The 56,218-nt window shown below is 63.3% G+C and carries 55 protein-coding genes and 1 pseudogene (2 of these 56 cut by a window edge); 40 read left to right on the top strand and 16 right to left on the bottom strand.

Annotated features, from left to right (window positions below; translation table 11 throughout):
- Window positions 1–152, bottom strand: the start of a protein-coding gene (gmd, locus tag QMX89_RS01820) for a GDP-mannose 4,6-dehydratase (protein ID WP_049859290.1). The gene continues 880 nt to the left of window position 1, outside the view; the window shows 152 of its 1,032 coding nt (coding positions 1–152); its start codon is at window positions 150–152; the stop codon falls past the left edge of the window.
- Window positions 153–938: 786 nt separating this feature from the next.
- Between gmd and QMX89_RS01815 the strand changes: the two genes are divergently transcribed.
- Entirely contained in the window at window positions 939–2,456 is a 1,518-nt protein-coding gene (locus tag QMX89_RS01815; RefSeq protein ID WP_349011814.1) for an MFS transporter, read from the top strand.
- 147 nt (window positions 2,457–2,603) lie between these two features.
- Here the strand turns inward: QMX89_RS01815 and ftrA are convergent, their stop codons facing one another.
- Window positions 2,604–3,569 carry a transcriptional regulator FtrA gene (ftrA, locus tag QMX89_RS01810; protein ID WP_282346286.1) on the bottom strand — a complete coding sequence of 322 codons (966 nt, stop codon included), beginning with the start codon at window positions 3,567–3,569 and terminating at the stop codon, window positions 2,604–2,606.
- 98 nt (window positions 3,570–3,667) lie between these two features.
- Between ftrA and QMX89_RS01805 the strand changes: the two genes are divergently transcribed.
- Window positions 3,668–4,108 (top strand): rhodanese-like domain-containing protein, encoded by a 441-nt coding sequence (locus QMX89_RS01805; RefSeq protein WP_282346284.1) that lies wholly within the window; start codon window positions 3,668–3,670, stop codon window positions 4,106–4,108.
- Between the two features lie 6 nt (window positions 4,109–4,114).
- Here the strand turns inward: QMX89_RS01805 and QMX89_RS01800 are convergent, their stop codons facing one another.
- The 3 genes from QMX89_RS01800 to QMX89_RS01790 form a co-directional block, all read right to left on the bottom strand.
- Window positions 4,115–4,885 carry a molybdopterin-dependent oxidoreductase gene (locus QMX89_RS01800; protein ID WP_282346282.1) on the bottom strand — a complete coding sequence of 257 codons (771 nt, stop codon included), beginning with the start codon at window positions 4,883–4,885 and terminating at the stop codon, window positions 4,115–4,117.
- Window positions 4,878–5,501: a cytochrome b/b6 domain-containing protein gene (locus QMX89_RS01795; protein WP_056842948.1), complete on the bottom strand. Its 624-nt coding sequence runs from the start codon at window positions 5,499–5,501 to the stop codon at window positions 4,878–4,880. Before QMX89_RS01795 ends, QMX89_RS01800 begins: the two co-directional genes overlap by 8 nt.
- 241 nt (window positions 5,502–5,742) lie before the next feature.
- On the bottom strand, window positions 5,743–6,348 hold the full coding sequence (locus tag QMX89_RS01790; RefSeq protein WP_282346333.1) for a hypothetical protein: 606 nt from the start codon (window positions 6,346–6,348) through the stop codon (window positions 5,743–5,745).
- Window positions 6,349–6,570: 222 nt separating this feature from the next.
- On the opposite strand from QMX89_RS01790, the gene QMX89_RS01785 reads away from it, so the two are divergent.
- Window positions 6,571–7,266, top strand: a complete 696-nt coding sequence (locus tag QMX89_RS01785; protein ID WP_056842950.1) for a heavy metal response regulator transcription factor — start codon at window positions 6,571–6,573, stop codon at window positions 7,264–7,266.
- Window positions 7,239–8,642, top strand: a complete 1,404-nt coding sequence (locus tag QMX89_RS01780) for a heavy metal sensor histidine kinase (RefSeq protein ID WP_049859282.1) — start codon at window positions 7,239–7,241, stop codon at window positions 8,640–8,642. The genes QMX89_RS01785 and QMX89_RS01780 overlap by 28 nt, the downstream gene beginning before the upstream one ends.
- A gap of 7 nt (window positions 8,643–8,649) precedes the next feature.
- On the opposite strand, the gene QMX89_RS01775 is transcribed toward QMX89_RS01780, so the two are convergent.
- The gene (locus tag QMX89_RS01775; protein ID WP_282346276.1) at window positions 8,650–9,234 is read right to left on the bottom strand and encodes an ABATE domain-containing protein; all 585 of its coding nucleotides are present in this window, start codon (window positions 9,232–9,234) and stop codon (window positions 8,650–8,652) included.
- A gap of 93 nt (window positions 9,235–9,327) precedes the next feature.
- Here QMX89_RS01775 and QMX89_RS01770 point away from each other — a divergent pair, with 93 nt between their 5' ends.
- Window positions 9,328–10,269: an alpha/beta hydrolase gene (locus QMX89_RS01770; protein ID WP_282346274.1), complete on the top strand. Its 942-nt coding sequence runs from the start codon at window positions 9,328–9,330 to the stop codon at window positions 10,267–10,269.
- 8 nt (window positions 10,270–10,277) lie between these two features.
- Here the strand turns inward: QMX89_RS01770 and QMX89_RS01765 are convergent, their stop codons facing one another.
- Window positions 10,278–10,703 (bottom strand): lysozyme inhibitor LprI family protein, encoded by a 426-nt coding sequence (locus QMX89_RS01765; RefSeq protein ID WP_282346272.1) that lies wholly within the window; start codon window positions 10,701–10,703, stop codon window positions 10,278–10,280.
- Between the two features lie 67 nt (window positions 10,704–10,770).
- Between QMX89_RS01765 and QMX89_RS01760 the strand changes: the two genes are divergently transcribed.
- From QMX89_RS01760 to QMX89_RS01730, 7 genes are all read left to right on the top strand, one after another.
- Complete coding sequence (locus tag QMX89_RS01760) at window positions 10,771–11,271, top strand: DUF1543 domain-containing protein (protein WP_282346269.1); 501 nt, start codon at window positions 10,771–10,773, stop codon at window positions 11,269–11,271.
- 98 nt (window positions 11,272–11,369) lie between these two features.
- The gene (locus QMX89_RS01755) at window positions 11,370–11,987 is read left to right on the top strand and encodes a TetR/AcrR family transcriptional regulator (RefSeq protein ID WP_282346268.1); all 618 of its coding nucleotides are present in this window, start codon (window positions 11,370–11,372) and stop codon (window positions 11,985–11,987) included.
- Window positions 11,988–12,058: 71 nt separating this feature from the next.
- Window positions 12,059–13,165: an efflux RND transporter periplasmic adaptor subunit gene (locus QMX89_RS01750; protein ID WP_282346267.1), complete on the top strand. Its 1,107-nt coding sequence runs from the start codon at window positions 12,059–12,061 to the stop codon at window positions 13,163–13,165.
- Window positions 13,162–16,263, top strand: a complete 3,102-nt coding sequence (locus QMX89_RS01745; RefSeq protein ID WP_282346266.1) for an efflux RND transporter permease subunit — start codon at window positions 13,162–13,164, stop codon at window positions 16,261–16,263. Before QMX89_RS01750 ends, QMX89_RS01745 begins: the two co-directional genes overlap by 4 nt.
- Window positions 16,260–17,549 (top strand): beta-ketoacyl-ACP synthase II, encoded by a 1,290-nt coding sequence (gene fabF / locus QMX89_RS01740; protein WP_282346265.1) that lies wholly within the window; start codon window positions 16,260–16,262, stop codon window positions 17,547–17,549. The genes QMX89_RS01745 and fabF overlap by 4 nt, the downstream gene beginning before the upstream one ends.
- Before the next feature lie 571 nt (window positions 17,550–18,120).
- Complete coding sequence (locus QMX89_RS01735) at window positions 18,121–19,347, top strand: MFS transporter (RefSeq protein WP_282346263.1); 1,227 nt, start codon at window positions 18,121–18,123, stop codon at window positions 19,345–19,347.
- A 149-nt stretch (window positions 19,348–19,496) separates the two neighbouring features.
- Window positions 19,497–19,769, top strand: a complete 273-nt coding sequence (locus QMX89_RS01730) for a hypothetical protein (RefSeq protein WP_049859274.1) — start codon at window positions 19,497–19,499, stop codon at window positions 19,767–19,769.
- A gap of 103 nt (window positions 19,770–19,872) precedes the next feature.
- Here the strand turns inward: QMX89_RS01730 and QMX89_RS01725 are convergent, their stop codons facing one another.
- Together QMX89_RS01725 and QMX89_RS01720 are read right to left on the bottom strand one after the other, a co-directional pair.
- On the bottom strand, window positions 19,873–20,826 hold the full coding sequence (locus QMX89_RS01725) for a FecR domain-containing protein (protein WP_282346260.1): 954 nt from the start codon (window positions 20,824–20,826) through the stop codon (window positions 19,873–19,875).
- A 48-nt stretch (window positions 20,827–20,874) separates the two neighbouring features.
- Window positions 20,875–21,393: a sigma-70 family RNA polymerase sigma factor gene (locus QMX89_RS01720; RefSeq protein ID WP_049859273.1), complete on the bottom strand. Its 519-nt coding sequence runs from the start codon at window positions 21,391–21,393 to the stop codon at window positions 20,875–20,877.
- Between the two features lie 183 nt (window positions 21,394–21,576).
- Here QMX89_RS01720 and QMX89_RS01715 point away from each other — a divergent pair, with 183 nt between their 5' ends.
- From QMX89_RS01715 to QMX89_RS01650, 14 genes are all read left to right on the top strand, one after another.
- A complete protein-coding gene (locus QMX89_RS01715; RefSeq protein WP_282346258.1) occupies window positions 21,577–24,033 on the top strand; it encodes a TonB-dependent receptor in 2,457 nt (818 codons plus the stop codon).
- 25 nt (window positions 24,034–24,058) lie between these two features.
- A complete protein-coding gene (locus QMX89_RS01710; protein ID WP_282346256.1) occupies window positions 24,059–25,639 on the top strand; it encodes a PepSY-associated TM helix domain-containing protein in 1,581 nt (526 codons plus the stop codon).
- Window positions 25,640–25,712: 73 nt separating this feature from the next.
- Window positions 25,713–26,384 (top strand): GntR family transcriptional regulator, encoded by a 672-nt coding sequence (locus tag QMX89_RS01705; RefSeq protein ID WP_192066014.1) that lies wholly within the window; start codon window positions 25,713–25,715, stop codon window positions 26,382–26,384.
- A gap of 135 nt (window positions 26,385–26,519) precedes the next feature.
- Complete coding sequence (locus QMX89_RS01700; protein ID WP_282346250.1) at window positions 26,520–27,464, top strand: 4-hydroxyproline epimerase; 945 nt, start codon at window positions 26,520–26,522, stop codon at window positions 27,462–27,464.
- Window positions 27,461–28,576, top strand: coding sequence for an FAD-dependent oxidoreductase (locus tag QMX89_RS01695; RefSeq protein ID WP_282346248.1), 1,116 nt, complete (start codon window positions 27,461–27,463; stop codon window positions 28,574–28,576). Before QMX89_RS01700 ends, QMX89_RS01695 begins: the two co-directional genes overlap by 4 nt.
- Window positions 28,569–28,802: a (2Fe-2S)-binding protein gene (locus QMX89_RS01690; RefSeq protein ID WP_056842963.1), complete on the top strand. Its 234-nt coding sequence runs from the start codon at window positions 28,569–28,571 to the stop codon at window positions 28,800–28,802. The genes QMX89_RS01695 and QMX89_RS01690 overlap by 8 nt, the downstream gene beginning before the upstream one ends.
- The gene (locus QMX89_RS01685) at window positions 28,802–30,058 is read left to right on the top strand and encodes an FAD/NAD(P)-binding oxidoreductase (RefSeq protein ID WP_282346331.1); all 1,257 of its coding nucleotides are present in this window, start codon (window positions 28,802–28,804) and stop codon (window positions 30,056–30,058) included. The genes QMX89_RS01690 and QMX89_RS01685 overlap by 1 nt, the downstream gene beginning before the upstream one ends.
- Before the next feature lie 39 nt (window positions 30,059–30,097).
- A complete protein-coding gene (locus tag QMX89_RS01680) occupies window positions 30,098–30,880 on the top strand; it encodes an AraC family transcriptional regulator (protein ID WP_134721063.1) in 783 nt (260 codons plus the stop codon).
- A 277-nt stretch (window positions 30,881–31,157) separates the two neighbouring features.
- A complete protein-coding gene (locus QMX89_RS01675) occupies window positions 31,158–31,922 on the top strand; it encodes a transporter substrate-binding domain-containing protein (protein ID WP_282346329.1) in 765 nt (254 codons plus the stop codon).
- Window positions 31,923–31,932: 10 nt separating this feature from the next.
- Window positions 31,933–33,717 (top strand): aconitase family protein, encoded by a 1,785-nt coding sequence (locus tag QMX89_RS01670; protein WP_282346328.1) that lies wholly within the window; start codon window positions 31,933–31,935, stop codon window positions 33,715–33,717.
- Window positions 33,710–34,375 carry an amino acid ABC transporter permease gene (locus QMX89_RS01665; protein ID WP_282346244.1) on the top strand — a complete coding sequence of 222 codons (666 nt, stop codon included), beginning with the start codon at window positions 33,710–33,712 and terminating at the stop codon, window positions 34,373–34,375. The genes QMX89_RS01670 and QMX89_RS01665 overlap by 8 nt, the downstream gene beginning before the upstream one ends.
- 10 nt (window positions 34,376–34,385) lie before the next feature.
- The gene (locus QMX89_RS01660) at window positions 34,386–35,036 is read left to right on the top strand and encodes an amino acid ABC transporter permease (RefSeq protein WP_282346242.1); all 651 of its coding nucleotides are present in this window, start codon (window positions 34,386–34,388) and stop codon (window positions 35,034–35,036) included.
- Window positions 35,029–35,751: an amino acid ABC transporter ATP-binding protein gene (locus tag QMX89_RS01655; RefSeq protein ID WP_049859262.1), complete on the top strand. Its 723-nt coding sequence runs from the start codon at window positions 35,029–35,031 to the stop codon at window positions 35,749–35,751. Before QMX89_RS01660 ends, QMX89_RS01655 begins: the two co-directional genes overlap by 8 nt.
- Before the next feature lie 95 nt (window positions 35,752–35,846).
- Complete coding sequence (locus QMX89_RS01650) at window positions 35,847–36,764, top strand: dihydrodipicolinate synthase family protein (RefSeq protein ID WP_282346238.1); 918 nt, start codon at window positions 35,847–35,849, stop codon at window positions 36,762–36,764.
- Window positions 36,765–36,821: 57 nt separating this feature from the next.
- Here the strand turns inward: QMX89_RS01650 and QMX89_RS01645 are convergent, their stop codons facing one another.
- Both QMX89_RS01645 and cynS read right to left on the bottom strand, forming a co-directional pair.
- On the bottom strand, window positions 36,822–37,295 hold the full coding sequence (locus QMX89_RS01645; protein WP_049859259.1) for a nuclear transport factor 2 family protein: 474 nt from the start codon (window positions 37,293–37,295) through the stop codon (window positions 36,822–36,824).
- A gap of 25 nt (window positions 37,296–37,320) precedes the next feature.
- Window positions 37,321–37,788: a cyanase gene (gene cynS, locus QMX89_RS01640; protein ID WP_049859258.1), complete on the bottom strand. Its 468-nt coding sequence runs from the start codon at window positions 37,786–37,788 to the stop codon at window positions 37,321–37,323.
- Between the two features lie 126 nt (window positions 37,789–37,914).
- On the opposite strand from cynS, the gene cynR reads away from it, so the two are divergent.
- Window positions 37,915–38,796 (top strand): transcriptional regulator CynR, encoded by an 882-nt coding sequence (gene cynR, locus QMX89_RS01635; RefSeq protein ID WP_282346232.1) that lies wholly within the window; start codon window positions 37,915–37,917, stop codon window positions 38,794–38,796.
- 96 nt (window positions 38,797–38,892) lie between these two features.
- A complete protein-coding gene (locus tag QMX89_RS01630; protein WP_049859256.1) occupies window positions 38,893–39,333 on the top strand; it encodes a TspO/MBR family protein in 441 nt (146 codons plus the stop codon).
- A gap of 27 nt (window positions 39,334–39,360) precedes the next feature.
- On the opposite strand, the gene QMX89_RS01625 is transcribed toward QMX89_RS01630, so the two are convergent.
- Complete coding sequence (locus QMX89_RS01625) at window positions 39,361–40,986, bottom strand: methyl-accepting chemotaxis protein (protein ID WP_282346228.1); 1,626 nt, start codon at window positions 40,984–40,986, stop codon at window positions 39,361–39,363.
- Window positions 40,987–41,167: 181 nt separating this feature from the next.
- Here QMX89_RS01625 and QMX89_RS01620 point away from each other — a divergent pair, with 181 nt between their 5' ends.
- Window positions 41,168–42,358 (top strand): HAMP domain-containing sensor histidine kinase, encoded by a 1,191-nt coding sequence (locus QMX89_RS01620; RefSeq protein ID WP_161804281.1) that lies wholly within the window; start codon window positions 41,168–41,170, stop codon window positions 42,356–42,358.
- Window positions 42,359–42,456: 98 nt separating this feature from the next.
- Here the strand turns inward: QMX89_RS01620 and QMX89_RS01615 are convergent, their stop codons facing one another.
- On the bottom strand, window positions 42,457–43,092 hold the full coding sequence (locus tag QMX89_RS01615) for a LysE family translocator (RefSeq protein WP_282346227.1): 636 nt from the start codon (window positions 43,090–43,092) through the stop codon (window positions 42,457–42,459).
- Window positions 43,093–43,199: 107 nt separating this feature from the next.
- Here QMX89_RS01615 and QMX89_RS01610 point away from each other — a divergent pair, with 107 nt between their 5' ends.
- Window positions 43,200–44,090: a dihydrodipicolinate synthase family protein gene (locus tag QMX89_RS01610; protein WP_282346225.1), complete on the top strand. Its 891-nt coding sequence runs from the start codon at window positions 43,200–43,202 to the stop codon at window positions 44,088–44,090.
- Window positions 44,091–44,122: 32 nt separating this feature from the next.
- Here QMX89_RS01610 and QMX89_RS01605 read toward each other — a convergent pair whose 3' ends face one another.
- Window positions 44,123–44,824 (bottom strand): response regulator transcription factor, encoded by a 702-nt coding sequence (locus QMX89_RS01605; RefSeq protein WP_282346223.1) that lies wholly within the window; start codon window positions 44,822–44,824, stop codon window positions 44,123–44,125.
- A gap of 48 nt (window positions 44,825–44,872) precedes the next feature.
- On the bottom strand, window positions 44,873–46,540 hold the full coding sequence (locus tag QMX89_RS01600) for a phosphoethanolamine--lipid A transferase (RefSeq protein WP_282346221.1): 1,668 nt from the start codon (window positions 46,538–46,540) through the stop codon (window positions 44,873–44,875).
- A 349-nt stretch (window positions 46,541–46,889) separates the two neighbouring features.
- Here QMX89_RS01600 and QMX89_RS01595 point away from each other — a divergent pair, with 349 nt between their 5' ends.
- The 8 genes and pseudogenes from QMX89_RS01595 (at window position 46,890) to QMX89_RS01560 (ending at window position 51,978) form a co-directional block, all read left to right on the top strand.
- A complete protein-coding gene (locus QMX89_RS01595) occupies window positions 46,890–47,636 on the top strand; it encodes a phosphatase PAP2 family protein (RefSeq protein WP_282346219.1) in 747 nt (248 codons plus the stop codon).
- Window positions 47,637–47,691: 55 nt separating this feature from the next.
- Window positions 47,692–48,024 carry a hypothetical protein gene (locus QMX89_RS01590; RefSeq protein ID WP_282346327.1) on the top strand — a complete coding sequence of 111 codons (333 nt, stop codon included), beginning with the start codon at window positions 47,692–47,694 and terminating at the stop codon, window positions 48,022–48,024.
- A gap of 378 nt (window positions 48,025–48,402) precedes the next feature.
- On the top strand, window positions 48,403–48,861 hold the full coding sequence (locus QMX89_RS01585; protein ID WP_282346217.1) for a DUF393 domain-containing protein: 459 nt from the start codon (window positions 48,403–48,405) through the stop codon (window positions 48,859–48,861).
- 116 nt (window positions 48,862–48,977) lie between these two features.
- The gene (locus QMX89_RS01580) at window positions 48,978–49,310 is read left to right on the top strand and encodes a type II toxin-antitoxin system HigB family toxin (protein ID WP_082223585.1); all 333 of its coding nucleotides are present in this window, start codon (window positions 48,978–48,980) and stop codon (window positions 49,308–49,310) included.
- Window positions 49,307–49,777 carry a transcriptional regulator gene (locus tag QMX89_RS01575; RefSeq protein ID WP_282346216.1) on the top strand — a complete coding sequence of 157 codons (471 nt, stop codon included), beginning with the start codon at window positions 49,307–49,309 and terminating at the stop codon, window positions 49,775–49,777. The genes QMX89_RS01580 and QMX89_RS01575 overlap by 4 nt, the downstream gene beginning before the upstream one ends.
- A pseudogene (locus tag QMX89_RS01570) lies at window positions 49,774–49,977 on the top strand (transferase); the annotation flags it as partial. The gene QMX89_RS01575 and the pseudogene QMX89_RS01570, both read left to right, overlap by 4 nt.
- Window positions 49,978–50,079: 102 nt before the next feature.
- Window positions 50,080–51,264, top strand: coding sequence for a DUF2252 domain-containing protein (locus QMX89_RS01565; RefSeq protein ID WP_049859245.1), 1,185 nt, complete (start codon window positions 50,080–50,082; stop codon window positions 51,262–51,264).
- Between the two features lie 66 nt (window positions 51,265–51,330).
- The gene (locus tag QMX89_RS01560; protein ID WP_090357669.1) at window positions 51,331–51,978 is read left to right on the top strand and encodes an NAD(P)H-dependent oxidoreductase; all 648 of its coding nucleotides are present in this window, start codon (window positions 51,331–51,333) and stop codon (window positions 51,976–51,978) included.
- Window positions 51,979–52,034: 56 nt separating this feature from the next.
- On the opposite strand, the gene QMX89_RS01555 is transcribed toward QMX89_RS01560, so the two are convergent.
- Complete coding sequence (locus tag QMX89_RS01555; protein WP_282346213.1) at window positions 52,035–54,059, bottom strand: methyl-accepting chemotaxis protein; 2,025 nt, start codon at window positions 54,057–54,059, stop codon at window positions 52,035–52,037.
- Window positions 54,060–54,393: 334 nt separating this feature from the next.
- On the opposite strand from QMX89_RS01555, the gene rbsK reads away from it, so the two are divergent.
- Entirely contained in the window at window positions 54,394–55,320 is a 927-nt protein-coding gene (rbsK, locus tag QMX89_RS01550; RefSeq protein ID WP_282346212.1) for a ribokinase, read from the top strand.
- 31 nt (window positions 55,321–55,351) lie between these two features.
- Window positions 55,352–56,218: the 5' portion of an L-fucose:H+ symporter permease gene (fucP, locus tag QMX89_RS01545; RefSeq protein ID WP_282346211.1), read on the top strand. It continues 465 nt past the right edge of the window; the window shows 867 of its 1,332 coding nt (coding positions 1–867); it begins with the start codon at window positions 55,352–55,354; its stop codon lies beyond the right edge, outside the window.

The raw sequence follows: 56,218 nt of genomic DNA, 5'->3' as shown, positions 1-56,218 counted from the left end.
GCATGAGTCGCGACACCGAGCTCTTCCAGACGCCAGAAGTTCACCGAACTGGTGCGGCGGTAGGTCCCGTAGACGGTATAGCCTTTTTCCAACAAGAGCTGCGTCAGATACGCCCCATCCTGGCCGGTTACACCGGTGACAATCGCTTTCATGCAAATCTCCAGAGTCTTTGGTAAGCAATAACAACCAGTGCAACGCCCGACGGTACATCCGGAGGAGCTGACCTTGGACAAGCTATTGCAGCAAGGTTCAGTACGGACATCGTATAAGCGTGGCATTGGCGCAAAATAAATCAGGTACACGTCCTGCCCAGCACTGTGAGGCGCTGCAACTGTGGTGTACCCATGGCATTGGCGATCGTGTGCGTCCTGTTCGGTCGCTCTTTGTCAGTGCCGACTCTGGGGCGGCATCGGTAAGGCGAGGTGATACTAGGTGTCGAAACTCCGGCAGTGCAAGCTGAGCGCTATTACCCACCTCCAAATAAATAACAACGTGTGTGATTTTTTATAAAAACGTTATGAATCAATAGGTTATATATTCTGTAATGATGGCGCCAAATATCTGCAGGCTCATGGTGTTATTTTTATTGGCGCCAATAAACATTTGCTCGGCAATGCAAGTCGAAAGTCCGTCGAGGCGCGACGGTTCATTGGCGAAACGGTACCAACTTCGTGTGCGCCTCAGGTGCAGCCCACGGTTGGCGAGGGCCGCAATGATTAGGTCAGGTCACCATGTGCAACACTCACGAAACAGGTTTGTTAAGAAATGGCTTCACACCCATCCGTGTCGTTCTGGATAAACGCCAGTAAACCGACTTGCAGGCTGCTTGGTCATTGCACAGCGCCCAGTCGCGCCGCTTGCTTCGCGCTGGCTGACATGCTGGTATCAGCACCCGTTTGGCTGCTGTAGTGGCCCATTGGTTAACACAAGGAAGTCCTGTGTCATCGTCTGAATCTGTAAAACGTTGGTGGGTGCTGGTCGCGGTCATGATGGTGTTTCTGCCGGTGGTGCTGGACGTGACCATCCTGCACGTGGCGATCCCGTCACTGACCTTGGCCTTGCAGGCCACCGGCACCGAAGTGCTGTGGATCATCGACATCTATCCGCTGCTCATGGCCAGCCTGCTGATTCCCATGGGCACCCTCGCCGACCGGATCGGCCATCGGCAACTGCTGATCACCGGGCTGTGCATCTTCAGCCTGGGTTCGGTAATGGCCGCCTTTTCGCCCAGTGTCGCGGCGCTGATTGCCGCGCGGGCGTTCATGGCGTTCGGCTCGGCAATGATCATTCCCTGCACCTTGGCCATCCTCCGCCAGACCTTCGACGACGAGCGCGAGCGGGCGCTGGCGTTGGGTATATGGGGCGCGACCGGTTCGGCAGGCGCGGCCATCGGGCCCTTGGCGGGCGGCGCTTTGCTGGAGCATTTCTGGTGGGGCGCGGTGTTTCTGGTCAACGTCCCAGTGATGATGATCGTGATGCCGCTGGTGCTCAGGCACGTACCCCGTACCTCGATCACCGGCGACGGCAACTGGACCATTGGCCAAGCCTTGATCCTCATGCTCGGTATCATGGCCTCGGTCTATGCGCTCAAGTCGGGGTTCAAGCCGGGCAGTTCGGCGTCGCTCACCATGGTGTCGGCAGCTTTGGGCCTGGGCATGCTGGGCTGGTTCGGGCACAAGCAGTTGCATGCCGCGCGACCGATGCTGGATCTGAGTCTGTTCCGCTCGCCGGCGATCAGCGCCGGGGTGGTCATGGCGCTGGTGGTGATGGGTGCCTTGGCGGGGGTGGAATTGATGCTGGCGCAGGAGCTGCAATTCGTCCTCGGACAGACGCCGTTGCAGGCTGGGATGTTCCTGTTGCCTTTGATGATCGCCTCGGCGATCGGCGGGCCCATGGCGGGGTTGCTGCTGCGCGCCATCGGTCTGCGCTGGGTCGGCAGTCTGTCACTGGGCGCCGCCAGCGCGAGCCTGGCGGGCTTGGCCATGGCTGACCTGCACCAGAGCGGATGGGCGGTGATCAGTCTGCTGGTGGTCCTCGGCCTGTCCCTGAGCATCGGCCTGACGGCGTCCTCGGTGGCGATCATGAGCAGCACCCCGCCGCACAAGGCGGGCTCGGCCGGCGCACTGGAAGCCACCAGCTATGACTTGGGTACGGGCCTTGGGATCACCGGCTTTGGCCTCGTGCTGGGCAGCGGCTACATCCGCTCGATCCGGTTGCCCGATGGCTTGCCGCCGGAAATCGCCGAGAGCGCCCGGCAGTCGATCGGCGAAACCATAAGTGCAGCGAAGACCCTGGAAGGTCAACAGGCGGCCGATCTGGTCGCGGCCGGTCAAGCGGCGTTCAGCACCTCGCACAGCTTGGTACTGATGTCCGCCGCGACATTGATCGGCATCCTGGCCGTGGTCATCTGGGTAACATTGCAGCGCCATGGGCACAGCCACAGCCAGACTCCCTGACCGCAAGGCACGCCCCCATCCACTGCGATCGCTGTAGCAGCGGCGCAAGCCGCGTCCGGGTGCACCGCGTTGTTCCAGGCGAACCGCGTCCACCGCCGACGCGGCTCGCGCCGCTGCTACAGGAGCGCCGCGTCCGGGGGCGCCGCGTTACCGATGCCGTGCTCCGAAGCTCTCGCGGTAGAAGGACGGCGCCAGGCCAACGGTCCTGCGAAACGCTACCCGGAAACTTTCCGCCGACGCGAACCCACAACGTTGAGCTATCTGTTCAGTGTCGAGCCCACTGGTTTCGAGCAACGAACGGGCTCTGGCCATTCGTTCGTGCTGCAGCCAGGCTTTGGGCGTCATGCCGGTCGCGTCATTGAAGCGCCGCAGAAACGTGCGTTCGCTCATCAGCGCCCTGGCGGCCATCTGTGGAATCGTCAACGGTTTATCCAGATGTTCGCGAACCCAATCCAGGACCACGGCCAAGTCGTGCCGCGGGGCTTGGGCGACCGGCGCGGCAATGAACTGCGCCTGCCCACCACCGCGCTGTGGCGCCATGACCAGCCGACGCGCCACGGTATTGGAAACGTGAGCGCCAAAATCCCGCTCGACCAGATGCAGGCAAGCATCGATGCCCGCCGCACTGCCTGCCGAGGTGATCACCTGCCCGCTGTCCACATACAGCACCGAGGAATCGACAGCGATGCCCGGAAACCGCCGCGCCAACTCGTCGCTGTAGCGCCAATGGGTGGTGGCCCGCTTGCCATCCAGCAACCCGGCTGCGGCCAGCACGAAGACACCGGAGCAGATCGACAGCAGGCGCGCACCCCGTGCGTGCGCCTTGCGCAGCTCCACAAGCAGGGCCTCGGGCGGCGGCTCATCGCGACTGCGCCATCCAGGGATGATGATGGTACGCGCCTGGGCCAGCACCTCCAGCCCGGCGTCGGCGCCGACTACAAAGCCGCCCGTCGCACGCAGTGGCCCCGGATCGACGGCAACGATGCGATGCGCGTACCAGGCGAAAGCGAACTCCGGTCTGGGCAAGGCGAATATCTCGATGGCAATGCCGAATTCGAAGGTGCACAGACCATCGTAGGCCAGGATGGCCACCAGTCCGGGGATGTCTTGCATTGGCGGAAAATTACCGGTCGATGTCGAGTGCGCCACTGTAGCTCAAGCTCTGCCCTCCCTTAAAGTGATGTCACACGAACCTTGAACGGAGCCACCTGATGCCAAGCCTGATCACTGAATACCCGGCGGCCAGCGCCGAGCAAGCCCTGGCCCACTTCAGCCAGCGGCTGCGCTTTGAAACCGATTGCTCCGATGTCTACCACAGCCAGCAGGCGGGCCAGGTGGACTATGTCCTGGTGGATGTTCGCAATGCCACTGCATTCGCCGCCGGCCACGTGCCAGGCGCGATCAGCCTGCCAACCCGTACGATCACGCCCGAGCGTCTTGCCGCGTTTCCGGCCAACAGCCTGTTCGTCGTCTATTGCGCCGGTCCGCATTGCAATGGCGTACACCGCGCAGCGGCGCGATTGGCCGGTCTGGGCCACTCGGTCAAGGAGATGATCGGCGGCATCACCGGTTGGCTCGACGAAGGTCTCCCGCTTGCACAAGCGGATGAGCAACCCGCGGCGACGACAACGGTGACGTCGTGCGCCTGCTGAGCGCCCTCAGATGCCGCTGAACCAGTTGTAGCCTTGATCTTCCCAGTAGCCGCCGGGGTAGTCGTTGCTGACGAAGATTTCGACGATGTGCTTGGGGTTCTTGAAGCCCAGCTTGGTCGGCACCCGAACGCGCAACGGATAGCCGTATTCGGGCGGCAGAGCGACCTCAGCGTAATCCAGGGCGAGCAGCGTCTGCGGGTGTAGCGCGGTGGGCATGTCCAGGCTGGAGTAGTAACGGTCGGCGCACTTGAAGCCGACGAACTTGGCGGTGGTGTCGGCGCCGATGTGTTCCAGAAAGGTTTTCAGCGGCACCCCACCCCACTGGCCGATGGCGCTCCAGCCCTCGACGCAGATCAGGCGAGTGATGTCGGTGCGCTGGGGCAGCTTGCGCAGGCCTTCCAGGGTCCAGGGTGCCTTGTCGCGGACCAGGCCGGACACGGCGAGGGAATAGCCGGGTAGGTCGATATCGGGAATGTCGTCTTCGCCGTAGAACGCGTTGAATGGGAACGGCTGGGTCATCTGCACCTTGCTGTAGGTGGGTGCCAGCCGCTGGCCGCTGAACAGCCAGGCCTGCACGCGATCGTTCCAGCGCGACATGGCCCACAGCACTTTGTCGACCTGGTCGCCGTCCTGGAGGTTGCAGCCGCTGAGCATCGCCATGGCGCCGACGGTCAGGCCGCCACGCAGGAAGTGCCGGCGCTGGAGGTTTTCCAGCTGAGTGCGCTGGGCAGGCTCGAGTCTGATCGGAGCGCTGCGTCGGGGTTTGGGTTCATTCATGGTCGGTCTTCCCGGTGTTCAGCGGTCGTACGCCGCCGGTGATCATCGGTGGTAGGGTCTTGGGCACCAGCAGCACCAGGACCAGGTGCACGATCACGAACGCGCCGATGGCCGACATCGCCGCGAAGTGCACGTAGCGAGCGAAGTCATAGCCGCCCAGCAGAGCGACCAGTTCCTGGAATTGGATGGGCTTCCAGATGGCGACGCCGGAGATCAGGATCAGCACGCCGGCCGCCAGCACCAGCCAGTACATCAGGCGCTGCACGGCATTGTAGACGCCCTTTTCGTGGACCAGCCGCAGACGCAGGGCGTCGCGCAGATCACGCTTGACCGCGCTGGGGGTCACCGGCAGCAGGTCGCGCTTGAAGTGGCGGCTGCCCAATCCGTAGAGCACATAGATGAGGCCGTTGATCACCAGCAGCCACATCACCGCAAAGTGCCAGGCCAGTGCGCCGCCCAACCACCCGCCCAAGGTGAACGAGGGCGGGAAGCGGAACGCGAACAAGGGGGAGGCGTTGTAGATGCCCCATCCACTCATGAACATGCAGGTCATGCCAAAGGCATTGATCCAGTGGGTGAGACGTACCGTGAGTGAATGTATGCGTTGCACGGCCATGGAAAAGGCCTCCCCTGTTGAAAAAACCACTGCCCCTGGTGGGAGCCCTGCCATTGTGGGAGCACCCCCCTTGTGGGAAACCTGCCCTTGTGGGAGCACTACTGTCCCTTGTGGGAGCGGGCTCTGCCCGCCCCGCTCCCACAGAGGTCCTCCTCACAGAGACCCTCCTTGCAGAGATCTTCCCACAGGGAACCGGCTCACTCAGGGGCCTGGCACCTATGAGGTGAGCATGTCCCGCCGCTTACATCGGCGGCTGGAAGCCGTCCTTGCCTACGGCCACACCGCGTGCGGTCTTGCCGTCATCGGCTGGGAACACGACGATCTTGGCGCCCTTGACCAACTGCTCCGCCTTGCCCGCTTCGACGTAGGCGATCGGCACGTCTTCAGGCACCACCACCTGCTTCTCGCCGCCTTTGTAGTTCACGGTCATGGTACGGCCGTTGGTCTGGGCCAGCTTGCCCACGGTACCGTTGGTCATGGTGCCGGTGGTGCCGTCGGCGTTTTCCCAGCCGTAGTGCCCTTCGCCGCTGCCCTTGAGGCTAGGCTCGAAGACCGTCACTTCCAGGGCCTTCAGGGTCCCGTCCGCCTGGGGCGTGGCGGCCGAGCCGATGAAGCTGTCGGCCTTGATCGAATCGATGTTGGCCTTGGACACCAGACGGATGCCGGTCTTGTCGGTCAGGCCGATGGTCTGATGCGCACCGCTGCGGGTGGTGAAGGACAAGGTGTTGTTGTCGACGCCATCGACCGTGCCCCGCATTGGTTTCACGACTGGCATGTCCGCAGCCGACGCCATCACGGCGGCACTGAGCAGCAACGTGCCGAGGATGGTCGACAGGGCAGTTTTGATCTTCATCGGTACGACTCCTTGCGGTAGGTGTGCATGCATCCTCGGCCCTCGATGGGTACGCGTGCATGACCGGGCGATGACATTTCTGTCATTCACGCAGCGACGCTATCGATGACAGGAATGTAACCGACAGCGCCGTGCCGCTCGTTTAGACTGCACCACGCGAACGCCGTTCGCCGCAGTCTGAATCTCGAACCGTCAACGCCCCAGCGAGCCTGATCGATGCACATCCTGTTGATCGAAGACGACATCAAGACCGGCGAGTACCTGAAAAAGGGCCTTGGCGAGTCCGGCTACAACGTCGACTGGGCGCAGCACGGCGCCGACGGTTTGCACCTGGCCCTGGAAAACCCCTACGACTTGCTGGTGCTCGACGTGATGCTGCCCGGCATCGACGGTTTCCAGATCATGGAAGTGCTGCGTGCCCGGCAGGCCGTGCCGGTGCTGTTCCTGACCGCCCGCGACCAGTTGCAGGACCGCATTCGCGGTCTGGAACTGGGCGCCGACGACTACCTGGTCAAACCCTTTTCCTTCACCGAGCTGCTGCTGCGCATTCGCACCATCCTGCGTCGCGGCAGCGCCCGGGAAGCCGATCGATTCCACCTGGCTGACCTCGAACTGGACCTGCTGCGCCGTCGAGTGACACGGCAGCAGGAGGTGATCACCCTGACCAACAAAGAGTTCGCCCTGCTGCACCTGCTGCTGCGCCGCGAAGGGGACGTCTTGTCGCGAACCCAGATCGCTTCGGAAGTGTGGGACATGAATTTCGACAGCGACACCAATGTGGTCGACGTCGCGGTCAAGCGTCTGCGCAGCAAGATCGACCAGCCGTACCCGGTCAAGCTCATCCACACCGTGCGCGGCATCGGCTACGTCTGCGAGGTGCGTGCATGCGACGCCGACGCCCAGCATCCCTGACCCTGCGCTCGACCCTGGCCTTTTCCCTGGTGGCGATGCTCACCGTGGCGGGCGCCGGCTGGTACCTGTACGAGTCGATGAAGACGTCGGTACTTGCGCGCAGCGACAACGCCGTGCTCGGGCGGCTCGATCACTTTCGCAAACTGCTGCACTACGACCTGACCCTGGACAAGCTTTCGAGCAGCCCGCAGATCTTCCAGAACATGCTCGGCAGCGAAGACGACATCTTCGTCATCGCCGAGGTCGGTCAGCCGCCGGTGATCCAGGTCAACCCGCTGCGCGCGACCCTGCCGCCCCTGCCCGAGGTGGCCCAGGACGCCGTGCCCACCGCTTCCGACCTGCGCACCGGTACGGCGCCGTCCGGCATACCGCTGCGCGCCGCGAGCGTCTTGACCACGTCTGGCGGGCGCGAGGTGACGCTCACCGCTGCGCACATCATGGTCAAGGAAATGGCCATGCTCGGCGAGTTCCGCCAGCGCATCTACCTGGCCGTGGGCATGGCCTTTCTGCTCACCGCCCTGCTCGGCTTCGTCCTGCTGCGGCGCGGCTTGCGGCCCCTGCGCGAGATGGCGGCGCACGCCACCGACATCTCCCCTGCCCGCCTGCACAGCCGCATGAGCAGTGACAACACGCCCGTCGAACTCCAGCAACTGAGCGACGCCTACAACGCCATGCTCGATCGCCTGGCCGAGGGTTACCAACGGCTGACCCAGTTCTCCGCCGACCTGGCCCACGAGATCCGCACCCCGGTAGGCTCGCTGATGGGCCATTGCCAGGTCGCCTTGCGCCAAGGCCGCAGCGCCGACGAGTACCAGGCGCTGCTGGCATCGAACCTTGAGGAGCTGGAGCGGATTTCACGCATCGTCGAAAGCATCCTGTTCCTGGCACGCGCCGAAGACACCCAAGCCGTGGTGCAGCGTCAGCCGCTGCAGGTGCACGACGAACTGGAACGGGTGACCGAGTATTTCGAGGGGCTTGCCGAAGAGCGCAGGATTCGTCTGTCGATTGCAGGCGACGCCACCCTGAACGCCGATCCGCTGCTGCTGCGTCGGGCCGTGAGCAACCTGGTGGCCAACGCCATCCGCTATGCCGACCCGCACAGCGAGGTGCAGATCGACGTGGCGTCGACGCCGACACAGTGCGTGATCAACGTAGAGAATCAGGGCCCTGCGCTGGACCCGGCAACGCTGACCCACCTGTTCGACCGGTTCTATCGCGGCGACGCGTCGCGCCAGCACAACTCGGACTCCAACGGCCTGGGCCTGGCCATCGTCGCGGCGATCATGCAACTGCACGCCGGTGAAGCCAGCGTCAGCCAGCCGCAGCCCGGACGCATTCGCTTCGCCCTGAGCTTTCCTGTCTTGGGCAGGTCCTGAAACGGGACTATTCAGGTTTCTTCCGGGCACGAAAGGCCGCCACCTTCATGCGATTGCCGCAGGTCGCCATGCTACACCAGCGCCGTCGGTGCGACTTGCTCAGGTCATGGAACAGCAGTATGCAGTCATGGGCCTCGCACTGGCGTACGAACTCGAACTTGTCCCCCGTGACCAGGCTGACCAGCGCGTCGGCCACCGGCCACAGCAGGCTTGCCGGACCAGCATCCCTGGGCCGGGTGGCGACACGAAACGCCTGGGCTGGATCCTCCCAGCTCAGGTAGCTGACCGGACGCCCTGCTTCCAATACCTGATTGACCACCGAGGGATCGGCTTCCACCCCCGCCATCGCTGCCTCCAACACCGCCCTGGAATTGCTGCGCAGGGCGTGGGCCTGAGCCAATAGCCCATCGAAAACCTCGGGGCGATCCTGCGCGGCGAGCAGCCCTGCCGACTCAAGCCACGTCAGCACATCCTCGTCGTCGCGCAGGCAGTCCTGGCGTTGCTCGCCGACACCGTACTCGGTATTGAGGAAATCCAGGGCGATATTGTCCGCCACAAAAAGCGTATCGGGCGCGGTGCGGGTCGAGCTCATGATGACCTGTAACTCATGAAATTTGTTTGACAGGTTACCAAATTAGTTCGTAACCTTCAAATACACACATAACAGGTTACACAAGGAGGCATCATGACTACGCCTACATCCACAGCCGCTGCCGCGCTTGCCGCTTCGTTGCTCATCGGCGGTACCCAGGCCGCCCAAGCCGACGACACCGTCCACTACCGCCACGAGCAGGTCGGCGACGTGAAGGTGTTCTATCGCGAGGCGGGCAGCCCCAGCGCGCCTACCGTGCTGCTGCTGCACGGCTTCGCCGCCTCGTCGTTCATGTTCCGCGACTTGATCCCGCAATTGGCCGACCGCTACCACGTCATCGCCCCGGACCTGCCCGCGTTCGGCTTCACCGAAGCGCCCGCTCGGGGGCAGTACGCCTACACCTTCAGTCAACTGGCGCAGACCATCGGCCAGTTCACCGAACAGCTGAAGCTGGAGCGTTACGCGCTGATGGTCCATGACTACGGCGCGCCGGTGGGCTGGCGCCTCGCCGTGGCTCACCCGGAGCGCGTGACCGCGATCATCTCGCAGAACGGCAACGCCTATGAGGAAGGTCTGGGCGCCGGATGGGCGCCGATTCAGACGTACTGGCGCGAGCCTACGCAGGCGCATCGCGACGCCCTGCAGGACTTCCCGACACCGGCGTCGATCAAATGGCAGTATCTGGAAGGTGTCAGCGACCCCAGTGTGGTCTCGCCGGACGGCTACACACTGGAAGGCCTGCAGATCTCACGCCCCGGCAATGCCGACATCCAGCTCGATCTGGTGCTGGACTACGCCTCCAACGTGGCGATGTATCCCGAGTTCCAGGCGTACTTCCGCCAGTACCAGCCGCCTCTGCTGGCAGTCTGGGGCAAGCACGATCCGTTCTTCCTTCCGGCGGGCGCCGAGGCCTGGAAGCGTGACCTGCCCAAGGCGGACATCCGGTTCTACGACACCGGGCACTTCGCTCTGGAAACCAACGGGCGGGAGATCATCCCGGTGATCCGTGAGTTTCTGGACGAGCACCTGAAGTAACGGCGCTACTACAGGTCCTGCGGCTGAAACCGCACTGCCAGCGTGTCGGCGCGGACCTTGGTGGCCTTCAACAGGCACATCTGAGCGTTGATCCGGTCGAGCGTGCCGCCGGTCAGGCCCGCCTCGACGGCGCAGTCGGCGTCGCGAAACTGGATCCACAGCCGCTGCGCATCGCGCATCGCCGTGCGCTTGGTGCCCTCCAGGGTTTTCATGCCGGCCTGGTAGTTGGCATTCAGGCGTGCGTCCTGACGCTTGGTCTCGTCGGCGGCGCAGCTGACCATGCCGGTGGTGGAACTGTTGCTGTCCATGCAGGTGGTGTACGCCGAGCTGTAGTCGGACGCCGAAGTGGAACCTTCGGCCGAAGCCAGGGTGGCCTGGCCTGCGCAGAGCGACAGCAACGCAGCAGTGAGCAAAGGCTTGCAGAGGAGTGTCATAAAAGACCTTTCGAATTCGTGAAAAGGCCTGGATCTTACCAGCCCCCACCCTCCAAGGATCCCACCCATGCTTTACATCGTTTTACTTGGTGGCAAACACCCCAGGGCACGCATCGAGGTGCACGACATCGCCTGCGCGGTCGCCGACAGCCTGGAGGCCAGCTACCCGCAGTTGCGCGCCGATTGGTTCGGTACTCAGAAAGGCTTGCACATCGATGCCTGGATGGCTGTGGACGGCGTGGAGCAATGGAAGGTCGAATTCAGCCCGCTGGCGCCCGCTGCGGGCATGCCGCGCCTGTATGTGATCAATCTGGGCGGGTACGAGGCGCGCTCGTTCGGCGAAGCGCACCACTACGTGCTGGTGGTGGCGCCAAACGCTCGCGATGCCAGAAACCGCGCCCGGCGCCTGTACCTGGAGCAGTGGCGCCAGCCCCATACCGACGCGGTCCTGGATGTGGATGATTGCGTACCGATCGAGCAGGTGGGTGGCCGCTACGTGCACTTGGTCGAAGGGCCTCATCGGGGCGTCGAGCAGCGCAATGAGTACATCGTGCTACCAGCGGGCTGACCGGAGACTCGGATCCGGATCAACCAAGAATGAACTTGTGACCATAACCCGTTACAGTCACGCTCTGTCGATCCACGCCCAAGAGCCCACCCGCAACCATGACCCGTCAGCCCCCCACGTTCCCCTCACGAGGCCCGTCCGATCACAGCGTTCGCGATCAGATCGTCGAGGCCGCCATGCAGCATTTCGGTCACTACGGTTACGAAAAAACCACGGTGTCGGACCTGGCCAAGGCCATCGGCTTTTCCAAGGCCTACATCTACAAGTTCTTCGAATCCAAACAGGCCATCGGCGAGAGTATCTGCGCCAGTCGGCTGGCGATGATCATGGCCGTCGTCGACCAGGCGATGGACGAAGCCAGCGGTCCGTCCGACAAGCTGAGCCGTTTGTTCAAAGCCTTGGTGGAAGCCGGCGCTGAACTGTTCTTCCATGATCGCAAGCTGTATGACATCGCCGCCGTTGCAACCCGTGATCACTGGCCCTCGGCGGAGGCCCACCGCGAACGCCTGCACCGGTTGATCGAGCAGATCCTGCACGAAGGCCGGGACAGCGGGGAATTCGAGAGCCAGACGCCGCTGGAAGAAGCCAGTCATGCGGTGTTTCTGGTGATGCTTCCCTATATCAGCCCCGTGCAACTGCAATACAACCTGGAGACCGCCGCCACCGCTGCGCAGCAGCTCCCCGCGCTGATATTGAGAAGTCTGTCGGCGCCATAAGTGACCATTGACTGAATTAGTCACTCGTATCAAAATCGGGTTCCTTTCCGTTTGTGCCCGTAAGGAATCCCATGTCTCGGCTTCGCGCCTCCGCGCTCGGTATCTGCCTGCTCCCTGTGCTTCTCACGGCCTGCGACCGTCCGCCGAGCGTTGCCGACCCGCGCACTCAGCCGCCCAAGGTCAGGGTGGTCGAGGCAGGTCCTGCGCCGGAGGGTCATCGCGCCTTTACCGGCGTGGTCACGGCGCGCGTGCAAAGCGATCTGGGCTTTCGGGTGAGTGGCAAGGTGATGGAGCGCTTCGTCGATGCCGGCCAGGCAGTAAGCCGCGGACAGCGCTTGATGCGCCTCGATCCGGCCGATCTGGCGCTGCAGTCCAACGCCCGCGAGCAGGCAGTCGCCGCCGCCCAGGCTCTGGCCACGCAGACCGCGAACGATGAGCGACGCAATCGCCAACTGGTCGCCAGCGGTGCCATTTCCGCCGCCAACTACGACCGCTTCAAGTCGTTGGCCGACACCGCCCGCGCCGATCTGGTAGCGCTTCAGGCCCAGGCCGCCGTGAGCCGCAATGAGCAGAGCTATGCCACCCTGAGCGCCGATTCCGACGGTGTGGTGGTGGCCACCCTGGCCGAACCGGGTCAGGTGGTGAACGCCGGGCAAGCGGTGGTGAGGCTGGCCAAGGCAGGCCTTCGCGAAGCGGTGGTGCAGCTGCCCGAGACCCTGCGGCCAGCGCTGGGCAGTTCAGCACAGGCTACCCTGTTCGGCGCCTCCGGCAATGGCGGCACCGCCACGCTGCGGCAGCTGGCCGACGCTGCAGACGCACCGACCCGCACCTTCGAAGCCCGGTATGTGTTGGGCGGCGAGCAGGCCAATGCACCGTTGGGTTCGACCGTGACCCTGTCCATCGCATCGAGCCCTTCCGTAGCCGACGCCCTGAGCGTGCCCATCGCCGCCATTCATGACCCAGGCACCGGGCCGGGTGTGTGGACCATCGAAGGCGAGCCTTCCAAGGTCGTGTGGCGGGCCGTTCAGGTCATTGGTCTGAGCGACGCCATGGCCACGGTGCGTGGTTTGCACCCAGGCGAACGCTTGGTTGCCCTGGGCCCTCACCTGCTGCACGAGGGGCAAGAGGTGCTCGTGGCGCCGCAGGATCTGCGCGCCCAGACCGGGGACCAGCCATGAGCGGTAGCCGCTTCAACCTCTCGGCCCTGGCCGTGCGGGAACGGTCGGTCACGCTGTTCCTGATCCTTCTGGTCGCCGTCGCCGGCACCCTGTCGTTCTTCAAGCTGGGGCGCGCCGAGGATCCGCCGTTCACCGTCAAGCAGCTGACCGTGGTCACGGCCTGGCCCGGTGCGACCGCACAGGAGATGCAGGACCTGGTCGCCGAGCCCCTGGAGAAGCGTCTTCAGGAGCTGCAATGGTACGACCGCAGCGAAACCTATACCCGTCCGGGCCTGGCCTTCACCCTTCTATCGCTGCAGGACAAGACGCCGCCGGCCCAGGTCGAACAGCAGTTCTACCAGGCCCGGAAAAAGCTCGGCGACGCGGCGAGCACCTTGCCGGCAGGCGTGGTCGGGCCGCTGGTCAACGACGAGTTCGCCGACGTCACCTTCGCCTTGTTCGCCCTCAAGGCGCGTGGCGAGCCGCAACGCCTGCTGGTGCGTGAAGCCGAATCCCTGCGGCAACGGCTGCTGCATGTGCCCGGGGTGAAGAAGGTCAACATCATCGGCGAACAGTCCGAACGGATCTTCGTGTCTTTTTCCCATGAGCGCCTGGCGACCCTGGGTCTGTCACCCCAGGACCTCTTCGCCAGCCTGAACGACCAGAACCGGCTGACCCCGGCCGGCTCGATCGACACCCGAGGCCCCCAGGTGGTGGTGCGGCTCGACGGTGCCTTCCAGACCCTGGACGCCATTCGCAACACCTCGGTGAACGCTGGCGGACGCACGCTCAAGTTGGCGGATGTGGCGACCGTGGAGCGTGGCTACGAAGACCCAGCGACCTTCATGGTGCGCCATCAGGGCGAACCGGCGCTGATCCTGGGCGTGGTCATGCGCGATGGCTGGAACGGCCTGGATCTGGGCAAGGCGCTGGCCGCCGAGACGGCGCGGATCAATGCGGCCATGCCGCTGGGCATGACCTTCGCCCAGGTCACCGATCAATCGGTGAACATCGGTTCGGCGGTCGACGAGTTCATGATCAAGTTCTTCGTCGCCCTGCTGGTGGTGATGGTGGTGTGCTTCCTGAGCATGGGCTGGCGCGTCGGCGTGGTGGTCGCCGCGGCGGTACCGCTGACCCTGGCCATGGTGTTCGTGGTGATGGAAGCCACTGGCAAGCACTTCGACCGCATCACCCTGGGTTCGCTGATCCTCGCCCTGGGATTGCTGGTGGACGATGCGATCATCGCCATCGAGATGATGGTGGTGAAAATGGAGGAAGGCTACGACCGCATCAAGGCGTCGGCCTATGCCTGGAGCCACACCGCCGCACCCATGCTCGCCGGCACCCTGGTGACCGCCGTGGGCTTCATGCCCAACGGCTTCGCGCAGTCCACGGCCGGTGAATACACCAGCAACATGTTCTGGATCGTCGGCATCGCGCTGATCGCTTCCTGGATCGTGGCGGTGGTGTTCACGCCGTATCTGGGGGTGAAGATGCTGCCGCCGATCAAGGCCGTCGAAGGCGGTCATGCGGCCATCTACGACACCCGTCACTACAACCGCTTTCGCACGTTTCTGAGCTGGATCATCCGCTGGAAATGGTCGGTGGCGGGCATCGTGATACTGGCCTTCGCGCTGGCCATCGTCGGCATGGGCCTGGTCAAGAAGCAGTTCTTCCCGACCTCCGATCGACCGGAAGTGCTGATCGAGGTGCAGATGCCCTATGGCACGGCCATCGAGCAGACCAGCGCGGCCACGGCCAAGATCGAAGCCTGGCTGCGCAAGGATGACGCGGCCAAAATCGTCACCGCCTACATCGGCCAGGGTTCGCCGCGGTTCTATCTGGCCATGGCGCCCGAGCTTCCCGACCCCTCCTTCGCCAAGATCGTCGTGCTCGCCGACAGCCAGGCGGCTCGGGATGCCCTGAAGCTAAGAATCCGCGAGGCGGTGGCGAACGGTCTGGCGCCCGAGGCGCGGGTACGGGTCACGCAGCTGGTCTTCGGGCCTTATTCGCCCTACCCCGTCGCCTACCGCATCATGGGGCCGGACCCGCAGGTCTTGCGCGATATCGCCGGCAAGGTCGAAGCGCTCATGCAGAGCAGCGCGATGATGCGCACCGTCAATCAGGACTGGGGGCCGCGGGTTACTGCCTTGCATTTTTCCCTGAACCAGGACCGGTTGCAGGCGCTGGGCCTGAGTTCGGCCGCCGTGGCCGAACAGTTGCAGTTCCTGCTTTCAGGCGTGCCGATCACCGCCGTGCGCGAAGACATCCGTTCGGTGCAGGTGGTGGCCCGCGCCGCAGGGCCGGTGCGTCTCGACCCGGCAAAAATCCAAGGCCTGACCCTGGCCGGCGCGAACGGCCAGCGGATACCGTTGGCGCAGATCGGGTCCGTCGAGGTGCGCATGGAAGATCCCATCCTGCGACGCCGCGATCGCGTACCGACCCTGACCGTGCGCGGAGACATCGCCGAGGACCTGCAGCCGCCGGATGTCTCCACGCAAATGACCAAAGCGCTGCAACCGATCATGGCGGCGCTTCCCGACGGCTACCGCATCGAGCAGGCCGGGTCGATCGAAGAGTCGGCCAAGGCCACCGCCGCACTCGCGCCGCTGTTCCCGATCATGATTGCCATCACCCTGCTGATCATCATCGTGCAGACACGCTCGATGTCCGCCATGGCCATGGTCTTCCTCACCGCCCCGTTGGGGCTGATCGGCGTGGTGCCCACGCTGCTGCTGTTCAACCAACCCTTCGGCATCAATGCCCTGGTCGGTCTGATCGCGCTGTCCGGGATTCTGATGCGCAACACGCTGATCCTCATCGGACAGATCCACCTCAATGAGAAGAATGGCTTGGCGCCTTTCGATGCCGTGGTCGAAGCCACCGTGCAACGCGCCCGGCCGGTGCTGCTGACGGCACTGGCGGCAATCCTGGCGTTCATTCCGCTGACCCATTCGGTGTTCTGGGGCACCTTGGCCTACACGCTGATCGGCGGCACGTTTGGCGGCACGCTGATGACCCTGATCTTCCTGCCCGCCATGTATTCCATCTGGTTCCGCATCCGCGCGGGTGGCGATACAACCCATCATTCAACGAAAGACCTGGAGAGACACCCATGAACAATCGAGATGGCCAGAAACGCATCGTCGTCACCGGAACCGGTCTGGTCACCCCGCTGGGCTGCGGCGTCTACGAAGTGTGGCGCCGACTGCTGGCGGGCACGTCGGGCATCGGTGCGCTGCCCGCGCACATCGGTGAAGGCACGGGCGTTGCCGTGGCTGGGCAGGTGCCCACGCTGGAAGCGGACCCTGTGGCCGGCTACAACCCGGAGGCGCTGATACCGGCCAAAGAACGCAAGAAAATGGATCGCTTCATCGAGTTCGCGCTGGTCGCCGCCCATGAAGCGCTGACCCAGGCGCAATGGCATCCCACCGACGACGCTCGGCAACAGCGCACGGCGACCGTCATCGGTTCGGGCGTGGGCGGGTTCGGCGCGCTCGCAGGCGCGGTGCGCACCACGGATGAACGCGGTCCGCGGCGATTGTCGCCGTTCACCGCCCCGTCGTTCCTGGCCAACATGGCCGCCGGACACGTCTCGATCAACAACAGCTTCAAAGGCCCCCTGGGCGCGCCGGTCACCGCCTGCGCCGCGGGCGTGCAGGCCATCGGCGATGCCGCGCGGCTGATCCGCAGCGGAGAAGCGGACATCGCCATCTGCGGTGGCACCGAAGCGGCCATCGACCGGGTCACCCTGGGCTGTTTCGCTGCCGCCCGTGCCCTGTCCACCGGCTTCAACGACCGCCCTGAAGAGGCCAGCCGCCCCTTCGACCGGGATCGCGACGGGTTCGTGATGTCCGAAGGTGCAGGCCTGCTGGTCATCGAGTCCCTTGAACACGCCCTGGCCCGCGGCGCGACACCGCTGGCGGAATTGATCGGCTACGGCACCAGTGCCGATGCCTACCACCTCACGGCGGGTCCGGAAGACGGCAGCGGTGCTCGCCGCGCCATGGAACAGGCCTTGCGCCAGGGCGGTATCGATGCGCAAGACGTCCAGCACATCAATGCCCACGCCACTTCCACTCCGGTCGGCGACAAAGGTGAGCTGGCCGCCATTCGTGCCCTGTTCGGCACCCGTAACGGACTGGCCATCACCTCGACCAAATCAGCCACCGGCCACCTGCTCGGCGCCGCTGGCGGCATCGAGGCCATCTTCACCGTGCTGGCCTTGCGCGACCAGATAGCGCCGCCGACGCTGAATCTGCAAACGCCGGATGAAGCGGCCGAAGGGCTCGACCTGGTGGGCCCGATCGCCCGCAAGACGGCAATCACCCACGCGCTTTCCAATGGCTTCGGTTTCGGCGGCGTGAACGCCAGCGCGCTGTTTCGACGCTGGGAGGGTCAGTGATTCAAAGATCAGATGAAAGGTTTCAGCTTCAACCCCCGCGGGCATTGGGCCGCGCGGCATTGGTGCCCCGCAGTGAAGATATGTTCATCCTCGACCCCGCTTTTCCGCCCTAGACTCCAGGGGTAAACATCATGAACTGACAGGAGTTGACCATTATGTTTTCCCACGAAAGCACTGGATTGATCGCGTTGTACGTCATTGTCGCGCTGATCGTGTTAAGTACCGCTGGACACATCGCGCACAGCCACTGGCAGTATCGCCAGGGCAAGCGTGATCGGTCTTTGGAGCGTAATGGACGGGACTGACCGGGCTGGGGCCAGTCGCTCGGTTCGTGGGAAGGATGACGTGTTGGATCTTCGGATGGATCGTGCGGCTGGATAAATGAAGGAATGCAGGCAGGTCTCTTCGCGACCAAAAGGGCTCGCTGCCTGCCCCGCTGAATCGATCGCGCTAATGATGACTATCAAGGTTCGCGCCTCGGTGATGGTCGCCACCCTGCCTTATACTCGCCGCCAATCCCCCCGTTACCCCCGCCTGCTCGCAGGCGACTGTCTCCTTGGAATCCATTCCCATGCCAAGTCCCCATCAGGCCGCCCCAGGCCTTTCCGAACCCAATTCGCAGAGCGTCAAGCAGCAGTGGCTGGCCATTCTTTCGGTAGCCGTGGGCGCCTTCGCCTTGGTCACCAGCGAATTCCTGCCCGTGGGCGTGCTCAACGATGTCGCCAGCGACCTGGGCATCAGTGCCGGCCAGGCGGGCCTGATGGTCACCCTGCCCGGAATCATGGCCGCCCTGGCCGCGCCGTTGCTGTCGGTGGGCATCGGCGCCATGGACCGTCGCTACCTGCTGACCGGCCTGACGCTGATCATGATCATCGCCAACTGCATCGTCTCCTTCGCCAATGACTTCAATGTGCTGTTGTTCGGCCGGGTATTGCTGGGGGTCAGCATCGGCGGCTTCTGGGCTACCGCCATTGCGTTGAGCGGTCGCCTGGCACCCAGGGGGGTCGGTGTGGCCAAGGCCACGTCGATCATCATGATGGGCGTGACCTTGGCCACGGTGCTGGGCGTGCCCGTGGGCACCTGGCTCAGCGGCTTGATGGGCTGGCGCATGACCTTTCTGGTGACCGCGCTGGTGGGTGTGCCGGTGCTGCTGGCGCAGATCTTCCTGCTGCCACCGCTGCACCCGGACCGCGCCATTCGGGTCAGCGACCTGCCGGCCCTGTTCACCAATCCCCAGGCGCGGGTGGGTTTGATCGCCGTGCTGCTGATCGGTCTGGCGCACTTTGCCGCGTACACCTATGTCGCCCCGTTCTTCAAGCAAAGTGCCGGTTTCGACGGGCCGACCATTGGCTCGCTGTTGCTGCTCTACGGCATGGCCGGGGTGCTGGGCAACGTGTTCGCCGGCTTCGCCGCCAACCGCAACGTGCGCTACACATTGCTGCTGGTGGCGCTGATGATCGGCACCAGCACGGCCCTGTTCCCGCATTTCGCGACCGGCCTTGTCGGTGCCGCGATGCTGATCGCTCTGTGGGGTTTTGCCTTCGGCGCGTTCCCGGCCTGCTCCAGCATCTGGATGTTCGTGGTCGCGCCCAAGGACGTCGAGCGCGGTATGCCACTGTTCGTCGCGCTGTTTCAGGTAATCATCGCGCTGGGTTCGTTCTTCGGCGGGCAGATCGTCGACCAGTTGGGCAGCTCGGCGCTGCTGAGCCTGGCGACAGCCTTGGTCGGTGCAGGTTTTGCGACGGTGCTGGTGTTGGGTCGCAAGGTCAGCAACAACGCGGTGGCCCAGCCCTGCTGAGCCCGCGTGCGCTGACGATCCCGGCAGGATTGTCAGCGCACCTGCGCAGATTGCAAAAAAATTTTGAACTGCCTTTCCGCCCATTCACCTAATGATCAGCCTGTGAATATTCCCACAGGCATTGTGTCAATATCGGCACTCTCCGAGAGGTGGTCAACGTGGCTAAAGACGAAAAGAAAACCAAAAGTGACGCTTCGAAAGCCAGCAAGGAATTGAAGGACAAAAAGTCGTCACCGGAAAAGAAATCTGCCGCAGCCTCAGCGCTTTCGAAGTCCTCCGACAAGGAGAAAAAAGACAAGAAGAAAGATGCCGAGCCGAAGAAAACCGCAAAGAAAGCTGACAGCAAGCCGGAAAAGGCTGAGAAAGCCAAGAAGTCCGACAAAGTGGAAAAAGCTGAAAAGCCTGCGAAGAAGAAAAAGTGACATTCGCTGTCTGCTAGGGCCTCGCGCCCTAGCGTTCCCTCTGTAGTCCCTTGCCTGTAGTCCCCTGCCTCTCCTCCCCCACCTATCCCGTTTTCGACTCCGTTCACGCGCGCGTCTGATTCACCACCACCACGGTCAGCCAGGGCATTCGATAGATCCGTACCGGCTGAGTGCGGGCAAGCACATCGAGCATGCCGGGAACATCGTCCAGATTGAACACACCGCTCACCGCTGTGCTGGGCAAGCGACCGGCGATGACCAGTGAGCCCGGCAGGTAACGTTCGATGTCAGCGAATACCTCGGCCAGCGGCTGCCGATTGAAGATCAGCTTGCCGCGCTGCCACGCCGATGCCGTACCCAGGTCCAGAACGCCTGTCGCCGACGGTGTCGCGCCAGCGGTGTAGGCCAGGCGCTGAGCGGCCTTCAACGGCACTACGGCGCCACCGGACGAGACCCTCACTTCTCCTTCCGTTACCCCCACACGCACCTGTTCACCCTGGCGGTCGACATCGAAACGAGTGCCCACCGCCTGCACGCTGCCGCCCGAGGCCTGAACCACGAACGGCCGCATGGCATCCTTGCTGACTTCGAACAACGCCTCACCCTTGAGCAGGCTGATCTCTCGACGCGCTGCCGAGTAATTCACCGACAAGGCCGAGCCGCTGTTCAACCAGACCTGGCTGCCGTCTTCCAGGGTCAACGCCCGGCGTTCACCGACCGCCGTGGCGTAGTCGGCGAAATAGACCTTGGCCGGCTCGCTCAGGCCGGTCAACGCCAGCGCGCCCAGCCCGGCGGCCAATGCCGCCCAGCGCAGCGGCCGTCGCTCGCGCCTGGGTGGAGCGACGAAGGTTTGCGCTGTGTGGGTCTGTGGCAGTGCCTGCCACATCGTTTCGGCCAGCCGTGCTGCGGCTTCATGGTCCGCACTCTGCCCACGCCAACGGGCGAAAGCGTGGCGATCGGCATCACTGGCCTGGCCGGACGTCAGGTGCACCCACTGCTCGATGGCCTGGTCTTCCAGGTCAGTGGCGCAAGGGGCGCGGTTCACAGGTTCGGTCATGGTGAGGGGCTCACAGGCGCCGCCGGAAGGAAGTCGGTTGCGTGCATTCTAGAGGCACTCCGACTGACGAAGCCAATCGCGGCAATGGCGCATGGCGAGCACCAGATACTTGCCCACCGAGCTTTCCGAGACCCCGAGGCGCAGGGCGATCTGGGCGTGGGTCAGGCCTTCCAGACGGCTGAGCAGCAACGCCAAGCGGGCGTTGCTGGGCAAATGCTGCAGGGCATGGTCGAGTTGCTCGATGGCCTCGGCAGCCAAAAACGTGCGCTCCGGCGAGGCGATGGGATCGCAGGGCTCCTCGTCCGGCTCCTCGACCTGCAACGCACAATAGCGCCGTTCCTGGCGCAGGCGGTCGATGGCCAGATTGCCCGCGACGCGGAACACGAACGCGCGAGGTTCGAGAATCTGCGCGGTGTCTGCCAACCCGGCCAGGCGTACGTAGGTGTCCTGGGCCACGTCGGCCGCCTTCTCCACATTCCCCAGGCGCCGCGCCAGAAAGGCCAGCAGGTCGGCATAGTGCTCCTGAAAGACCATCAGCAAAGGGTTGGAATTGGGTGACACGGACATTCGCACGGCCCCGGCGGTTGAGGGCCGCATCCTATCCCAATTGAGAACCCTTATCATCAGAATGGCGGATGATAATGAAAATAATTTCAATCTGGACGGCAAGGTTTGCCCTGCTCGGTCGTCGTTGGAGAGAGAACCCTGATTCTCGGGCATTTCATCTCCATTCGATAACGGACGTTTCAGATGCAGGCACGTTTTCCGCACTTCGCTCCCGCCGCCGGTCGCACCCTGACCCTGGCGCTGATGCTGGCCATGACGACCGGCTTGCCGATGCTTTCACTTTCGGCACAAGCGGCCGAAGCCAGCACGGCGCTGGACCTGCAATCGGTCGAGCAGTCGCTGGACCAGGCATTGACCCGGTTGGCGGACCAGGCCAACGTGCGGTTGATCTTCAACTCGGCGGACGTGGCCAACCTGCGTGCTCCTGCCTTGAAGGGCCGGTACACCCTCGGCCAGGCCATGGAAATCCTGCTGCGCGGCAGCGGCTTCACCTGGCAACTGCTGGACGAGCGCACCCTGGTGCTGCAGAAACTGCCCGCCCGCGATGACCCGGCCATGGCCCTGGGCGCCACCACCGTCAATGCCATGAACGATCTGGGCAGCACCACCGATGGCACTGGTTCCTACACCACCGGCAGCAGCAGTACCGCCGCCAAGCTCAATCTGAGCCTGAAGGAAACCCCGCAGACCGTCAGCGTGGTGACCCGTCAGTTGATGGACGACAAGAAGCTCACCAGCCTGGACAAAGTGCTCGAACAGACTCCGGGCATCACCTTCCAGTACCGCAACTTCGGCGGCCACGTGTACACCTCTCGCGGGTTCTCCCTGCTAGCTGAAAGCTTTCTGGTCGACGGCGTTCCCGGTCAGGGTTATCAGATCACCGGCTGGATGAAGCCCGACACCGCCATCTACGATCGCGTCGAGGTCCTGCGCGGCGCGAGCGGTCTGTTGGTGGGGGCCGGCGAGCCCGGCGGTGCGGTGAATCTGGTGCGCAAACGCCCGACCGCCGAACCGCGGCTGACGGTTCAGGCCAGTGCCGGATCCTGGGACCGTTACCGCATGGACCTGGACGCCAGCGGCAAGCTCAACGATGCCGGCAACGTACGCGGACGGCTGGTCACCGCCTACGAAGACAACGGTTCCTACCTGGACGAGCGCAACACGCGCACGCCGCTGGTGTACGGCATCGTCGAGGCCGATCTCGACCCCGACACCACGGTAAGCCTGAGCCTGCGTCATCAGCAGAACGTCATCAACGGCTATTCGATCTACGGCCTGCCGCGCTACAGCAACGGCAACGCGCTGGACATATCCCGCTCCACCTCCCTGGTGCAGGACTGGAACCGCCACGAAAGCGAGATGAGCGAGGCGTTCGCCGAAATCGAACATCGCTTCAATGAGCGCTGGTCGAGCACCACTTCGGTGACGGTGTCCCAAGGCAGCTTCGATCAGCAGATCGCCTACGCGCGCCGGGCCATCAGCCCGGTGACCAATACCGGCTCGGTGTTCCAGGCGGCGCTGTTCCGCCAGGACGAAGTGACCAGCACCGGGCTGGACAGCCATGTCAGCGGCAACTTCGATGCCTTCGGCCTGACCCACGACATTACCGTGGGCGGCACCTGGTCGCGCCAGGAAGCCAATACCCAGCAGGCCACCGCCAGCCTGCGCAACCAGCCGCTGAACATCTTCGACGTGGATCACCACGCCATCGCCAAGCCCGCCCGGCCGGCCTGGACCACGGACATCGACATGACCGAGGAGCGTGCGGGCCTGTACGCCAACTCCCGGCTGCGCCTGAGCGAGCCGCTGAGCCTGGTGCTCGGCGGTCGCGCGAGCTGGTACGACTACACCTACGACATCAAGCGCGGCGCCGCCCTGCCCTATGAGTCCAAGGTGACGCGCAAGGTCACGCCCTACGCCGGGCTGATCTACGACATCAACGATGACTGGTCGTGGTACGCCAGCTACGCGGAAATCTTCAACGCTCAGGGCAACTACGTCGACACCCGCGGCACACCGCTCTCCCCGTCCGAGGGTGACAACTACGAGACCGGCATCAAAGGCGCCCTGTTCGACAACCGCCTGAACCTGTCGATGGCGCTGTTCTACATCAAGCAGACCGACGTCGCCCTGGTGGACCTGGCCAACACCAACTGCACCAGCAACGACTCCGAGGGCACCTGCTACGTCAATGGCACCATCAAGCGCAGCAAGGGCATCGACCTGGAGGCCAGCGGCGAGATCCTGCCGGGCTGGCAAGTGTTCGGCGGCTACACCTTCAATCTGCTGCGCAACAACACCGAGAACGTCGAAGTCGCCTACGAGACGCCCAAGCACATGCTGCGCCTGCAGACCAGCTACAACCCGTCCGGCACCTGGGACCGGCTGACCGTCGGTGGTGGCGTCTCGGCGCAGTCCTATTACAAGGCGTCGTCGACCACGGGGCTCGATTTCGGCAGCCAGGGCTACGCTATCTGGGATGCCCGCGTGGCCTGGAAGCTGGACGACCACTGGCGGGTGCAACTCAACGCCGAGAACCTGTTCGACAAGCGCTACTACACCACCGCCGTGGCGGTGGACCGTTCGAACGTGTTCGGCGAGCCGCGCAGCTACATGCTGACCTTGCGAGGCGATTTCTGATCGCATCGGTGCGGGACGCATCGCAGTGAAGGGCTCGCTGCGCCGGTCGATGGCCTGGCTGCACACCTGGTGTGGCCTGGTGTGCGGCTGGGTGCTGTGCGTGATCTTCCTCACCGGCTCGCTGAGCGTGTTCCGCGAGCCCATCACGCGTTGGATGGAGGCGCAGCCAATCGCTACGTCCGAGGCTGGCGCGTCGATGAACGAAGGGCTGGCCGCATCCCAGGCGCAGCGCTACCTCGCGACACATGCCTCGGGCGCACGGCTGTGGCGGGTGCAGTTGCCGGCGCATCCGGGTGAAGCGGTGCGCCTGCTCTGGCGGGACGGCAGCGGCACCCGGCAGATCGCCCTCGATCCGGCGACCGGCACACCGTTACCGCCGGCAGCGCTGCGCCAGACCGAAGGGGGGCGACATTTCATGTCGTTCCACTACATGCTGCAACTGCCGGTGCTGGGGTTCTGGATCGTTGGCGCACTGACCGTCGGCTTTCTGGTGGCGCTGGTCTCCGGGGTGGTCATCCACCGGCGCCTCTTCGCCGACTTCTTTACCTTCCGGCCCGGTACCGGCCCGCGTGCCTGGCTCGATGCGCACAACGCCGCGGCCGTACTGACGCTGCCGTTCCTGCTGATGATCGCCTACACCGGGCTGTGCATCTTCGGCAACAGCTACATGCCCTGGCCCGTGCAAGCGGTATACGGTTCGGACGATGGCGCCTATGCACGCTTCACTTCCGAACTCGCCGCCGAACCGACCGTGGTCCGCCCCGTGGCGCAGCCGGCCGGCGCTGCGCCGGGCTGGGCAGCGCTGCTGGACCAGGCGCGCACGCTGACCGGGCAACCGGCGCAGATGATACTGGTAAACGGGCCCGGCGCTGCCAATGCGAGCCTACGCATCATCGGCCGTGCGGACCCGGGGCAGCCTGCAGACCACCTGTTCACGCCCCAGGCCAGCGTGCTGTTCGACGCGGCCAGCGGAGGCGTGTTGCAGGTCCGGCGGCCAGACCCGGCCAGCCTGTCCTTGGGTACCCGGATCGAAGGCGTGGTGCGCTCCCTGCACTTCGCCGATTTCGGCAGCTGGGCACTGCGCTGGGTGTACTTCGCCAGCGGCCTGCTGGGCACATCGATGATGGTGGCAGGTACGCTGCTGTTCTCGATCAAGCGACGCATCAAGGGCCAGCACGAATTTGGCGATGCTACGCGACGCTTCTACCACTGCGTCGAAGCTTTCAATGTGGCGTGCAGCGTCGGCATCGGGATGGCGTGCTGTGGTTACTTCTACGCCAACCGCCTGCTGCCGTTCGAGTTACCGGACCGTGCTCAGTGGGAAATACGCGCCTTTGTGCTGATCTGGGCGGCGACCTTGCTGCACGCGCTGTGTCGGCCACGCCTGCGGGCATGGACCGAGCAACTGGGCCTGACCGCGCTGCTGTGTCTGTGCCTGCCGCTGCTCAACCAATGGACCACGGGCCAGGCGTTGTGGCTCTACGCACGCGTCGGCGACTGGCAACGGGCGAGCGTGGAAGCGGTGTGCCTGGGCTTGGGTGCGTTGCTGATAAATATCCTGGTGAAGCTGCGCCGGCACCGGTTGCGCCAGGGCTTGGTGCGCTAGGCCGATGGATGCCGATTCAAGCGGGGCAAAAGCGTATACCCTATACGCTCAATCCTTCGAATGACCCAGTGACGTGGCCCAGACCAAACTCAACGCGCCGGACCTCGGCAACTCGCCCTCGACCTCGGAGATCATCACCCGGCACCTGCGCGACGCGATCGTCGCCGGGCATTTTGCCGAGGACGAGCCGATCCGGCAGGACGACATCGCGCGCCAGTTCAATGTCAGCAAGATCCCGGTCCGCGAGGCGCTCAAGCGTCTGGAAGCCGAAGGCCTGGTGATGTTCCAGCGCAATCGCGGGGCGATGGTCACGCGGTTGTCGGACGCCGAACTGGCGCAGTTATTCGAGGTGCGCATGCTGCTGGAAGACAAAGTGCTGCGCCTGGCCATCCCAAACATGACCGAGGCGACCTTCAGCCGCGCCGAGAGCATCTGCCGCGAGTTCATCGGTGAAGACGACGTGGGTCGCTGGGCAGAGCTGAACTGGGAGCTGCATGTCTGCCTGTACGAGCCTGCCCAGCGTCCGTTCCTGGTGGGCCTGATTCGCTCGGTCAACGACAAGCTGGAGCGTTACCTGCGCATGCAGATGAGCTTGTCGGCCGGCAAGGATCGCGCAGACCACGAGCACCGGGAGATCCTCCAGGCATGCCGCGAGGGCGATGTCGAGCGTGCCGTACGCCTGCTCGACGAACACATTGCCGGTGTCTGCCAGACCCTCTTCGAGCACCTGCCGAGCGCGCGCTGAGCGCGTCTGCTGGTAGCCACCCTTCGCATCGGACACTGTGCCGAATTCGTCATGGGCATGAGCTAAATCGCTCAAGCCCGACGGCTTCATCTGCGCCACCCTAGGGTTCACTGAACCAACTCGACAGGTGGCCCGATGAACCGCATTGAAGTGATCGACTCGCATACCGGGGGTGAGCCCACACGTCTGGTGATCGAGGGTTTCCCGGATCTCGGCACGGGCACCATGGCCGAGCGCAGGCAACTGCTGGCCCAAAGGCACGATGCCTGGCGGGCCGCCTGCGTGCTGGAGCCGCGCGGCAGCGATGTGCTGGTAGGTGCGCTGTTGTGCACACCAGTGGACCCCAACGCCTGCGCAGGGGTGATCTTCTTCAACAACACCGGCTATTTAGGCATGTGCGGCCACGGCACCATCGGGCTGATCGCCTCGCTGGCGCATCTGGGCCGGATCGGCCCGGGCGTGCATGCCGTCGAAACCCCAGTGGGTACCGTCCAGGCGACATTGCATGAGGACGGTTCGGTCAGCGTGCGCAACGTGCCCGCCTATCGCTACCGCAAGGACGTAGCGCTGCAGGTGCCGGGTATCGGCGCGGTGATCGGCGACATCGCCTGGGGTGGCAACTGGTTCTTTCTGGTGGCCGAGCATGGGCTGGCGGTTGCCGGGGACAACCTCGAAGCCCTGACTGCCTACACCGTCGCCGTGCAGCAGGCACTTGAGGATCAAGGCATACGCGGTGAAGACGGCGGCCCGATCGACCATATCGAATTGTTCGCCGAAGACGATGACGCCGACAGCCGCAACTTCGTGCTGTGCCCCGGCAAGGCCTACGATCGCTCGCCCTGTGGCACGGGGACCAGTGCCAAACTGGCGTGCCTGGCGGCCGACGGCAAGCTGCAGCCTGGCCAGATCTGGCGTCAGGCCAGTGTCATCGGCAGCACGTTCGAAGGGTCCTACGAGCCGCTGGAGCCGAGCGCCGATGGGCGGGTGGTGCCGACCATTCGTGGGCAGGCGTATGTGAGTGCCGAAGCCACGCTGATCTTGCACGGTAACGACCCTTTCGCCTGGGGCATTCGCCTGTGAGCACCCAGGCCGTGGCGGACGCCATCGTGATCGGCGCGGGCATCGTCGGCGCCGCCTGCGCCCAGGCGCTCGCCAAACGCGGCCTGAACGTTCAGGTGCTGGACGCCGGCCAGCCCGGCGCCACGGCGGCCGGCATGGGCCACCTGCTGGTGCTCGACGACAACGCCGCCGAACTGGCGCTGAGCCAATACTCGCTCAAGCGCTGGCGCGAGATGGCCTCTGCGCTGCCGCAGGGCTGTGCGTACCGCAGCAACGGCACCCTCTGGCTGGCTGCGAACGATGAGGAAATGGTCGTTGCCGAGCACAAGTTCAAGGTGCTGCGCGAGCATGGCGAGGCGTGCGAAATCCTTGGTGCGACCGCCCTGCGCGCGCGTGAGCCGCTGTTGCGCGAGGGCCTGGAAGGCGGTCTGTTGATCAAGGGCGACGGTATCGTGTATGCACCGGCGACCGCGCAGTGGATGCTCGACCATCCCTTGATCCGCCAGCAACGCGCCACGGTCATCGAGGTGGACGGCCACCGTGTGCGCCTGGCCGACGGTCAATGGCTGAGCGCCGATCTGGTGCTGTTGGCCAATGGCATCCAAGCCACCGAGCTGTGCCCCGAGTTGCCCGTCCAGGCCAAGAAAGGTCATCTGGCGATCACCGACCGCTACCCTGCGCAGATTACCCACACGCTGGTGGAGCTGGGCTACGTCACCAGCGCCCACACCGCCAGCGGCCCTTCTACGGCCTGCAACATCCAGCCGCGCCCGACCGGGCAATTGTTCATCGGTGCTTCGCGACAATTCGGCACCACCGAGCCTGACGTCGAAGGCTGGATGCTCGCTAAAATGCTCAGGCGCGCGGCCGAGTACGTGCCTGCCCTGAACGACATGAACGTGATTCGTGCCTGGACCGGTTTCCGCGCGGCCAGCCCGGACGGCTTGCCCTTGGTGGGTGAGCATCCACAGCGTCCGGGCCTGTGGCTGGCGGTGGGTCATGAAGGCTTGGGGGTGACAACCGCGCCGGCGACCGCCGACCTGCTGGTGGCGCAACTGTTCGACGAATCGCTGCCGCTGGCCGCAGCACCGTACCTGCCACAGCGTTTTCTCGGAGCACGTGCCCATGCCTGAATTGACCGTGAATGGCCGCACACTGCGTGTGGCTGCAGGCACCAGTGTCGCAGCCGCGCTGGCGATCGCCGGTGACGGCTGCACGCGGACCTCGGTCGGCGGCCAGCGGCGTGCGCCCCTGTGCGGCATGGGCATCTGCCAGGAGTGCCGGGTCACCATCGACGGTTCTCGGCGTCTGGCGTGCCAGACGCACTGCCGCGACGGCATGCAGGTGCACACCTCATGATGAACGAACACGCCGAGGTCCTGATCATCGGTGCTGGCCCCGCAGGCCTCCATGCGGCACTGGCAGCGGCGCCCAGCGGGGCTCGCATCGTGCTGCTCGACGACAATCCGGCCCCCGGTGGGCAAATCTGGCGCGACGGGCCCCACGCCGCGCTGCCGACTCAGGTGATTCGACTGCGTGAGCGCTTGCAGGGATATGGCAATGTGCAGGTCCATACCGCCACCCGAGTGATTGCCCGGCCCGCGCCCTACCGCTTGCTGGTGGAGAACGAGGAGCGCGGCTGGATCATCGACTATGCCAAGCTGATCCTGTGTGCCGGCGCCCGTGAGCTGTTGCTGCCTTTCCCCGGCTGGACGCTGCCCGGCGTGACCGGCGCGGGAGGTTTGCAGGCTCTGGTCAAGGGCGGCCTGCCCATCGCGGGCGAGCGTGTGGTCGTCGCGGGCAGCGGTCCGTTGCTGCTGGCCAGCGCCCACACCGCGCAAAAGCAGGGCGCTCGGGTGATCCGCATCGCCGAGCAGGCCAGCACCGGCGCTGTCGCGCGCTTCGCAGCGCAGTTGCCACGCTGGCCGCACAAGGCACTGCAAGCGCTGCAACTCGGCTCAGCGGTGTATCGCAGCGACAGCTACGTACTGGCCGCGCTCGGCAGCGAACGGCTCGAAGGCGTGCGCCTGATGCAACGGGGGCGAACCGTGGAAATACCGTGTGAGCGACTGGCCTGTGGCTTCGGCCTGGTGCCCAACACGCAGTTGGGGGAGGCCCTGGGCTGTGCGTTGCAGGCCGGTGCTATTGCCGTCGATGACTGGCAGGCGACTAGCCTGGCCGATCACTTCGCCGCCGGCGAATGCACCGGTTTCGGCGGCAGCGAGCTGGCTTCGGTCGAAGGTAGCATCGCTGGGCATGCTGCGGTGGGCGATCAAGCCGCAGCCGCACGGCTTTGGTCGCAGCGCAGCCATTGGCAGGGCTTCGCCGCCGTGCTGAACCGTGCATTTACCCTGAGGCCGGCGCTCGCCACCCTGTGCGAACCGGACACACTGGTCTGCCGCTGTGAAGACGTGACCTACGCGGTCGTTCAACCGCATGGTTCCTGGCGCGAGGCCAAGCTGGCCACCCGCTGCGGAATGGGCGCCTGCCAGGGCCGGGTGTGTGGTGCTGCCACCGCGCAGCTGTTCGGCTGGCAGCCGTCCACACCCCGCCCACCCTTCAGCCCGGCCCGGATCGCGACCTTGCTCTGCATCGACGACCACCCGCCTACTTGATCCCATCGCCAGCACTTTGCGCAGCGGGCCGGGGGCACTATGCTCCGGGCGTCCTTTCCGGAGCCTGACGCCATGCTCGCCGCCCTCGTTCCTGCCAGTCCCTGCCACCTGCCCGACCTGCTGGTCAGCCTGCAACCGTTGGCGCCACTGCTCGATGCGTTAGCCGATGTGGTGTTCTTCATCAAGGACGACGCCGCCCGCTACGCCTTCGTCAACACGACCCTGGTGCAGCGTTGCGGCTTCAGGACCGGCCAGCAACTGCTGGGGTTGACTGCGGAGCAGGTGTTCCCGGCACGCTTCGGGTCGCTCTACACCGAACAGGACCGCAAGGTGCTGGGCAGTGGCCGCGCGCTGGCCAACCAATTGGAATTGCACCTCTATTTCGGCAACCAGCCGGTGTGGTGCCTGACCCACAAGATCGCCCTGCACAATGAGCAGGGCCGGATCGTTGGCCTGGCGGGCATCTCCCGCGACCTGCAACTGCCGCAATCCAACCATCCGGCGTTCCAGAAAGTGGCGGCGGTCGATGCGCACATCCGTGCCCACTACCACCGTCCGATCAGCCTCGCGGAGCTGACCGCGATCGCCGGGCTGTCGGTCGCACAGCTTGAGCGTCACTGCAAACGGATCTTCCAGCTCACGCCGCGCCAGCTCATTCACAAGGCGCGTCTGGAAGAAGCCTCGCGTCTGCTGCGCGATGAGGACCTGCCGATCACCGACATCGCCCTGCGCTGCGGCTACACCGACCACAGTGCCTTCAGCCGACAGTTCCGCGCCCTGACCCACCTGTCCCCGAGTCTGTATCGCGACAGCCACCGCTGATGTTCCGTTAGCGGGCAGTGCGGCCTTGCGAAGCTCCCTTATGTAACACCTCTCTCTTGTTAACACCTCGTAACTGCACCTGCACAAAAGCGTGATTCGCCGCTGAACGAGCACTGTCGCGGCTTCAGCGGGACTGTATCCGAAATGGGCACGCCTGTTGCATTTGAAATATCGTATACGAAATTCCATAAATCTCAGCGATCACTTAAACATCGAGGCTTCCATGAAAAAATCTGCTTTTGCCGTCGCCTTTGCCGCCGCGCTCAGTACCGCTTTCATGGCAAACGCCCAGGCCGACAAACTGGACGACATCATCGGCTCCGGCAAACTGCGCTGCGCGGTGACTCTGGACTTCCCGCCCATGGGTTTCCGCGACAGTGCCAACAAACCTGCAGGGTTCGACGTCGACTACTGCAATGACCTGGCGAAGGTACTGGGCGTGGATGCCGAAGTCGTCGAAACGCCCTTCCCGGATCGGATTCCTGCATTGGTCTCGGGACGTGCCGACGTTATCGTCGCTTCCACTTCGGACACCCTTGAGCGTGCCAAGACAGTCGGTCTCAGCGTGCCCTACTTCGCGTTCCAGATGGTGGTGCTGACCCGCGACGACACCGGCATCAACAGCTTCGAAGACCTCAAAGGCAAGGCGCTGGGCAACACCAGCGGCACCTATGAGGCCATCGCCCTGGAGAAGGATGTGAAAAGCTGGGGCAACGGCAGCTTCCGGGCCTACCAGTCGCAGAACGACACCATCCTGGCCGTCGCCCAAGGCCACATCCAGGCCACCGTTGTCACCAACACTGTGGCTGCCGCAACCCTGAAGTCGGGTAAATACAAGAACCTCAAGGTCGCCGGCAACGCACCGTACGTGATCGATTACGTGTCCCTGGGCGCCAAGCGCACCGAGTACGGGCTGCTCAACTACCTCAACCTGTTCGTCAACCAGCAAGTGCGCAGCGGCCGCTACAACGAGTTGTTCGTGAAATGGGTCGGTACCGAGATCGCGCCCACCCCACTCACCGTACCCAACGTCTACTACTGAGATGAAGACCATGCCCGGCATCGTCAGTGGCCGCTGCCTGATCGATGGCAGCGCGCAGGGCGCCCTGCTGTTCGCCGACACCGGCCTGAGCTTCTGGGGCGGGGTCGACCCCTCCAGCGGCGAGGTCATCGATCGGCACCATCCGCTCAGTGGCCAGAGCGTCGCGGGCCGGGTTCTGGCGATTCCGGGCAGTCGTGGTTCCTGCACCGGCAGCAGCGTCATGATGGAGCTGATCAGCAACGCCCACGCGCCGGCAGCGTTGGTGCTGGCTGAACCCGATGAGATTCTGACCTTGGGAGTGCTGGTGGCGCAGCACTTCTTCGGCCGCTCCCTGCCCGTGCTGTGCGTGGGACAACCCGCCTTCGACACGCTGCGCGGTCAGCCATGGGCGCGAGTCGACGGCGCATCGTTGAGCCTCTACAGCCAAGCGCAAGATGACGCTTGGCTGCCTCGCGAAGCCGAAAGCGAAAACGAAAACGAAAACGATACGGCCGACGGCGCCATCGAACTAAGCCGCCGCGACCGGGAACTGCTCGACGGCGCCCACGGCAAGGCAGCCCAGGTGGCGATGCAGATCGTCCTGCGCATGGCGCGCCTGCAGGGCGCTCGGGAACTGATCGACATTACCCAGGCGCATATCGATGGGTGCATCTACACCGGTCCCGCCAGCCTGCGTTTCGCCGAACGGTTGGTGCAATGGGGTGCCCGGGTGCAGGTACCCACCACGTTGAACGCCATCTCGGTGGACCAGCGGCGCTGGCGCGAACTGGGGATCGACCCGGCCCTTGGCGAGCCCGCGAGCGCGCTGGGCGATGCGTACATGGCCATGGGCGCGCGACTGAGCTTCACCTGCGCTCCCTATCTGCTCGACAGCGCGCCGGGCCTTGGCGAGCAGGTGGTGTGGGCCGAGTCCAACGCCGTGGTGTACGCCAACAGCGTGCTCGGCGCACGTACCTTGAAATACCCCGACTACCTCGATATCTGTATCGCCCTGACCGGCCGCGCGCCGTTGATCGGCTGCCACCTCCCGGGGCGGCGCCGGCCGCAACTGCAGATTCAGGTGCCGCCCCTGGCTGGAGCCGATGACAGCGTCTACCCGTTGCTCGGCTATCACATCGGCGGCCTGTGCGGCAGCCGTATTCCGTGGATCAGCGGTCTGCACCAGCAGCATCCTGACCTGGATGACCTGAAAGCGTTCGGCGCCGCCTTCGCCACCACCAGCGCCGCACCGATGTTCCACATCGCCGGGATCACCCCCGAAGCCCTGGACCCGGACCTCTCGAGCGGGTTATCGGAGGCACTGCCCTGCGTGTCGATCACGCCACAGGATCTCCTCGCGAGCTGGAAGGCACTCAATACCGCTCGGGACACCCAGGTGCGGATGATCTCTCTGGGCAATCCACATTTCTCCCTGAGCGAATTCGCCCGCCTGGCCGCCCTCTGCCAAGGCCGGCGCAAGCACCCGGATGTCGTGCTGGCCATCACCTGCGGCCGAGCGGTGCTGGAACAGGCCCGCGCGGCAGGTCACCTGGCCGCGCTCGAAGCGTTCGGTGCGACGCTGATCACCGACACCTGCTGGTGCATGCTCGGTGAACCGGTAGTTCCCGTGGACTGCCGCAGCCTGATGACCAACTCGGGCAAGTACGCCCATTACGCACCGGGTCTGGTCGGGCGACGGGTTCACTTCGACAGCCTGGGCGCGTGTGTCGACAGCGCGTGCAGCGGTACCCGCAGCGGTCGACCACCGGCCTGGCTGTCGCCCTTTTCTCCCGCGGAGCCTGCAGACCATGTTTGATTACACCTTTCAGTGGCGGGCTGCGTGGCGCGCCTTGCCCGACATGTTGCAGGGCGCCTGGGTGACATTCGAAACCGCGGCGCTGTCGATGGTCTTCGGTGTGCTCATCGCCTTGCTCTTGACGGTAATGCGCGCCGGCACCCACCCGGTGCTGCGCGGCTTCGGCGACGGCTGGGTGTCGATCGCACGCAATACCCCATCGCTGTTCCAGATCTACATCCTTTACTTCGGCCTGGGCTCGATGGGCCTGCACGTCAGCTCGTGGCTGGCCCTGCTGGCCGGTATCACCTTCAACAACGCCGGCTACCTGGCGGAAAACTTTCGCGGCGGCCTCAAGGCGGTGCCCGAGACGCAGATGCGCGCTGCACGGTCGCTGGGCATGAGCGCGTTCCAGGCATACCGGATGATCATCGTGCCGCAATTGCTGCGCGTGGTGTTCTACCCGCTCAGCAATCAGATGGTCTGGGCGGTTCTGATGACCTCGCTGGGTGTTGTGGTCGGTCTCAACGACGACCTCACTGGCGTCACCCAGGACTACAACGTCAAGACCTTCCGCACCTTCGAATATTTCGCCATGGCCGCGGTGCTCTATTACCTGATCGCCAAGCTGATCGTCGGCCTCGCCCGACTGTTGAGCTGGCGCCTGTTTCGCTACTGAGGAGCGGCGCATGTTCTCTACCAGCCTCACCGCGACAGACCTGATGTACATGCTCGACGGCGCCTGGATCACCCTGCAACTGACGTTCTGGGCAATCCTGTTGGGTTCGTTCGTCGGTTTGCTGTGTGGCCTGCTAAGGGCTTTGCTGCCGCGTGCCAGCCTGCCGCTGGCCTGGGTGCTGGACGTGTTCCGCAGCGTGCCGCTGCTGATTCAGTTCGTCCTGCTCAATTCGTTCAAAAGCATTGCCGGGCTGAACATCAGCGCCTTCAGCGTCGGCTGCCTGGTGCTGGGGGTGTACGCCGCAGCGTACTTCACCGAGATCGTACGCAGTGGCGTGCTGGCCGTGTCGCCGTCGGTGCGCCGCGCCAGCCGCTCGCTGGGCCTGAGCTACTGGCAGGACCTGCGCTACATCGTCCTGCCGATGGCCACCCGAGTGGCCTTCCCCGGCTGGCTCAACCTGGTGCTCGGGGTCATGAAGGACACCGCACTGGTGATGTGGATCGGCATCGTCGAACTGCTGCGCGCATCGCAGACCATCGTCACGCGCATACAGGAGCCGCTGCTGGTGCTGTGCATCGCCGGCCTCATCTATTACGTCATGAGCCTGGTAGTCGCACGCCTGGGCGCTCGTCTGGAAAGAAGGTGGCAGGAAAATGATTGAGATCGACAACGTACACAAATCCTTCGGCGAACTGGAGGTCATCAAGGGCGTCAGCCTGACGGTGAGCAAGGGTGAGGTGGTGTCGATCATCGGTGGCTCGGGTTCGGGCAAGTCCACCCTGCTGATGTGCATCAATGGCCTTGAACCGATCCAGAAAGGCAGCATTCGGGTCGATGGCGTCGAGGTTCATGAGCGCAGCACCGATCTCAACCGGCTGCGCCAACGCATTGGCATCGTCTTTCAGCAGTGGAATGCGTTTCCCCACCTGACGGTGCTGGAGAACGTGATGCTGGCGCCGCGCAAGGTGCTGGGCAAGAGTCGAGAGCAGGCCGAGGCGCTGGCCGTCCAGCAGTTGACCCATGTTGGCCTGGGCGACAAGTTCAACACCTTTCCCGGCAAGCTGTCGGGTGGCCAGCAGCAGCGCATGGCGATTGCCCGGGCGCTGGCCATGTCGCCGGACTACATGCTGTTCGACGAGGCCACCTCGGCGCTCGATCCGCAGTTGGTCGGCGAAGTGCTCGACACCATGCGCATGCTGGCCGAAGACGGCATGACCATGGTGCTGGTGACCCACGAGATTCGGTTTGCCCGTGATGTATCCGATCGTGTCGCTTTCTTTCGCAACGGCCTGGTGCATGAGATCGGCAGCCCGGATCAGGTCATTGGCAATCCCCTGCAGCCGGAAACGGCTGCGTTCTTGAAGTCGGTCAAATAGCCTCAAGCAGGCGATAGCTGACTTGCAACAACCGGCTTCATCAATACCGCTCACTTAAACCGTATACGAAATACTTAATCCCTGGAGACATTCTAATGAGTAAGCGCATTAACTGGAGTGGCGTATTCCCGGCCGTCACCACTCAATTCAACGATGACTTTTCCATCAACCTGGAGAAGACCCACCAGGTGATTTCCAACGTGATCCGCGACGGCGTGTCCGGGTTGGTGGTCTGTGGTTCGGTGGGCGAAAACACCTCGCTGACCGCCGAGGAAAAGATCGCGGTTACAGAGGTGGCCGTGGACGCCTCCGGTGGCCGAGTACCGGTCATCTGCGGCGTGGCCGAGTTCACCAGCGTCGCTGCCGCGAAAACGGCCAACGCCGTGCGCAAGGCCGGAGTCGATGGCGTCATGTTGATGCCAGCGCTGGTGTACGGCTCGAAACCCTTCGAAACCGCCGAGCACTTTCGCTACGTGGCCAGGCATGCCGACGCGCCGCTGATGGTCTACAACAACCCGCCGATCTACAAGAACGACGTCACTGCCGAGATCCTCATCTCTCTGGCCGACTGCGACAACGTGGTGTGCTTCAAGGACTCGTCTGGCGATACCCGACGCTTCATCGACGTGCGCAACGAGGTAGGCGACCGTTTCGTGCTGTTCGCCGGGCTCGATGACGTCGTCCTGGAGAGCATCGCAGTGGGCGCCGAAGGCTGGGTGTCGGGCATGTCCAACGTCTTCCCGCAGGAAGGCGAAACCATCTTCCGCCTGGCCAAGGCCGGACGCTTCGCCGAGGCCATGGAAATCTACCAGTGGCTGATGCCGATCCTGCACTTGGACGCCCGTGCGGACCTGGTGCAATGCATCAAACTGTGCGAAGCCATCATGGGTCGCGGCAGCGCTCTGACCCGCCCGCCGCGCCTGGCCCTGCCGGAGGAAGACCGCCTGTTCGTCGAGCGCATCATGGCCAAGGCCTTGGCCAACCGCCCCACCCTGCCCGACGTCGGTCTCTGAGTCACGCCCGGGCCAGGTGGCTTGCCTGCCCTCGTTACTGTTGCAGAAAACGCCTCGTCAAAGCCCCAGATCACTCAAGCCTGGGTGATCGTCGGGGCGGCGGCCCAGGGGCCAGTGGTATTTGCGCTCGGACTCGGCAATGGGCAGGTCGTTGATGCAGGCGAAGCGCCGTTGCATGAGCCCGTTGGCGGCAAACTCCCAGTTCTCGTTGCCGTATGAACGAAACCAGTTGCCCGAATCGTCGTGCCACTCATAGGCGTAACGCACGGCGATGCGGTTGTCGGCGAAGGCCCACAACTCCTTGATCAGGCGATAGTCCAGCTCTTTGCGCCATTTGCGTTCGAGAAACGCCTGGGCCTGGGCGCGTCCTTCGATGAACTCGCTGCGGTTACGCCAGTAAGTGTCCTGGGTATACGCCAGCGCCACCTTGGCGGCATCACGGGAGTTCCAGCCATCCTCGGCGCCACGCACTTTCTGGATCGCGGTTTCGAGGGTGAACGGCGGCAATGGCAGGCGTTTCTCTTCGCTCATGTCGATGCTCCTAGAGTCGATGCTCCTAGAAAGGTTTGTAGGGCAGGAATTTGCCGTCCAGGGTGATCACGGCGCGGGATCCGCCTTCTGGATCTTCGACCTTCTTGATGTCGAGCTTGAAATTGATCGCGCTGATGATGCCATCGCCGAATTGCTCGTGCACCAGCGCCTTCAGGGTCGTGCCATAGACCTGGACCATTTCGTGGAAGCGATAGATGGTCGGATCGTTCGACACGTCTTCGGCATTGCCGCGCAGGGGTATGGTCTGCAACTCGACCACCGCCTCGGCGTCCAGCCCCAGGCGTTCGGCCACCACTTCGGCCACTGCCTGAGGCAGTGGATGCTGGCCCAACAGCGCGGCGGTTACATACACCGTGCTCAATCCGGTGCCTTCGGCCAGGCCCGCCCAGGTCAGGTTGTTCGCGGTCTTGGCCTGCAGGACGCGCTCGGTCAGGGTCTGGCGTGGAGCCTTGGAAACGTTGCTCTGGGACATGGTCGATTCTCCGGATGGGAACGCAAGGTCAGGTGTAACGCTTGGAGGCACAGAATCAACAAAACCCACCATAATGGCCAAGACTCATTTCAGATCATTTCCATAATTCCAACTTATGGTGAATCCGTGCTGCTACGTCATATCCGCTACCTGCTGGCCGTTGCCGATCACGGTAATTTCACCCGCGCCGCCGAGGCGCTGCATGTGTCCCAACCTGCGTTGTCGCAACAGATAAAGCAACTGGAATCGAGCATGGGCGTGCCCTTGTTCGACCGCAGTGGCCGCAGCATCGTCCCCACCGATGCCGGTCGCGTGTACCTGGAACATGCGCGGCGCTCGCTGCGAGAGCTGGAGGCGGGTCGGCGCGCGGTGATGGACGTCAGCGACCTGTCGCGCGGCCAATTGCGCCTGGGCGTCACGCCGACCTTCAGCGAATACCTGGTAGCGCCGCTGATCGACCGCTTCTCGGCACGGTACCCAGGGGTTGCGATCAGCCTTACGGAAATGTCGCTGGAACAGATACTCGACGCCCTGGCCCGCGATCTGCTGGATGTGGCCATCGGCTTCACCGGCGAGCATGGCGCCGATATCGATGCGCAGCCCCTGTTCGAGGAGAAGCTGTGCCTGGTCACGGCAGGCTCGGCGCTGGACCCCGGTCAGCAGAACAAGGTGCTGACCCTGGCCGATCTGCAGACGCTGCGCTTCGCCCTGTTGGCCCCGGCCTTCGCCACGCGTATCTCGGTGGATGCCTGGTGCCGCAAACAGCGCTTCACGCCCAACATTGCTCTGGAAGCCAATTCGATCGCCATATTGCTCAAGGTGATCAAGCAGGGGCGCATGGTGACCATCCTGCCCGATGCCATCGTGCGCGAGCAGCATGACCTCTACGAGCTTCGTACCAGACCGATGCTGCCCAGGCGCACGGCGGCCTTGCTACGGCGCAAGAACGGCTATCGCAGCGTCGCCGCCGATGCGTTCGCCACGTTGGTGAAGGGGTTGCAGGACTGAACGCATCGGTACCGGCGCAAACTTTTTCCTGATTCAGGCGTCAGCTTGAGAGCGACCTTTCGCCACCGCACTTTTGTCATTGAACAGGGACTCATCATGGTTTTCTTCATCTTCCTGCTGGCCTGCGCCGCTGCGGCCAGCACCGGCATCATCTTCAAACCCGGCCAGTGGTACGCCTCGTTGGTCAAGCCTCGTTTCACCCCGCCGAACTGGGCATTCCCCGTAGCCTGGACGGTCATCTACCTGCTGCTGGCCTGGGCCGGCTACCGCCTGACCCAACTGATCGGCAGCGAGACGGTCCTGGCACTCTGGGCCGCGCAGATCGCCCTCAACACCCTGTGGACACCGGTGTTCTTCGGCGCCCACCGCCTGCTGGCCGGCCTGGTGATCATCGTATTGCTGTGGCTGGTGACCGCCGCCATGGTGGTTCTGGCCATCCGCCTGGACCTGATCACCGGGCTGATTCTGTTCCCCTACCTGGCCTGGCTGTGCGTGGCGGCCGCGCTGAACTTCTCGATCCTGCGCAACAACCGCTGAGCTCGGTGCCACGCCGCCTGGCTCAGGTCAGATGGCGAACTCACCCACCAATGCCGTCAGACCGACCGCCAGTCGCGACACTTCGCCACTGGCGGTCGCCGTCTGGGTGGCACCCGCAGCACTCTGCATCGAAAGATCGCGAATGCTGGTGATGTTGCGGTCGATCTCCCGCGCTACCTGAGCCTGCTCTTCGGCGGCGGTCGCGATCACGGTGTTGCGTTCGCTGATCAGGTTGATCGATTCGGAGATCTGGCTGAGCGAGGTACTGGCGTGCTGCGCCACGGCCGACGAATCGCTGGCCATCTGCTGGCTCTGCTCCATGGCCTGGACGGCCTGCACCGAATCGGTCTGCATCGAGCCGATCATCTTCTCGATCTCCTGAGTCGACTGTTGCGTACGGTGCGCAAGAGCGCGCACTTCATCGGCAACCACGGCAAAGCCACGGCCCTGTTCACCAGCGCGAGCCGCTTCGATGGCAGCGTTCAGTGCGAGCAGGTTGGTTTGTTCGGCAATGGCGCGGATCACCTCGACCACCGTGTTGATCTCACGCGCCCGAGCCGACAGCTGCTTGACCTGAGTGCTGGTGCTGCCCACGTTGGTCGCCAGCGCCTGGATAGCGGTCAGGGTCTGTTCGACCTTGCCCAGACCATCCCTCGCCAGCGATTGGGTGGTGGCCGAGGCGTCGGCGGCTTCGGCCGCGTTACGCGCCACCTCGTCGACCGCCGAGCTCATCTGGGTGACCGCACTGGCCGCCTGATTGACCTCATCGTTCTGGCGCACCAGCCCCCGGCTGGATTCCTCGGTCACCGCGCTCATCTCTTCCGAGGCGGCGGCCAGTTGGCTCGAGCTGTCGGAAATGTGCGCGATCGTCTGCCGCAGGTTGGCCTGCATCCGTGCCAACGCCGTGAGCATGCTGGCGGCTTCGTCCTGGCCAACCACGACGATCTGTTCGGTCAGGTCCTTGCGCGCGATGCGCTGGGCGATCTGCACGGCTTCCTGGATGGGCTGGGTGATGCTGCGGATCAACAGCGCCGCAAGCAGGATGGTTGCCAGCACGGCCGCAGCCATCAGCCCAATGACCCAGGCACGGCCCGACTCGAAGGTCGCGAGCGCCGCATCCCCGGCGTCGGTGGCACCGCGGTCGTTCAGCGCCATGAGCTCGTTGACCTTGCCTTCCAGGGTGTTGGTCAGCGGGCGAATGGCCGTGTTGATCAGGCCGGTTGCCGCCGTGGTGTCGGCAGCGCGCAGCATGGGTTCGAGCTGGCCCAGCAGTTGGTCATACGCAGCCGCATCGGAACGTATGGAGTCGTAAAGTTTGCGGTCATCGTCGCTGGCAACGGTGCTTTCGTAGTGCTTGATGGTTTCCTGAAAAGCACGGCGATAGCCGGGAAACGCAGCGATCGTCTGTTCACGAAGCGCGGAATCGGTGGTGGTGGCGCCGCGCATGCTTTCGAGCCGCAACCTCAAGAGCCCACTGTTCATCTGGCCCGCGTCGCGGATACCCAACATCCAGTTCGTTTCCACATCCTGCTCGGCCTGGTACAGCTTGTCCATCTGGACGATGGAGAGACTTCCAAGAAGGATGACGACCACGACAATGGCCGAGAAGAATGCAATAGCGCGGGGGGCGAGGTTCAGGCGTCGAATGATCATGCAGGATTCCATTGCGATCAGGGGTTGATGCCTTCAGTCATCGGCCTGTGGCGCAAACACTTGAGCTAGAGGGCTCTGGGCAAATGTAAGCAAGCGCGAGAACAGGCCAGCTGTATGCCTGTACAGCCATTCAAGGGCAACCTATGTATAATCGCCCGCTTCAACGAAAATGGGTCCGCGCATGTCCAACGCCGATTACGAGGGTTCGCTCCCGCCACCTGCCGAAATGACCGTCATCCCCGTCATTCTGCGCCTGGTCAAAGAGGCGACCGGTCTGAGATTTGCGGCAGTGGCCAGGGTCACCGCCACGCGCTGGGTCGCCTACGCGGTGGACGACTCGGCCCACTTGGACATACGCCCGGGCGATCAGCGGCCACTTGCACAGACGTTGTGCAACGAAGTCCGCCAGCGTCGCCAGTCGCTTGCCTACGGCGAAGGCATGCACGTTCTGGCCGACGGACGCTACGAGCCGGAAACCCAACCAGGCCTGGAAACATTCAAAAGCCATATCTCGGTGCCCATCATCACCTCAGCAGGCGTGTTCGTAGGGACCCTCTGCGGACTGGACCCGGAACCGGTCGCGGTCGAAAATGCCAGCGTGATCGACACCCTCGAACTGTTCGCACAACTGCTGGCCAGCCATCTGGAACTTCACGCGCGGCTGCACGACAGCCAATCCGAACTGGGGGCATCCGAAGAAACCGGGCGCTTGCGCGAGCAATTCGTGGCTGTACTGGGGCACGACCTGCGCACGCCGATCAGCGCCGTGCGGATGAGTGCCGATCTGCTGGACCGGCAGGTCACCGACAAGCGCTCCAAGACCCTCGTGGCCGCGATCCAGAGCAGCGCCAAGCGCATGTCGGCGTTGATCGACGACGTGCTGGACTTCACCCGCTGCCGCCTAGGCAGCCGCTTCGTGATCAACCTGAACCGCGTCGACAACCTGTTCGAAGCGTTGATCCCGGTCATCGCCGAAATCCGCCATGCCCACCCGCTGGCCGATGTCAGCTATCACTACACCGATGCCAAACCCGTTCAGTGCGATTTCGGACGCATCAGCCAGCTGGTCTCCAACCTGCTGTCGAACGCCGTACACCACGGCGCACCCGGCGGACCGATCAGCATCGATGGACGCATCGAGCAGGACAGCCTGGTGCTGTCGTTTTGCAACGAAGGCCTGCCCATCCATCCCGACCGGATGGATCTGCTGTTCAAGCCGTTCACCCGCGCCGACAACGACCGGCAAAACGAAGGACTGGGTTTGGGTCTCTACATCTGCTCGCAGATCGCAGAATCCCATGGCGGACAGTTGCAGGTTACTTCCAGCGATCTGCACACCGTGTTTACCGTGCGATTGCCGGTACTCCGATAGCGCTGCCACCACGCTCCTGTAGCAGCGGTGCAAGCCGCGTCACGGCGTGTGCGTTCCATCAGGCCAGCGCCATATAACACGCCACACCCACCACCACCTCACGCTCTGCCAAACAGAAGCTTCAAGCCTGCTCCGGCAAACACCATAGCCAAGGCGCCCTCGATCCAGCGGCGCGCCTTTTGATAGGCGCGCACCATCGGCGCTGTGGAAAACACCACCGCGTAGCCGCCGAAGATGGTCACGCTGAGCACGGCGCAACCGGCCAGGATGATGGCGACCGTCGAAGTGGTAGCCCCTGGCCCCAGACCGAGGGTCATCGTCGCGATCCAGCTCAGGATCGCCTTCGGGTTGGTGAGGTGCATCAACAGGCCACGCTGATAGAGCTTCCATCCGGATGCCTTGGACGCCGATGACAACTCGTTGGCAAAGCGTTCGTTGGAGGTCAGCGCCGAGCGGCAGGCCTTGCTGGCAAGAAAGAGCAGATAGGCGCCCCCTATCACCTTCAAGACGATGAGCGCCTCGGCGTATTGAATGATAACGGCGGAAACCCCTGTCGCGGCCATGGATCCCCAGAAGAACGAACCGCTGATGACACCCGCTGCCAGCATCAGCGCCGGCCGTCTGCCCTGATGCATCGCCACGCTCATGATCCGCATGTTGCTGGGGCCGGGGCTGGCGGCGCCAACGATGTAGGTCACGAACACCAGCAGTAGAAGGTGAATATCGAATGACATTGAAGGACTCCATTCCAAGGCGGCAGGTTATCGGTTTGGATACCTTATAGTACCGTCACGCTTTGAAGTATCCCCAGCCGCCACTTTCAATACCGAGGAGCTCTTGCATGTTCACAGGTCTCAGCGCGTTCCCATTGACCCCGCTGCGCGATGGCAAGGTGGACGAAAACGCCTTCGTCGGCTTGATCGAAAACCTGGTGTCGGTCAAGGTCGGTTCCATCGGCGCCTTGGGATCGACAGGCAGCTACGCCTATCTCAACCGCGAGGAGCGGCGCCTCGCCGCCCAACTGGCCGTCGCCGCGGCAGGTCACGTGCCTGTGATCGTCGGCATCGGCGCGGTCGCCACGCGGGACGTGCTGCTGCTGGCCGAAGATGCCCAGGCTGCCGGGGTGTCGGCGCTGCTGCTGCCGCCGGTGAGCTATCAGGCGCTTCGTGCGGATGAAGTGTTCGAACTCTATGAAACGGTCGCCCACCGGGTATCGCTGCCGTTGGTGGTCTACGACAACCCCGGTACCACGCATTTCCAATTCACCGACGAGCTTCACGGGCGCATCGCCGCCCTGCCCAACATCGCGTCGATCAAGATCCCGGCTGTCCCGGCCGACCCGGCACAGGCGTCAGCCAGGGTCGCGAGCCTGCGGGCGGTCATCCCCCGTCACGTCAGCATCGGGGTCAGTGGCGATGCGGCCGCAGTGAACGGCCTGAATGCAGGGTGTGAGTTGTGGTACTCCGTGATGGGCGGCCTGTTTCCGCGAACCGCACGGGCACTGGTCGAGGCAAGCCGATCCGGGCAGGCCGAGCGGGGCCTTGAAGAATCGGCCCGGCTCGAACCGTTGTGGGCCCTGTTTCGCGAGTACGGTAGCCTCAGAGTCATCGCAACGGCCGCCGAAGTCCTCGGCCATGCCGCAGCGAACTGCCTGCCGCTGCCGCTCAAGGGGCTGGACGGGCCATCGACCCAGCGAGTCGCACAGGTCCTGAAGACACTGCAGCTGGCCTGAGGCGCGTTATTGCCCTGTCTCGATGCCCAAGCTCAGGGCTGGGAGGTCGCTGGGCTCACGTCCGACGGTGCCTGTAGCCTGTAACCCATGCTGTGCACGGTATGCAGCAACGGCACCTCGAACGATTTGTCGATGGTTCGGCGCAGCATATAGATGCCGGTTCGCAGGCTGTCCGAATCGGGCGTTTCCTCACCCCACAGCGCCAGTTCCAGCTCGCGGCGCTTCACGATGGCGGGGCTCTTGCGCATCAACAGCTCCAGCAGCACAAGCGTGGTGGGGTTGAGCTTGAGCAACCTGCCCGCCCGCTTTACCTCCAGTGAATCCAGATCGAAGCTCAAGTCATGGACTTCGAGCACGTTTTTCCTCATCCCGGCCGAACGTCGACTCACTGTCTCGACGCGGGCAAACAGCTCGGACAAGGCGAACGGCTTGACGATGTAGTCGTCGGCGCCGACGCGAAATCCCGTCAGCCGGTCCTCCAGCTCGTCACGGGCAGTCAGCATCAGAATCGGCGTGTGCCGCCGGGAGACCGAGCGCAGCTTGTGACAGACCTGGTTGCCGTCCATGCCGGGCAGCATCACATCGAGAATGATGGCGTCATAATTGCCGGTCATCGCCAGGTGAAGCCCGGTCACGCCATCCAGAGCGCCAGTCACTTCACACCCCTTGAGCACGAAGTATTCCGAGACGTTGGCGAGGATATCGGCATGATCTTCGATGACCAGTATGCGCATGGGACTCTCTTTTTATGTAAGGCACGAGTACGAAACACAACTACCCACTCAACGCTGGACCGGCATTTGTTTCGTGGCCACCAGCGCATTGCCGCTCACTCCTCTGCAGCCGGCAAACATGTCCAGCGCACTGTTGTAGACCCGCGTCTGGACATTCAACAAGCCTAGCATCGAGTGAAAGAGATTGTCCTGACTCAGCGGATCGTTGCGTGTGCGCTGCAAACAATGACTGTCGACGGTAAGCGCACGTTGATAACTGTCGGAGAACCATACCAGCAGTGGGACGTGTTTCTGCTGGTCAGGTGCCAACATGTAGGGCGTGCCGTGCAGGAACACGTTGTACTCGCCAAGAGACTCGCCGTGATCGGAGAGATAGATCATGGCGGTGGCCACACGGTCCTGGTTGTTGCGCAGGGTATCGATCAGCCGCGCCAGAACGTGATCGGTGTACAGCACGGTATTGTCGTAGGCATTGACGATACTCTCCCGGCTGCAGGCGTCCAGCGCGTTGCTCTTGCACACCGGAGTGAAGTGCTCGAAGGCTTGCGGATAGCGCTTGAAATATTCAGGCCCGTGACTGCCCATCTGGTGCAGGACCAACACGGTATCGTTGGAAAGGTGATCGATGAAGGCCTGCAAACCCTGCAGCAGGATTTCGTCCCTGCACTCGCTGTCTGCGCACAGAGCCGGGTCCTTGCCGTGGCTGACATCCAGCTGGGTGACCCGGTCGCAGGTGCCCTTGCAGCCGGACTGGTTATCCCACCACACCACGTCCAGGCCGGCACGCTTGAGCACGTCCAGCAACCCTTCCTGATTTTTCGCGACGGCTGGTTTGTACTGCTTGCGGCCCATGTTGGAAAACATGCAGGGCACCGACACGGCGGTTTCGGTGCCGCAGGAATGCACGTCGGTGAACGACACCAGACCCTGCTCGGCGGCCAGTTGCGGTGTGGTATCGCGCCCATAGCCGAGGATGCCGAAGTTATCGGCCCGGGCACTTTCGCCCACCACCAGTACGGTCAATGATTTGGTGGGGTGGTTGCCCACGTTCACCGCACGCACCGCATCCTCACCCAAGGGCACAAAAGGATGCTCGACGGTCGACACCTGCTCGCGGGCATAACCAATCGAGGCGCCGATGTAGTTGCTGGGCACCACCATCAGGCGCAACTCGTGGTGATTGCGCAACAGTGACGACAGCCCCTGATAGTCCAGCAATGCAACGCCGGTAACGATGCCGGCGCAGCCGGTGCCGATGAGCACTTTGTTGAGCAGCTCGCGATGGGGTTTGCGGTAAGCAATAGGTGTCTTCCACAACAGCACACACGGCAGCACGCCCAGCCCAAAGAGGTAGACCCACAGCAGGGGCGACAGCAGGCCTTCCACTTCGGTCACGTTGGTTTCGACAAGATTGCGGAACATGCCCGCGTCGACCACGATTCCGTACTGCCCCATGAAATACGCCACACAGGCGCTGACCAGAAACAACACCATCAGCAGCGGTTTCAACAGTTTGGGAAAGGCCAGCATCGTCAACACGAAGTTGAAGACGCACAACAGCAACACCCCAAACGCCCAGGCCAGTTGCTTACCTGCGCCCTCGCCGCCCGTAATGGACGCCAGGTGCTGCCAAAGCGGTGTGTTGAAAGCAATCAAGAGAAACAGGCTTGCAGCCAGTGTGACTAATTCCGGACGAACAGGTTTTATCTTGAACATGCGAGTCTACTGTCAGGCAGATAGGCGGGCCGTGCGCAGTGCGCCGGGTATCGACAGCGCGGACTGTAATCTCGAATAACTCAAACTTTCGTGAAAGATTTGCGAGGAAAAGCTTGCTGGAAAAAAACCCGAAGTGTGCATCTCCCGCGCATTGATCATCAGTCGCAGTCACCTGCTGAATGCTGCCCACCTAACGCATTTTTCACATCTTCTTCACCCATCACTGAAGGCCGGAAATCTATCGTCGCCAGCACAGCACGCTGCAGGCAGAACCTCTGGCTGAGCAACGCTTGCGAGACTTCGTGCCTACCGTCCTCATTGATTGTCTACCCACTGATCGGAGCCGTTCATGGCTATCGAAATACCTTCCCGTGCGTCCCGGCCTTTTGACTTTCGTTTCTCTCTGGGTGTGCCACTCGCCCTCATGGCAGTGATGCTGTGGCTGTATCCGCCGGCACTGGACTTTGCGCTTGCACAACTGTTTTACGTACCCGGCAGCGGCTTCATCGGACGGCAAAGTTACTGGCTGGAAAACATCCTGCACGACCGCGCCAAACAGGCGGTGATCGCCTTCGCCGTAATGGCGCTGGCCGGATTCATCGTCAGTCTGTGCAGCCCGAAGTGGCGGCAATGGCGCCGGCCTTTGGGCTACGTGGTGCTGTCGATGGCCCTGACGACTGCGGTGGTGATGCCACTCAAGGTGCTCACCGCAGTGCATTGTCCGTGGAGCCTGAAGGAGTTCGGCGGCCAGGAAACCTACACGCCGTTGCTCAGCCCACGCGCCGAGACCGAAAAACCCGGTCTGTGCTGGCCGGGCGGTCACGCGTCGAGCGGCTTCTCGTTGCTCGCGCTGTTCTTCTTCTGGCGCGACCGCCGCCCACGCACTGCGCGAATCGCCCTTGCCGTGGCGCTGGGATTGGGCGCGATCTTTTCCCTGGGCCGCATGGCGCAGGGCGCCCATTTCCTCTCCCACAACATCTGGACCCTGCTGATCGATTGGATGATCTGCGTGCTGTGTTACCGCTGGATTCTCTATCGCCCTGCGGCGTCCCGGATCACGCGCAGCCAGGCCACGATGGTCACCGGAGATCGCTGAAATGAGCGCCAGACGCCAGCTGTTCAAACAGGCGAGCCTGCTGCTGGCTCTGGCAATGGCTGCCGCCCTGCTCAGCGCGTGCCAGACGACACGCGAGCGGCTGTTGGCCGAAGGCTATCCCGCGCCCTTCGCCAACGGCTTCGAGGACGGCTGCAGCAGTGGCCGCAACGCGGCGCAGGCGCTGGGGGAATTTCGCAAGAACGTCCCCACCTACCTCGCGGATCGCCAGTACGCCACCGGCTGGGACGACGGCTTTCGCCAATGTCAGGCCAGCGTAGCCAGCGATTTCCAGCGCCGCATCGGCACCGACAGCAAGGCCGACCGCGACTGGCGGCATGCCCGGGATCAAGACATGGGCAGGGCCTTGGGTCGTGCGTCGCATGACTAGGCAGATCGGTTAGATTGCCGTCACTTCGCGACTATCGTTCGGATGCTCCGCATCGACGATCAGCGTTGCGCGGGCCAGACGAATACGCGGCGGCGCCGTCGTAGTGATGGCGCAGATGAGCAAGCAACATACCGATTGGCGCACGCGGCGACTGCCACGGTTCGCGTGACCTCCGTATCCACCCGCCAACAGTCCTTCCATTATGCGAGATCCCAATTCTGCAACAAGCCGAAAGATATGCTGTGTCGTTGAGCTCGCCGCAAGGCAGCAACTGCGTTAAAAATGGCGTGAATGGCTGAACGTGGTGTCTATGTAGCGTGAAGAACATTGCCCTGATTTCAGGCGCCGCTTGCCAATACCCTTACGGAACGCTCATCGATGCACGAGAACACCCACTGGCCGCTGACACTCTACTTCGACGGTGACTGCCCCCTGTGCGCTCACGAGATCAAGGTCCTGAGCGCTCGCGCCTCACCCGATCGCCTTCGTTTCGTCGACATCAGCGATCCGGCGTTCGATGCCCCATCCCTGGGGTTTAGTCGTGCACACATGGAGTCGTTGCTGCACGCCCGCTTCGCCGACGGAACATGGGTCACCGGCCTGGACGCCACACTCTGGAGCTGGCGAGCCGCAGGCCTGGGCATCTGGGCGGCGCCATTGTCGTGGCGCTGGGCCCGGCCGCTGTTGAACGTGGGCTATCGCCTGTTCTGCCGCTGGCGCCCGCACCTGGCATGGCTGCCCCACCCCGACGGCAGCGCGCGCTGCCGTAGCGACAGCTGTGCGCTTCCCGATACGGATCGTGCGGCGCGCAAGCAGCCGCCTTCTGAGCCTCGGTGAGCGCCAAGGCAGTCGCTTTCACGCCCTGTGTCGCATGACAAACGAACCCATCAAATCGTCGCATGTTGCCAAAATTGACAACATGCGTATGATGGACTACAACGCAAGGAATGCTCGTGGACGTACTCAAGAAGGATCGGTTCGATGAAGCCTGTCGAAGGCATCCAACGTGCGCCAACGCACTCCGGACGTGCTATCGAGTGCTGTGCGCTATCGAACCTGAAAGCTACAACGACTTGAGCAATGCCTTCGGCAGCAGGCTCGATCTGTTCAAACCTCGTTCTGGTGCAGGATGGGTTGTGATTGATATTGGCGGTAACAAGTTAAGGCTGATCGCGGGCATAAACTACGAACGGAAGAAGTTGTACGTAAAACATATCTATACACATGCGGAATACGACGCTGCAAACCAATGGTATGCCAGAAACAGTCAAGGAGTGAGGCCATGACCGCTGCGCTTGAAAACTCGCAAGCTATTCGCGCTGCTCTGGAGAGCCTTCAGCGGCTGGTCGAGCAACTTCGTGAGTCTTTCGTTGGCGGAATCCATACGCCTGACGAGTACCAACGTGCGTCTGTTCTGCTGGACGAGCTGACCGATGGCCACCCCCTTAACAAGTACGAGACACAAGTTCTGATCGAGCTTGAGGAGGCCATTGAGCTATATGAGCGCGAATCCGAACAATTCGCGGCTATCAATGCGAACCTGACATCCGCCGTCACGCCCGTGCAGCTCCTACGTGACTTCATGGACCTGCTTGGGCTCACCGGTTCGGACTTGCCTGAAATTGGAGACAGGCACGTAGTCTCCAAAGTGCTTTCGGGCACGCGTCCGATCAGCCACAAGATGGCCTATGCGCTGGCCGAGCGGTTCAGCACCAAACCGGATGTTTTTTTGGAGAAGCAAGAGCGGTCCTGACGTTGCTCGATCGTCTCGGCGAAGACTATCGGCGTCACGGAAACTGCGCCGTTCACGAAAGCGTAGTGGTGGAAGAAGGCGCTGTACTCAACGGCGCGATCATCATCGGTGAAGAAGCCTTCGTCGCCGCGGGTGCGTACCTGCGTGGTGGCGTTTACCTGGGCAGGCAGTGCATCGTGGGCCCCTGTTGCGAGCTCAGATGCAAGCAAGTGACACGTTCACTTTCCTGAAAAAACACAGAAACATTTTGAAACACGCGGCGCATCTCCCTACTCCAACGTCTTTCTCTCAAAGACTAATCCATGAAGACGCCCCGTCCTGCCGCACGTTTGGAACCGCTTGAGCAACTGCGTAACTTGAAGATGGCGCGATCCGCCCATGCCTATGTGCGGGGCAGCACGGTGCAATTCTATGACTGGCTGCAGTCGCAGTCGGGCCGACGCTTGCCTAGTGGCCCGCCGGTGTGGATCTGCGGCGACTGCCATGCCGGCAATCTCGGCCCGACCGGTGATTCGAAGGGCCGTATCGATATCCACATCCGCGACCTGGACCAGACCGTCATCGGCAACCCGGTGCACGATCTGGTGCGGCTTGGTTTGTCGCTGGCGACCGCCGCACGCGGCTCGGACCTGCCGGGTGTGGCCACGGCGCGCATGCTGGAAGAAATGATGGTGGGTTATGAACAGGCCTTCGAGAACAACCACGACGAAGAACCGCAACGCCCCGCTCAGGTGAAGGCCGGCATGCGCAGCGCCGTGCAGCGGACCTGGAAGCACCTGGCTCAGGAACGCATCGAGGACATGCGCCCGACGATTCCATTGGGCAAGCATTTCTGGGCCTTGTCCAAGACCGAGCGCAGCGCCATCAAAACGCTGTGCGCCACCGATGAGATTCATGCCTTGGTCACGTCGTTGAAAGGGCGATCGGGCAGCGACAGTGTCGAACTGCTGGACTCGGCTTATTGGGTCAAGGGTTGCAGCTCTCTTGGGCTCAAGCGCTACGCCGTGCTGCTGGGCGTGGGCGACGATGACGATCAGGAGTTGTGCCTGCTCGACATCAAGGAAGCCGTGGCGGCCGCAGCGCCGCGCACCGTTCGCGCAGGCATGCCGCGGGACAACGGCAAGCGCGTGGTCGAAGGCGCGCGGCACCTGTCACCGGGCCTGGGCAATCGCATGCTGGCCACGCGCATGCTCGACCATGGCTTCTTCATTCGCGAACTGCTGCCTCAGGACATGAAGCTCGAGCTCGATCAGTTGAGCGAAACCGAAGCCATGCGTGCGGCCAGTTACCTGGCCAGCGTCGTCGGCACGGCCCATGCCCGGCAGATGGACCTTTCGACCCGAGCCGCCTGGATCCGCGAGCTGCAGACCAACCGCTCCAACACCCTGGATGCGCCTTCCTGGCTATGGTCCAGCGTCGTGCATCTGGTAGGCAGCCACGAGCAAGGCTATCTGGAACACTGTCGCCGTTACGCGCTGCAGAATTGAACATCGGCGCTTGCGTCGAGGACTAAATTGAAACCTTGCGCAGCCCCTCACTCAGGAACCCCGTGTATGCATATTCTTCATATCGCCAGCTCTCCTCGCGGGGAGCGTTCGGCCTCCCTGAAACTGGCCGATCGCTATCTCGAAACGGCTGCTTCGGTTGAGCCCGGCACGACCGTCGACGTACTGGATGTCTGGACCACCGACCTGTTGCCGTTCGACGGCCCCGCGTTGAAAGCCAAATACGCGGACCTGGAAGGTGTGGAAATGACCGCCGAGCAGGCGGCCGTCTGGAAGCAGATACATGCCTTGGGCGAGCGTTTCCACCGCGCGGATGTGATCGTGTTCAGCGTGCCGATGTGGAACTTTGGTGTGCCCTACCGCCTCAAGCACCTGATCGACTCGGTGTCGCAGCGTGGCGTGCTGTTCGACTTCGACGACAAGGGCATGGTCGGCCTGCTCAAGGGCAAGAAAGTGGTGGTGCTGGCCACCCGCGGGGTGGCGCTTGGCGAGGATTACCCGACCGAAGACTTCGACCATCAGGTGGCCTTTCTGCGGACCTGGGCCCGCATGGTAGGGATTCCGGCCATCGATACCGTCGAATCGGAAGGCACCCTCGGCGATGCGGCAACCGCCGAGGCCAACTTCAACGCCGCCCTGGATGCAGCCGCCAAGCTGGCCACGACACTGACGTCCTCAAGCGGCTCATCGCACTAGACTTCGGTATGCCGATCCGCCGGTTGGCGCGGATCGGCACCGCTCACCTCTCCTCCTTACACCTTGAACCGCGAGACCACCGTGTGCAGCTCGGTCGCCAGCAAGGTGAGTTCTTCCGCCGTCACGGCGTTGTCTTCGATACCTTCCATGAGCGCCAGGCTGCCATTGCGGATCTGGGTCACGTTGCGATTGATGTCCTCGGACACCGCGTGTTGCTGCACGGCTGCGCTGGCTATCTGGGTGTTCATGCCGACGATCTGTTCGACGCCATCGCTGATGGCATCCAGGCTGGTCGAAGCGGCATCGGCCGACTGCAAACATTCCTGGGCACGCTGCTTGCCGGCCTTCATCTGTTCGACGGCCGCAGAGGTGGCCGATTGCAGTTCCTGAATGATTCGGCGGATTTCTTCGGTGGAGTTCTGCGTGCGTGAAGCCAGGGTCCTCACCTCGTCGGCGACCACCGCAAAGCCACGCCCCTGCTCCCCGGCACGGGCGGCTTCGATGGCAGCGTTCAAGGCCAGCAGGTTGGTCTGGTCGGCGATGTTGCGGATCACCTCGATCACCCCGCCGATCTGCTGGCTGTGTTGGGCCAGTGCCGAGACCTTCTGCGCGCTGCGTTCCACCTCATCGGCCAGGGCCTCGATGGTGACTTTGGTCTCATGCATCTTCGCCAACCCGGCCTGGGACGACTGACTGGCGTGTTCGGCAGCGTGGGCCGCCCCTTCGGTGTTCTGCGCCACGTCGGCCACGCTGGTGGTCATCTCATTGATGGCCGTGGCGACCTGCTCGGTCTCGCTTTGCTGAGTGTTCATCGATTGCTTGGCCCGATCGATGGACACGCCCATGCGCGCGGCAGCATCGGAAACCGACTGCGAGCTGCGCTCGACCTGGGTCAGCGAGCTGCCGAAGGCCTGCACCATGTGGTTCAGGCTGTTGCCCACGTCGGCCATTTCGTCCTTGCCACGCACCTGGACGCGTGCGCTCAAGTCACCTTGGCCGATAAGCCGGGTGGCCTGCAGCACATCCTCGATGCTGCGGCGCATGGCACTGTAGATACCGCAGAACACGTACACCAGCAGCAGGCCGACGACGGCGAACATGCCAAGAATGAACAGCCGCTCCGAGGTCTTTTCCTGAGCCCGCTGGGCCAGGCGGTTGAGCAGTTCTTCCTGCAGCGTGTCCTGCGCCTTGTACAGCTCGGCCACGACCGCGTTGCCTTTGGCGGGCACGTTCTGCACGTTGACCAGCGTGTCACTGGCAGAAGACGTGACCGCTTCCAGGTCCGCACGGAAGCCGGTCAGGCTCATGAACGCACTGTCGATAGGTGCCTGAATGCGATCGGCCAGGGCGGGCTCTCGGCGACGCAGCAGCTCCAGGCTTTGCTGAAGCTCCTTGTGGATCAGCAATTCGGTCTTGAGCATCGACTTGATCACGCCACGCGTCGCGGGGCTCAAAGGCTGCCCCTCACGCAGCCCGCTGGCCAACCCCCGCAGTTGCCCGACGATGTTGATCTGGCGGGGCAGACGCAGCGTGCTCAGGTCGATCATGAACAGCGATGCGTAATCCTCATCCAGCACCATGCCCGACGTGGCGGAGACGTAGTAGACGAAATTCAGGGTCTCGATCAGTTGGTCGTTCCATTGATCGAACATGCCCCCAGGATCGACGCCGGGCTTGGCCATCGACATCAAGCGCGTGGCCGAGGCATGCAGGCGTTCCACGCGATCGCCGGTCTGCAGAGCGTCGTTGAACTGGCGGTCAGTGGTGGCCAGTTTCGAGAAGGCGTCTTCGATCTTTGCCTGATTGGCCAGCACATCGGCCTGTGCGGTCTGATCGCCGCTGAGCAGGCGGTTGGTCAACGCGCGCTGCATCATGGACAGGCGCAGGATCGGCGTCACATCCAGCAGGTAGCGCTGGCCGGTCTGCTCCGAGCGTATGACCGCCAGGCTGTCATTGAGCTGAACGATGAAGCGGGTACCGAGCAGGAGCAGCGGGACCAGAACGATGATGGCGAGCACCGCGAATTTGGTCTTGAAGCGTAATCGGTTGGCGAGCGTTACGGCAGGAGCAAGCATGTTCATAGGGTTCTCACAGCCCGGAATGGACGGTTAGTGGTTAATCGTGAGTGAGAACGGTCCATTTCTCGGACGCCGGGGCTCTGTCCGGCCCCTTGGCCGAGCACAGGTGTTCTGTGCTCAAACGTCCGTATCGGTTGGGTTTCGGATAACTTTACGAGAATTTGTACAAATATCTTTATTTGTACAGGTTTTGAACTTCATGAACTGAGTAATGTCGCGGCGACATCACTGCGGGGATCAAAAAAATAAAGATTGAATACTCACAGAAAATGTTATTTAAATAACATAAATAACAGCCGACGGTGGGTCCGTCGGCGCTGGCGAGGTCACAACAACAATGAGCAAGATCGCAGTCATCGGCAGCAACATGGTCGACCTGATCACCTACATCGAGCGCATGCCCGCCCAGGGCGAAACCCTCGAAGCACCGCGTTTCGCCATGGGCTGCGGCGGCAAGGGGGCCAACCAGGCCGCGGCGGCGGCCTTGCTGGGTGCCGACGTCCTGATGCTGAGCAAGGTCGGCGACGACGGCTTCGCCGATACCACCCTGGCCAATTTCCAAAGGCTGGGCATCGACTCGCGCTTCGTCGAGCGGGTACCGGGCGTGTCCAGCGGCGTGGCGCCGATCTTCGTTCAGGAGAACTCCCACAACAGCATCCTGATCGTCAAAGGCGCCAATGCCCATCTGCATCCGGCCGACATCGATCGCGCCGAGGCGCAATTGCGTGATTGCGCCCTGATCGTGCTGCAACTGGAAATCGAACTGGCGAGCGTGTACCACGCCATCGAGTTCGCTCGACGCCACGCCATTCCAGTGTTGCTCAACCCCGCCCCTGCCCTGGCCGGCCTGAGCAACGACCACCTGGCGCTGCTGGACTTCCTGATTCCCAACGAAAGCGAACTGGCGCTCATCAGCGGGCTGCCGGTGAACTCTGCCGACGAAGCGGCGCACGCCGCGCGAACCCTGGTGGCCAAGGGTGTACGCCACGTCATCGTCACCTTGGGTGAACAAGGCGCCCTGTACGTCGGCGCCGAAGGCGAGTGGCAGGTCCCGGGTGTCAGGGTCGAGGCGCGCGACACCAGTGGCGCGGGCGACGCCTTCATCGGCTGCTTCGCGAGGCACTGGAGCCAGGACGCCGATATCCATCAGGCGATGCAACAAGCGGTGGCCTACTCCGCCTGCTCGGTCACCGGCCTCGGCACGCAGTCTTCCTACCCGGATGCAGAAACGTTTGCACGCTTTCTGGATGCATCGGCTCGCTGACACCTCACCAGCACTCTCGCGGAGAACAATAATGAACAAACCTGCGCTGCAACAAACCCCGGACGGGTTCTACCTGAACCGTACGCCATGGTTCGCCTTCATCCTGCTGTGTCTGATCTTCGCCCTGTGGGCCGCTGCGGCCGGCATGAACGACGTGCTGATCGCCCACTTCAAGAAGGCCTTCCTGCTCAGCGACTTCCAGTCGGCCTTCGTCCAGTCGGCGTTCTACCTGGGCTACTTCTTCGTTGCCATACCGGCAGCCCTGGTGGTGCGCCGTTTCAGCTACAAGACCACGATCCTGGTCGGTCTGATGCTGTACCTGTTCGGCTGCGCGCTGTTCTTCCCTGCCGCGTCCACCGCCAAGTACGGCATGTTTCTGATCGCCCTGTTCGTCATCGCCGCCGGCCTGTCGTTTCTCGAGACCGCCTGCAACACCTATTCGACCCTGATGGGTCCGCGGGAAACCGGCACGCGGCGCTTGAACATCTCCCAGACCTTTCACCCGTTCGGGGCCATGACCGGGGTGTACGTCGGCAGCTTCGTGATGTTCAAGGACACCGACGCCAGCCACGAGCAACTGGCGCAGATGATTGCCAGCGAAGCGGCCGTGCAGCAGTTGCAGATGATCCAGTCGACCTTGCTGCCGTACAAATGGATGATCGCGGTGCTCATTCTGATGTTCATCCTGATCGCCATCACCCGCTTTCCCGCCTGCAAGGGCAATCGTAACAGCAGCGAACCGCGGGCCAGCCTGGGTGAAAGCCTGGGACGCCTGCGCCGCAACCCGCGCTTCTGTTTCGGCGTGCTGGCGCAGTTCCTCTACGTCGGCGCTCAGGTGGGCGTCTGGAGCTTCACCATTCGCCTGGCCATGCAGATGGGTGGCATGAACGAACGCAGT

Origin of the sequence: Pseudomonas sp. PS01301 (assembly GCF_029960215.1) — a bacterium.
Classification (GTDB): domain Bacteria; phylum Pseudomonadota; class Gammaproteobacteria; order Pseudomonadales; family Pseudomonadaceae; genus Aquipseudomonas; species Aquipseudomonas coleopterorum.
The sequence above is the reverse complement of the archived record's forward strand: the minus strand, read 5'-3'. Positions and strand labels throughout refer to the sequence as shown.

Coding starts and splice junctions, on each gene's coding strand:
- QMX89_RS01700 (WP_282346250.1), top strand. CDS start 26,520: ATGAACCGCATTGAAGTGATCGACTCGCATACCGGGGGTGAGCCCACA.
- QMX89_RS01615 (WP_282346227.1), bottom strand. CDS start 43,092: ATGTCATTCGATATTCACCTTCTACTGCTGGTGTTCGTGACCTACATC.
- cynS (WP_049859258.1), bottom strand. CDS start 37,788: ATGTCCCAGAGCAACGTTTCCAAGGCTCCACGCCAGACCCTGACCGAG.
- QMX89_RS01750 (WP_282346267.1), top strand. CDS start 12,059: ATGTCTCGGCTTCGCGCCTCCGCGCTCGGTATCTGCCTGCTCCCTGTG.
- QMX89_RS01685 (WP_282346331.1), top strand. CDS start 28,802: ATGAACGAACACGCCGAGGTCCTGATCATCGGTGCTGGCCCCGCAGGC.
- QMX89_RS01575 (WP_282346216.1), top strand. CDS start 49,307: ATGACCGCTGCGCTTGAAAACTCGCAAGCTATTCGCGCTGCTCTGGAG.
- rbsK (WP_282346212.1), top strand. CDS start 54,394: ATGAGCAAGATCGCAGTCATCGGCAGCAACATGGTCGACCTGATCACC.
- QMX89_RS01630 (WP_049859256.1), top strand. CDS start 38,893: ATGGTTTTCTTCATCTTCCTGCTGGCCTGCGCCGCTGCGGCCAGCACC.
- QMX89_RS01555 (WP_282346213.1), bottom strand. CDS start 54,059: ATGAACATGCTTGCTCCTGCCGTAACGCTCGCCAACCGATTACGCTTC.
- QMX89_RS01795 (WP_056842948.1), bottom strand. CDS start 5,501: ATGGCCGTGCAACGCATACATTCACTCACGGTACGTCTCACCCACTGG.
- QMX89_RS01565 (WP_049859245.1), top strand. CDS start 50,080: ATGAAGACGCCCCGTCCTGCCGCACGTTTGGAACCGCTTGAGCAACTG.
- QMX89_RS01800 (WP_282346282.1), bottom strand. CDS start 4,885: ATGAATGAACCCAAACCCCGACGCAGCGCTCCGATCAGACTCGAGCCT.
- fabF (WP_282346265.1), top strand. CDS start 16,260: ATGAACAATCGAGATGGCCAGAAACGCATCGTCGTCACCGGAACCGGT.
- QMX89_RS01650 (WP_282346238.1), top strand. CDS start 35,847: ATGAGTAAGCGCATTAACTGGAGTGGCGTATTCCCGGCCGTCACCACT.
- QMX89_RS01585 (WP_282346217.1), top strand. CDS start 48,403: ATGCACGAGAACACCCACTGGCCGCTGACACTCTACTTCGACGGTGAC.
- QMX89_RS01775 (WP_282346276.1), bottom strand. CDS start 9,234: ATGAGCTCGACCCGCACCGCGCCCGATACGCTTTTTGTGGCGGACAAT.
- QMX89_RS01620 (WP_161804281.1), top strand. CDS start 41,168: ATGTCCAACGCCGATTACGAGGGTTCGCTCCCGCCACCTGCCGAAATG.
- QMX89_RS01625 (WP_282346228.1), bottom strand. CDS start 40,986: ATGATCATTCGACGCCTGAACCTCGCCCCCCGCGCTATTGCATTCTTC.
- QMX89_RS01755 (WP_282346268.1), top strand. CDS start 11,370: ATGACCCGTCAGCCCCCCACGTTCCCCTCACGAGGCCCGTCCGATCAC.
- QMX89_RS01660 (WP_282346242.1), top strand. CDS start 34,386: ATGTTCTCTACCAGCCTCACCGCGACAGACCTGATGTACATGCTCGAC.
- QMX89_RS01805 (WP_282346284.1), top strand. CDS start 3,668: ATGCCAAGCCTGATCACTGAATACCCGGCGGCCAGCGCCGAGCAAGCC.
- QMX89_RS01725 (WP_282346260.1), bottom strand. CDS start 20,826: ATGACCGAACCTGTGAACCGCGCCCCTTGCGCCACTGACCTGGAAGAC.
- QMX89_RS01765 (WP_282346272.1), bottom strand. CDS start 10,703: ATGACACTCCTCTGCAAGCCTTTGCTCACTGCTGCGTTGCTGTCGCTC.
- QMX89_RS01560 (WP_090357669.1), top strand. CDS start 51,331: ATGCATATTCTTCATATCGCCAGCTCTCCTCGCGGGGAGCGTTCGGCC.
- QMX89_RS01665 (WP_282346244.1), top strand. CDS start 33,710: ATGTTTGATTACACCTTTCAGTGGCGGGCTGCGTGGCGCGCCTTGCCC.
- QMX89_RS01785 (WP_056842950.1), top strand. CDS start 6,571: ATGCACATCCTGTTGATCGAAGACGACATCAAGACCGGCGAGTACCTG.
- QMX89_RS01745 (WP_282346266.1), top strand. CDS start 13,162: ATGAGCGGTAGCCGCTTCAACCTCTCGGCCCTGGCCGTGCGGGAACGG.
- QMX89_RS01690 (WP_056842963.1), top strand. CDS start 28,569: ATGCCTGAATTGACCGTGAATGGCCGCACACTGCGTGTGGCTGCAGGC.
- QMX89_RS01590 (WP_282346327.1), top strand. CDS start 47,692: ATGGCTGCCGCCCTGCTCAGCGCGTGCCAGACGACACGCGAGCGGCTG.
- QMX89_RS01645 (WP_049859259.1), bottom strand. CDS start 37,295: ATGAGCGAAGAGAAACGCCTGCCATTGCCGCCGTTCACCCTCGAAACC.
- QMX89_RS01760 (WP_282346269.1), top strand. CDS start 10,771: ATGCTTTACATCGTTTTACTTGGTGGCAAACACCCCAGGGCACGCATC.
- QMX89_RS01780 (WP_049859282.1), top strand. CDS start 7,239: ATGCGACGCCGACGCCCAGCATCCCTGACCCTGCGCTCGACCCTGGCC.
- QMX89_RS01595 (WP_282346219.1), top strand. CDS start 46,890: ATGGCTATCGAAATACCTTCCCGTGCGTCCCGGCCTTTTGACTTTCGT.
- QMX89_RS01600 (WP_282346221.1), bottom strand. CDS start 46,540: ATGTTCAAGATAAAACCTGTTCGTCCGGAATTAGTCACACTGGCTGCA.
- QMX89_RS01610 (WP_282346225.1), top strand. CDS start 43,200: ATGTTCACAGGTCTCAGCGCGTTCCCATTGACCCCGCTGCGCGATGGC.
- ftrA (WP_282346286.1), bottom strand. CDS start 3,569: ATGCAAGACATCCCCGGACTGGTGGCCATCCTGGCCTACGATGGTCTG.
- QMX89_RS01670 (WP_282346328.1), top strand. CDS start 31,933: ATGCCCGGCATCGTCAGTGGCCGCTGCCTGATCGATGGCAGCGCGCAG.
- QMX89_RS01675 (WP_282346329.1), top strand. CDS start 31,158: ATGGCAAACGCCCAGGCCGACAAACTGGACGACATCATCGGCTCCGGC.
- QMX89_RS01715 (WP_282346258.1), top strand. CDS start 21,577: ATGCAGGCACGTTTTCCGCACTTCGCTCCCGCCGCCGGTCGCACCCTG.
- QMX89_RS01605 (WP_282346223.1), bottom strand. CDS start 44,824: ATGCGCATACTGGTCATCGAAGATCATGCCGATATCCTCGCCAACGTC.
- QMX89_RS01770 (WP_282346274.1), top strand. CDS start 9,328: ATGACTACGCCTACATCCACAGCCGCTGCCGCGCTTGCCGCTTCGTTG.
- QMX89_RS01655 (WP_049859262.1), top strand. CDS start 35,029: ATGATTGAGATCGACAACGTACACAAATCCTTCGGCGAACTGGAGGTC.
- QMX89_RS01735 (WP_282346263.1), top strand. CDS start 18,121: ATGCCAAGTCCCCATCAGGCCGCCCCAGGCCTTTCCGAACCCAATTCG.
- QMX89_RS01720 (WP_049859273.1), bottom strand. CDS start 21,393: ATGTCCGTGTCACCCAATTCCAACCCTTTGCTGATGGTCTTTCAGGAG.
- QMX89_RS01680 (WP_134721063.1), top strand. CDS start 30,098: ATGCTCCGGGCGTCCTTTCCGGAGCCTGACGCCATGCTCGCCGCCCTC.